The organism is Spirochaetae bacterium HGW-Spirochaetae-1, from assembly GCA_002839375.1.
Taxonomy (GTDB): Bacteria; Spirochaetota; UBA4802; order UBA4802; family UBA5550; genus PGXY01.
The window spans coordinates 1-57,671 of the sequence record PGXY01000010.1 but is presented as its reverse complement, the minus strand read 5'-3'; the positions used below and the strand labels follow the sequence as shown (position 1 = coordinate 57,671).

The following is a 57,671-nucleotide window of genomic DNA, read 5'->3' as shown; positions in this document are numbered from 1 at the left end:
GCCGCGGGCATGAGCGCCGCTTCCCAGGCCAGGCGCGTCAATGAATCCATGACCATCGGGGTTTTCGACAGGGGAAAGCATGTTTCTTACGCGGCCTGCGGCATGCCCTATTATATTTCCGGGCAGATAGCGGACCACCGGAGCCTTATTGCCATCGATAAGGACGAATTTATCGAAAAAAAGAACATCGATATCCGCAACGACGCCGAGGCCGTAAAAACGGATTTTACCGCGAAGACCGTCACCATCCGGACACCTGACGGCGACACCGAATACGGTTATGATAAACTGGTCATTGCCACGGGCGCCCGGGCCTTCCGGCCGCCCATTCCGGGAGGAGATGCCGATACTATCTTCTACCTGCGCAACCTGGCCCAGGGCATGGCCATCAGGGAATACGTCGAAAAGAAGAAACCATCGCGGGGACTCATTATCGGCGGCGGCTTCATAGGACTGGAAATGGCCGAGGCCTTCAGGTCCATGGGCATTGATACGGTCATCCTGGAGCGCCTGGAATCCGTGGCCATGGGCATGTCCAGCGACGTCCGGGGCCGTATCGCGGAAAAGCTGAAGGAGAACGGCGTCACGGTCCATACGGGTATGGCCATCGAGCGTATCGATAAAAAGGGCACGGGACTTTCTGTGCGGACCGACAACGGCGCCTTTGACGCGGACTTTATCATCATTTCCACGGGAGTTCTTCCCAACACGGAATTCCTCAAAGGATCGCCCCTGGCCATGACGGAGCGCGGTGCCATAATCATTAACGAGAAGTCCGAAACCGGGATTCCCGGCGTGTACGCCGCCGGCGACTGCGCCACGGTGAAACACCTGGTCACGGGAAAGGACGTCTACATGCCCCTGGGCTCCACGGCCAACAAGCAGGGACGCGTGGCAGGCCTCCAGGCCGCCGGGGTTTCGGCGGAAATATTCCCCGGCATCGTGGGCTCGCAGTTCGTGAAGATCTTTGATCTCGAGGTGGGCAAAACGGGCCTCAACGCCGACGACGCGGCGCGCGAGGGTATCGAGGCGGTCTCGGATTCCACGGTGTGGAAGTCCCGCGCAGGGTACTGCCCCAGGGCACAGAAAATATACATCACGCTCACGGCCGATAAAGGCTCGCGGAAGGTTATCGGCGGTGAGGTTATAGGCACCGACGGCGCGGCCCTGCGGACCAATATCATCGCCACGGCCATCACGGCCGGTATGACTATAGAGCAGCTGGCGTATCTTGACCTGGGCTACGCCCCGCCCTTCTCGCCGGTCTGGGACCCGGTCAATGCCATGGCTCAGAAGATGGTGAAGCGGTAACTCGGTCCCTGCGGGGCTTTTTGGCAGGGGTTCCCTGCCGGGTGGGATGTCCCGTGGGTCCGGGACAGGACCCTTTGCGGCAGAGGCCCTCTGCCGGGGAGGGATTCCGGGGCGTCCGGGCTACCCTTCCCGGGAGGTTTTTAGCCTTTATCAAGGCTGGGGATTTTTATGTCCCGGTTGCCCGGGACTGAAGCACGAGGAAGGGGCCTCGCCGCCCCCTCCTCGACCTCCCCGGCGGTCGCTGGCCGCGACGGGCTAAGAGTCTTTCTGTATCAGATAACCCGCCTTGTGCGGCCTGCGGAGGAGCGTCCTGCTCCATCCTCGGCCGCAGCCCAGGCGTTCGGGCATCCGTGCCCTCGCTTATCAGATGGTGATTATTCCGGCAGATTATTTTGCTTTGAGGCAGTAGGCCCCTTTATTAAAGACAACGCGCATGGAGGCGCCAGTGTCACATGCTGACAGGATGTCAAAAATGCGTGTGACGGGCGCGCGTCAGCGGGGGGTTAATTCTTTTCAGCCATTACCTCGGCCACGTTTTGAATGTACTCCCTGATGGTCCTGTAGGAATTGAGCATATTGATATAACTGACACTGAGCAGAGGTTCCATTTTCTTTTCCGACAGTCTCTGGAGATGGTTGTTTCTCAGTTTCTTGAACTGATGGGTTATGGCACTGCCCTGGCTGTATACCTTCGGCAGATCAACGGACTGCCTTCTGTACAGGGAGGTGTTGATCGTTTCAAAATACGCAGCAACATCATCGTGAAGCCTGCCGATCTCGATTCTTTTCGTTTCCGTCAAATTAATACCGGCGTCACTGAGCTTGAGGTGCAGCTTGAGGATATTGGTGATATAATCGCTCACCGATTCATATTCATCGGCGATTCGAAGATGCGCCTGGGCCTCTATGGTGTTCCGGTGAGAAATCTCCCGGGACACGGTATCCACCAGGAAGGTGGCGATTTCTTTCTGCATTATATCCAGCTCATCTTCCATCTGGAATATTCTTTTTACAATCTCCTGGTCCGGTTCGGGATGGGAGTATACCTCCCGGAGATCAGTAAACATTGTCCTGATCTTATCTCCCATGTTGAGGATTTCCTTTCGCGACTGTTCGATTACCAGCATGGGGCTGTCAAGGAGCCTCACGTCGAGTTTTGTCAGCCTGTGGACCGTTGCCGACGGATCGTCTGATATGATTTTTTTCAGGGATGATGACAACAGCCGGGTAAAAGGCAGAAACAGGATTACATTGGCAATATTGAATACGGTATGCGCCGTAGCGATTCCTTTTATCACGACAGGATAGGTCGTTACGCCGTTTTCCACCAGTATCGTGTTCGGGTCCGCGCCTATTATCCATGGGATCAGTCTGACGAACAGGCTGAACAGGGGCAGTACCCATAGTACCCCGACTACCTTTATCAGGATATGGGCATATGCCGCCCTCTTCGCGTTCGCTCCCGCGCCCAGTGACGCGAGAAATGCCGTGATTGTCGTACCTATATTCATTCCCAGGACGAGTGCGACCGATGTCTGGAAATCGATCACTCCTGTCGCGGCCATGCCCATGGCAATACCGACGGATGCCGACGATGACTGTATTATGGCGGTGACCACGGCCCCGGCCAGGGCACAGAGCACCAGACTCCCGCCATTATCCGGAGAGAAGAGCGTAAAGAGACGGAGAAACTCAGGAATTTCCCTGAGGGGCTTGAATCCGTTTTTCATGAGCTCCAGGCCGAAAAAGACCATGCCGATCCCCATTACCATGAGGGCTATGTATCGCACCTTTTCCTTTGAGGAAAAGAGGTAGAAGAAGCCGGCGATACCCAGAAGCGGCAGTCCGTATCTGCCGATGTCCAGTACAAGTATCCATCCCGTAATGGTTGTGCCTATATCGGCGCCGAGGATCACGCCGATGGACTGCGTGAGGGTCATGACCCCGGCGTTGACAAATCCTACAACCAAAACCGTGGTGATTGAACTGGACTGTATTATGGACGTTACGATCAGTCCCACGGCCAGTCCCCTAAACCTGTTATTGGTGACGGTACTGATTATTTTCCTGAGGCCGTCACCCGCTACGGCCTGCATGCCGTTTGACATGTTGTTCATGCCGATGAGAAAGAGGGCTAACCCGCCGATCAGCTGGAAGATCATGCCTGATATTATTTCGTAATTCACTGAATACTCCCCTACCCGGTTTTATTCATCCTTGTACTGCAGGTTGTGTCCTTTTTACACATTATGCCTATTCATGCAATTAAAATCAGGTTTATTTTTGTACTTTTTTCCGGGTCGGTTGGGCCTGCCGGCTGCTCTGTCAGGGTGTTTCCCTGCCGGGGTGGGTTGTCCCGCGGGTTCGGGACAGGAACCTTTGCGGCAGAGGCCCTCTGCCGGGTGGGGAGGCCGGGGTGTCCGGGCTGCCCTTCCCGGGAGGTTTTTAGCCTTTATCAAGGCTGGGGATTTTTATGTCCCGGTTGCCCGGGACTGAATCACGAGGAAGGGGCCTCGCCGCCCCCTCCTCGACCTCCCCGGCGGTCGCTGGCCGCGACGGGCTAAGAGTCTTTCCATATCAGATAACCCGCCCTGTGCGGCCTGCGGAGGGACATCGTGTCCCATCCTCGGCCGCAGCCCAGCAGAGAGTACATCCCTGTACTCTCTGACTGGTTTCTGGTGACCCTGTTCTTCGCGTATGATCACCGGCGGATCATGGGTGTTCCGGTTTCCCGGAACGGGGATTGCGGCAGGGGGCACTCTGCCGTGTAGGGAGGCCGGGGTGTCCGGCGGACGGTTCCTGGCACCTTTGCCCCTTTTTTGTCACGCCACAAAAAAGAGGCGAAAAAAGGGCGCTCGCTCAAACGCCGCGAGGGGCTTAAGACTCTCCGTGTCAGCTAACCTGCCCTGTGCGGCCTGCGGAGGGACATCCTGCCCCATCCTCGGCCGCAGCTCAGCAGCGAAGGCGTCCATGCCTTCGCTGTCTTGTGTTTATATTTTGTCATAAAAAAATACCCGTAAAAATCATGTAGGGTTTTCCGAAAATATCGGGAGCGTCCCGGTACGCGGCGCGACAGCCGGGGCTCCCCTGCCCTTGCTGCCGCGCCGCGTGTGCTTCTCCGGGTCATTGTGTGTATGTAAAATTCCAGTTTTCAAAGATCGAATGCGAGACTGAGCTATATATTTAAAACCCTGTGCGGGTCCGTGATGCCTGTTGTTATTAATACGCGCAGGGATGAAATAAATTAAAATTTTTTTTCCGTTTCTTGCTTTGGTTAGCATTTTTTATATTTCGGGTTCGGGTCTTTGAAATATGATAGTCGGAGCATAGACGCTTCATGCCAGGAACATGGTAGGAACAACGGAGGAAGAACGGAGGAAGAACGGAGGAGCGGCCTGCCCGGGAGATTACGGGATCGGCGGGTGGTGACGGAATTTTTTCAAAAGTAGGGAAATTGTTTTAATATCTGGGGATGGAATACGTATGATACTGTAGACGGGCCTGTGGTCAGGAAACATGTGCTGCTTTTGTGCCCGGGAACTTTTTATCAATATCGGGTGCGCGGGATGAAATCGGGGTTGACTTATTAGAGTTTAATCCTGTAATTGAATAATGGTGTTTATGGGGGGATGATGCGGTTAATGCGAATTGCGGATAAGTGTTGTTATATGCAATTGCCCCGCCCCCTTCTGGGAAAGGAATAATTGCTGAGACAACTGGCGTCCGTGCCAGTTGTAACTTTAGGCAAGTTTATATATAATAAGGAAATCTGTTTCAAAATATATTGCCTGTATTATTGAGTTATTACTTTATTAAATATATCATTTATAAATGTATAAAGTATATACTTTATATGATAAATATTTCCAAAATTGCTATAGGCTCTTTAATAATATGTTAGAAACTATAAATTCTATAATAAAATTATTTCTATGAATATGAAAAGGATAATCTCCGTATTTATAGCCTCTCCAAATGATCTTGCTGACGAACGTCATTGTTTTAAGGATGTAATTAAGCAACTAAATGTAGGCTTTGGCGATGGAGCAAATGTTGAATTTGTGCCTTTATGTTGGGAAGATACTCTTGCTTCAACAGGTCGGCGTAATCAAGGTGTGATCAATGAAAAAATTGATAAATGTGACGTTTTTATTTTAGTGATGTATAGAAGATGGGGCCAAGATGCACCCGACGCATCACCATACACATCATACACAGAAGAAGAGTTTTACAGAGCTTTAGAAAGATGGAAAAACGAAAGAACTCCTGAGATATTTGTCTTTTTTAAAAGAGTTGATGCTGCATCTGAAGCTGATCCAGGTTATCAATTACAAAAAGTAATAAATTTTAGAAAGCAATTAGAAGATACACACTTAGTCTTATATCATTATTTTGAAAATGAAGAAAGTTTTGTAGCAGAAATTGATCATCACCTTAGAGCTTATGTGAAAGGAGAACTTCCTAAAACTAATCAACAAAGAGACATTGTCGTTCTACCATCAGGAGTACTTGAAGAGGTGAATAAGGCAAAAGCCTTAGCAGAAAAAAAGGCTTTTGAAGCTGCACAGGCTCATGACGATGCAGAGAAAGCACGCCTGAAATTAGAAATTATGCAATTTCAAATTGCAAAAGATGCGGCAGAATTATCTAAAGATGGGAAAATCGAATATGCTCGACAAAAATTTGCAGAACTAATAACAGAAACAACTGATGTAAGAATTTTAGCTCTTGGTTATGAATTTTTTTTCCGTACTGGTGATTTGACTTCTGCGTTAGAGTCTTTAAAAAAATGGCTATTTATTAGTAATTCTGAAACAAATTTTCCTGAAGCGGCAAATGCATATGGCAACCTCGGAAATCTTTATTTAGCACAAGGTTATATTAAAAAAGCTGAAAAAATGTACCAAAAGTCATTAGCCATAAATGAGGAGCTTGGCCGTAAAGACGAAATAGCAGGAATATACTGCAATCTCGGAGTCCTTTATCAGGAGCAAGGTGAGTTAGAGCGTGCTGAAGAAGCGTTTAAAAAATCGTTAATCATTAATGAAGAACGTGGCAGTAGAATAGGCATAGCAGATATTTGTGGTAATTTAGGAAACTTATATTTTATGCAAGATGATAATGATCTTGCTGAAAAAATGCATAACAAATCTTTATCTATTTTTAAAGAACTTGGCAACAAAGAAGGCATGGCCGATCAATATGGTAACATGGGACTTTTATATAAAACGAGAGGAGATATTGAAAGTGCTAAAAAAATGTACAAAAAGTCATTAACAATCAATAAAAAACTTGAACGCAAGAAAGGTATTGCAAACCAGTATGCCAATCTCGGTGTTCTGTTTCAGTTACAAGAAGATTTTAAACAAGCTGAACTAATGCATAAAGAGTCATTATCCCTATATGAGACTCTTGGTAGTATGGATGGTATGGCTAACGAATATGGTAATCTAGGAATCCTATATACAACGCACGGTGATCTTGTGAATGCCGAAAAGATGTACAAAAAATCTTTGGCTATTAACGATGCCCTTGGTAGAAAATATAGCATAACAAAAGATTATAGGAATATCGGTCATTTGTATTTTATTCAGGAGAACTATAAATGTGCTGAAGAGATGTTTGAAAAATCATTGGCTATTGAAGAAACAATTGGTCGCAAAACTTATATTGCAGATCTATTCAATGATTTTGGACTTTTATATATGAATCAAGGTGAATTAAAACGTGCAGAAGAATTTTTTCAAAAGTCATTATCTCTTTTTAAGATAGTTGATAACAAAGAGGGAATCGGCAATCAATATGGTAATCTTGGTATTATATATGCGATGGCAGGTGATCTTAACCATGCTAAAGAGATGTACACGAAATCGTTAAATCTTTTCCTTGAAATAAAATCTACAAAGGCTGAAGAAATTCGTAAGCTACTAAAAGATTTATAATTATAAAATATTTTAATTATTATAATTCAAGCTCAACATCGTGTTTCGCTTGACTTTAAGTTAAATGAAAAATAAAGAGGGGGCGGGGCAAAAGCATATAACACGGCACACGCGGCTCCGGGCTTTCAGCCCTACGCCCATATTTGCCAAATTATTGTGGAGATAAATTTAAAGACTTAACTATATTTAAAGTTGAAAATAATGAATACTGACATGGCAAACATCGCGTGTGCCGGGAACGTTAAGCGCAATTACCCCGCCCTTTGCGGGAAAGGAATATTATATAAAAACAACTGGCATCCGTGCCAGTTGAAACTAAAAATAACTTAAAAGTTTGATATAATATATCAATTACAATGCATTTGCAACATAATATTTCTGAGTTGAATATATTTTAATTTTGGAGAGAAATATGGTACTTACAAAAATTGATATAGTGTCTTATAGGAGTATATTAAACACTCCGATAAACATTGATAACAATCTCCTAATTTTTATAGGATACAATGAGGCAGGAAAGACAAACATCCTCGATTCAATTCGACTTTTAGACAATGACTTTAATATTACTGAAAGTGATAGACCGAAGATGCCTGGTTCACCAGAGACAAAAATTAAATATCACTTTAAGTTAAGTGAAAATGAAATTGGTATTATAAAACAAAAAATTGAAGTATGGCTTTTAGAGAATACTACATTGGAAACAAATAACATATTTCCCGACGTAGAGAAACAATTAAATAAAATATCTTTAACATCCATATACGACAGCAATAACAAACATCACTTTTTAATTGATGAAGAGTTAAAAATCAAAGATGAACTGTTCTTTCTAAAAGAAGAGTATCATCAATATATGTTTCCAATGCTTAATGCGAATAAAGAAACTATTCAAGCAAATCATAATTTAATTATTGATAAAACAATTTTAAATACTACTGAGGAAGTAATTAATAAATATAATGAATTACTTAGCGTAAAAGAAAATATTGATAAAGAAAATTCAATAGCTGATGGTTCAAAGAATGAAACTGAGCCCCCAAATAGTGAAGAAAATAATTCTCCAGAAAATAAAATAAGTACTACACTAGTTTCTTTAAAAATATTAGAACAAGAATTAGAAGATGACCTTAAAGAATATGAAAATTTTTTTAATATTAATGTTTTCGAAGAGGAGATTGATAAAAGGCGAAGTAAAATAACCGAATTAAAAGAGAAAGTAAACACTTTAAAAACAAGTATCAATACGGATACTCCTCCCCCAAATAAAGAAGAAATAGAAAATAAATTAAATAGTCACTCACAATTGATTAAAAGATTAAATCATGAAAGTATGGTTATTGAAAGCTTAAAGGATACTCAAATAAAAGATAGATATATTCAGTTAGATCAAAATATTTTAAAAGAGCATCTCTCTATAATAATAAATGCGATAGTAATTGATTTAATACCAAATGTAGTATACTGGATATATTCTGATCAATTTCTGGTACCATCGGACATGACATTTGAACGACTTATGAAGAATAATGCTCCTTGGGAGAACTGTCGCCCCTTATATAATATATTTAAACTTACACCTGATTTAGGAATAACAAACGAAAATGATTTATCTAAAAAAATAGACCTTTGGAAAAAAGATGGTAGCGAAAGGGAAAGAGATAAAAGGTCAATTAATCGCTGTATAAATGAATATTTAAAAAATAAATGGCCAGAATATACCCAAAAAATTGCATTAAATATAGAGTCAAATAGAATTACAGCACATATTCATGATCCAGAAAGTAGTTATGGTAGTTTCTATGGAATGAGCCAACGCTCACAAGGGTGTAGAACATTTATATCCTTTCTACTTACAATTGCAGCAGAAACACATTCAGAATCTATTAGTAATTATATATTAGTACTTGATGAACCAGAAACTCATTTACATCCAAGTGGTGTGCGTTTTATGCGAAATGAGTTACTAAAACTCTCTGAATTAGGGAATACAGTGTTTTGTGCTACACATTCCATATTTATGATTGATAGACTTTGCTTGGAACGACAAGTTATTGTTAAAAAGATTAATGAAGTCACAAGTATAAAGTATGCATCCGAAAGAGCTTTAACCCAAGAAATGGTTTTATATACTGAAATGGGTACTTCTCTTGAAGAGTTCTCAGTTCCAGCTAAGAACATAATGTTCGAAGGTGATGCAGACATTACATTATTTGAAACCTTCTATAAAAAATGTCTTACAAAGACTGAAAAAAAATTTGAAGGATATGTTTTTCGTGATGGAGACGGAACAGAGACAATGAAAACATTTTTTAAAGAAAAAGTTATTAATGAGAATTCAAAATGGATTTTAATTTTGGATAATGATAGAGCTGGTAAAGAACTTGAGAAAAACATTAAAGGAAAATATCCATCTAATAAAGAAAAAGAAATGTTTAATTACTACTATTATAAATCATCAAGATCTGACAGCGCAGAATTAGAAGATTTATTACCAATAAATTTATTAAAGTCTGTCTTTGATGAAATAAAGAATGAAAATCAAATATCTATTGAATTTGATATTAATTTTGAAAATGGATACACAAGTGTTTTCAATGAGGCTTTAAATAGATTTCAATTAGATGAACCAGAGAAAAAAAAATTTAAAGCAGAATTTAAAGAAAAATTAAATACTACAATTCAACAAATGATAAATGAAATGTCTTTAGCAGATAGAAGTGGGAATAAGAATAAAGAATCATTTATTAGTATTTTTCCTGAATATGCTCAATACTTCAGAGATACTTTTATTTAAAGTTTCATGGCTATATAAATGAATTTATTTGTATTTAGACAATCCAAGCTCAACTCGGTGAAAACGTCGTATACGCCGGGAACGTTATGCGAAATTTCTTTTTGAATTTTTAGTGTTAAGATTTAAACAATTATTACATAGCATATTATTTTTATTAACAATACATTTGTTTTTGGGAATCGTAATCAAATTAAGGAGAAATTAATGAAAGTAGAAATTTTTTCAATGTGTGATGCCGTAAAAGATTATAATGGGAAATTATCAATTTTGGGAACATTTGACACCATCTTCTCTAGGCAAATGCCTGTTGTTCATCCAATCATGGGTATTGCGGCTAAAATTAGATTTGAAAGTAAAAAAATGGGAAAATATAAAATAAAGATAACTATTGCTGGTGACAATGGGAAAATTCACATTGATGGTATTGATGGAGAAATGGAAGTAAAACAAGCACCCGAAAAGACCAGTGCGGTAAATTTAGCTGTAAATATAACTAATTTTAACATACCAACATTTGGCGAATATACTGTTAATCTAATTATCGATGAAGAGATAATATCTTCTATTCCATTATATGTACGCAAGGTAAATTAAAATGGCAAGTAGTAATAATACTCAACCCATTACATCTATCACGAACGTTAATCCAAATTGGGGTGATATATCACAATATATTCAATTGTCACCGACATTTATCGGTGGTGTGATCGTTGGATTTATAACAGGAATAGCATCCGGTGTTACAGCAAATATAATTACAAAAATATTGCAAGAGAGAAAATTCCGTAAAACAGGATATTTAAATGCTGAATTTTCTGGTGGGTTCATCAAAATTAATGGTATGGTTAAAAGTACAACTACATCACAGAGGATTGTAAGTAAATTATCTGAAAATGTTGAATAAATATTAATGGAACTAAAATTAACATTATATCTTTTTATTAAAACTTATTGAGTTACCTGAATAGTGATGGTATTGACCTGACAGTCGCCTGAAAAAATAAAGGTGGTTAAAGTTCCTCTGAAAGATATAATGATTTTTACCACAAAAAGAGACATCGCATAACAAGGCTTACCTGCGGCGCTCGGAGTACCTCGCTTGGCCTGCGGCAAATTGCATAAAAGACCGCGCAACTTCGGGTAAGCAAAACGTTATATTGTATAACATCTAGCATCTATGCCAGTTAGAACTTTAAGTAATTTTCTGATTAAATATAACTATAATTTAACAAATCTATTGCCCACATTATGGAATTATCTTCTTTATTAAAGACATAAACAGATGAAAATGGATGAATAAATTACTTCAAAAAACAAAATATCCCTATATTTTAGAAAGCAGTGTATAAAGATATTATATTTAAAAGAATCCATATGAACGACGAATTTATAAAAATAATTAGAGAAAGCATTAAGCCATATCAAGAACTTGCTAACCAAATAGCAGAGACAATGCGCCCTACAATACTTGCAATTGAACAAATACGCAAACAGTATGAACCAGTAATGGCGCAAATATCAAATACAGTTAATGCTTGGGTAAAACAAAATGAACATGTATTTGAGACTATAAAAAAGTATGCAGTATTAGCCAAAAGATGGCAAGAACAAGAAAAACAAAATGTTGCAAAAATGGCCGAGAGTGGGTGGTTTCCAAACTGGTATACGTTTTATTTTGAACCTGGTAATGAAATCACAGATATAGATGAGCTAATGACATTGCACTTAAATGATTGTTGGGCGGAGGTTACAGCAGAAATAATTAAATTATGCCCAAATAGGGAACATGTGCTGAGAGCTGCAATAAAGTTGCATGAGGAAAAGAATTATATAGCGTCGGTTCCTCTTTTTATCTCTCAGGCTGACGGGATATTTTGTGAAGAAATAAAAACATTTTTGTTTGCTGGAGATAAACCAAAAGAAGTATTGGAGAATATGCTCGAAACTGGTGAACTTCAGAGAGGTTTCTTTGAAGATATTTTGCTAGAACCTTATATGCTAAAAACACAATTCTCTGAAGGTGTAAGAAAGTCAAGTTCAAATGATAAGAAAAAAGCACCAAATCGAAATGGCATCCTACATGGGCATCGCAAACATCTCGATTATGACAACGAACTGAACTCATTAAAGTCGTTTTCTCTTTTAGCATTCGTGGTATTTTCGGTTAAAGATATATTTAAAAAAAACATAACTATCTCTAAATAATTCAAGCTTTATATCCATGCCTCACTTGAAATAGGAAATAGGTGGGGCAACAGCATACAATAAAGGCTAAAACGCTGCGCCGGAGTATCGGCTTGGGCTTCGCTACATTTATACCAGTGCGATATACTGTTCCCCTTTAAAACTGGACATGTAATAAGCAATATTATAAGAGGTATTACATGGAACAGAAAACACAAAGATGGACGGCAGGTCGTAAGGCCGAATTGGTATTAAAGATCATCAAGGGGGAATCGCCCCTGGTAGAAGCGTGTCGCTCAAATGATCTGAAGAATTCAGGCTAAGTGCATAAACTGTCAGGTTTTCGGGGGAACATTACACATATACAGGAGATTCTTACAAATGGTATCGGACGAGATAATTTCAATCATTCTTCAACTTCAACACGAGGCGATTGCTTCGGGCAACCCTCCCTTTGCCGCTGTATTGATTGCCGATGGAAAAGTTATTTCTTCCAGCTGCAATAAATCCCGATCGACTGGTGATCCGCTGCAGCATGCGGAAATGCTGACAATCCGGTCAGCTATTGAAAACCATGGATCTGAAATCCTGTTAAAGGCGCACCTGATATCATCAAATGAGCCCTGCCCCATGTGTATTGGCGCCTGTATATGGTCCGGGATACGGGAAGTAACATACTTCCTGCCGCAGGAACAGGTTGCGGCCATACGCGGATGGGGGAAATTCATGTCAGCCCACAACATTGCTGCTGCTGATGATTCAGGTATACTAGTACATGGACCGATTGAACACGATGGCATGAGGAAAATGCATCAGGACTTCTGGACGGCGGAGAGAAATTACAGTATAAGAATTGAGGATCAGGGCATTCCCCGGTGATCGTTCCGGCGAGGATACGATTGATTTCAACCAGCTTTAAGTAGTAATCATGAATGGCCTATGTTTTTCTTGGCCGCGATTGAGCAGGAGATATTTAATGAAAAGTCGGGATGAATATGATTTACCCCAGGCCATCCAGGAATGGGGTTGGAAATTTCACCACATAGGGATTCCTACAAAGGAAAAAAAATTGAATGAGCATTACCTTGAAAAATTCAAATTTTCAGTATCTGGTTTTTCAGAAAGTCCTTTCGGTGTTGAATGGATGAGATTTGAGGATGATTGCAAAATGCCGGATTTGATTAAAAATATACCTCATTTAGCTTTCGTTGTCGAAGACCTGAATTACGAATTGAAGACCTGGAATTTCAAAGTATTGATAGAACCCAATCCGCCGAAGGAGGGAATAAGGGTAGCGATGATAGAACATAATGGCGCTCCGATAGAATTGATGGAGTTTATAAAATAAATCTCAACTGCGGCAAACGAGTCTGTAGAAAAAATAGTCCTTTTACAATAATTGAACCCGGTGAAGTTTTGGACGTTTACAGTCCACCAGGAAATGATTATTTATAGGTCGAGTAAGAAGATTTATTTGTAAAAAAAAATAGGCAGGATACCCTCATGAACGCCGATACATTTTGGAACATCATCGCTGTATATAACGGGCAAACATGGATCATACAATTAATTTTCATGCTGTTGATTGCCCTCAGCTTTATTCTAACAGTAAGAAATAAATTACAATGGCTGCCCAAGATCATTTTAGGTATAGCAAATATGTATATGGGCATTGTATTCTTTTTATATTATGGAACAGAACCGGTTCAGCATTATTTTGCCGCACCTCTTTTTATGGCAGCCGGGGCATTATTTCTCCGGGAAGGTATTAAATATAGAAATGATGCATTTACTCCTTTTAATGGAATTCAATGGGTGCTTTTTATAATGGTGCTTCTCTATCCGGGTGTTTCATTCTTATTGGGGAATTCTTTTCCCAGAATGGTGGTATATATAATGCCGTGTCCCCTGATCAGTTTCAGTATTGTCATGTATTCAGGGTATAAACGAAAAAATATACTCCTGCTGGTATTGCTGATACTGTGGGGTCTGACCGGAATAAAGTCTTTTTTCTTTAATGCCCTGGAAGATACTATCTTATTGATTTGCGGAATATATTGTCTCCGGCTTTTATTTTCTGAATTAAAGAAAAGGGGAAAGATGACCAATGTCATTACTCAATAATTCAGGAATACTGCAAGGAATCATATCATGAAAGAAAACATCGATTACACCATACAATCTTTTCCATCGAGCAGAATTTTCACTTCAGATGTAGGCAGGATTGGATTATCGAAACATCACGTTAAAGCGTTGATTGAAGTAGATGTCACTGAAGCGAGAAAAAAAATAAAAGTCAAACGAACAGAATCCGGAGATAACATTTCTTTTACATCATGGATATTAAAATGCATCAGTCATGCGATGACTGAGCATAAACAGGTTCATGCTTTAAAAAAGGGAAAAAATAAATTGATCATTTTTAATGATATTGATTTGTCAATAATCGTTGAAAAAGAAGTTGAAGGCGTTCTTGTTCCCTTGCCTCTTGTTATAAGAGAAGTAAACAAAAAAAGTCTGAATGATATTTATAGTGAAATTGAAAATGCGAAAATGAAAATAATTGAAAACGAAAATAATTACGTCATTGAACACAATCGCAAAAAAGAAGGCATAAACATATTTTTACTATTGCCGCAGTATATTCGCTTAATTATTTGGAAAATATTACTGCATAATCCGTATCGAGTAAAGAAAATGATGGGAACAGCCGCTGTCACATCGATTGGAATGATTGGCAAAATAGATGGATGGATAATTCCATACAGCATTCATCCCGTATGCTTTGCCCTGGGTTCAATAATCAAAAAACCCGGTGTTATAAATAATTCAATTGAAATCCGTGAATATTTAAAAATGACAATTTTAATAGATCACGATGTAATTGACGGCGCACCAGCTGCCCGGTTTGTATCTCATCTGACAGATTGTATTGAGAATAGTTATGCATTGTGAACGGCTACGCCTGTAACGACTTCAATTAAAGGTAATATGAAAATAAGAAAAGATATCACATGCCCGCTGGAATTAACACATGATATAATCAAAGGCAAATGGAAGCCCATAATCATATGGAATTTAAAACAAAATAAATCATTATCGGTGCTGGAAAAGAGCATTAACGGGATAAGTCAAAAAATGCTGCTGGAACATTTAAAGGAGTTAATCGAATTTAAAATTGTTGATAAGATATCATTTGAAGGCTACCCTCTCAAGGTTGAATATTACTTAACCGAAAGAGGCAAAGAGCTGCTTGATGCCATAGTAATTTTACAAAAAATCGGATCGAATATACAGGAAGAATTGAAAACTACACATTGATACCCCCGAAAAAGTGGGTAATTGACATTTCAAATACCTTGGTTTATTATGCTGAAAATAATTTATATGGAGGCATGAAATGTCAATGTCAAAAGAAACAATAGAAAAAATGATCGATGGAATCGGTGTATCTCTTATCAGTTCGGTCGATGAATCAGGTTTTCCAAATACCAAAGCCATGCTGCCGCCCAGAAAAAGGAATGGTATTTCTGAATTTTATTTTACAACAAATACATCATCGATGAGAGTTAACCAATATAAACTGAACAATAAGGCCTGTATTTATTTTTTTGACAAACGGTTCTTTCGTGGTGTAATGCTGATCGGCACAATGGAAGTATTGAATGACCAAAAAACAAAAGACATGATCTGGCAGGATGGCGATACGATGTACTATCCGCAGGGAGTTACCGATCCCGACTATTGCGTCTTAAAATTTTCAGCGAAACGGATGAGAATATATCAGAATTTTAAATCAGAGAATATCGATATCGCGTAATTTTATTCTGAATATAAACCGCTCACCTTCCCCGGCTCAAAGACCGGTCGTTTGATCCGGAGACAAAGGTGCGATAAAAACGATGTGACTTTTACTTTAAATTTATAATGTGAGAAATCAAATGATATTTCCCGGCATAAAAAAGATTGCAAAAAGTAAAAACTGGTTACGATCGAACAGTATGACTTCCGGCGTAGAAAATGATTACCTGATAAATATGGGTGACGGCCAGGGATTTAAGTTTTTTCTGTTTCATAATATGGTAATTCCTGAAAGTAAAATTGATCTTTTAAAAAATGAATTTGATGCAATAAAGAAAAATTTCTCATTCAATGTAATTGATATTAAGAACAATTCAATTTATATCACCATAAAAGAAATGTTTTTACCGGCGAAAAAAGAAAAGATACTGCAGGCATTGGATTCCATAGTTAACATTTTAAAAAGAAATTCCATTTCCGTCAATACGGCCTGCATTGATTGCGGAAAAAATGATGACAATACCCTGCATTATTTAAACACCAAAGATGTGAATTTTCATATCTGCAGCGGCTGTGCCGAGAATCTCAGGCATAAACTTTTAACCGAATACAGAAATTTTTTAAATGAAGATAAGAATTACATAAGAGGTTTACTGGGCGCAATTATTTTCAGCATCCCTGGAATGATTGTCTGGTTATTGGCAACAGTATATCTGGAGAGAATTGCTGCGGGCATAGCTTTATTGATGTTTTACCTTTCGATAAAAGGATACGAGATATTTGGCGGCAAATTGGGAAAATTGAAAGCATGGATTTTGTTGAGCGTCAATATCAGCATGGTTATTATTTCAAATTATGTTACGGTTGGATATCTTCTTTACAAAAAACAAAATATACCGATAGACAGAATACTTGAAATAGTAACCACTAACCAACAAATATCAGAAATAATTTACAAGGATATTGCTTTATCATTAGCAGTGTGTTCGATACTGTGGTTATTTTTATTATACATATATATCAAACAAACCAAATTTCCTGAGTTGCTTCAAAGTAAAATTATACAGTAAAACAAATCGTGTTTAATGCATATAACGAGCCTGTAGAACAAATAAATTATCAATGCATTTTAACAAATGCTACCCATTGATTTTTCAAAACAGACAGCTCCAGGTACTCTTGAACATACAATCAATTGTGCAGGGATAATAATATCGACTACGAAGAAGGCAGAAAATTTTACAGTCGAAGGAGGAAAAATGAAAACATTAATGATCTCAATGGTAATTGGTTTTGCTGCGGGTATAATTGATATCATACCAATGATTATTAATAAATTGGACAAAAAAGCAATTCTCTCGGCATTCCTGCAATATTTTTTTGTATCAATTGTTATTCTAAACATTAACTTACCAAATATTGCATGGTGGCTACAAGGTGGAATTGTTTCACTTTGTTTAGCACTTCCAATTATTTTAATTGTGTCGAGAAATCTAAATGAGAAAAAAGCTCCTCCAATAATGGTTGCAATGTCAATTATACTTGGGACATTGATTTCTATTGCCGGACATTTTATAATTTAAGGAGATATAAGATTATGGGCAAGTATGTTAATAACAATTTAGCAAATGGTGAATCAGTTATCTTTGAAGTAAGATGTCATTGGATAATTTTTATATCCTTAAAGTCATTATTAACATTGTTTATTGCTCCAATAATTAAGTTAAAAACAAGTGAATTTGCAATTACAAATAAACGAATAATAATTAAGGTAGGTTTAATTCGCAGAAAAACAATTGAATTAAATCTCTCGAAAGTTGAGTCAGTTAATGTTGATCAAAGTATTTTGGGTCGTATTTTAGGTTATGGAACTATAACAGTTGTTGGTACTGGCGGAACAAAAGAAAAATTTTCTGAAATTTCCAAACCATTAGAATTTAGAAAAGCATTTCAGCAGCTTGATTCTTAATTCTTTTTATGTAAATGCCCAAAAAAACAGCACCTGACGAAGAAACGTTAAGTGAAGTGATAAATTATATAAAAAACCATATGCCAAAAGGTGTCTCAGAAGGAGATAACATATATGAAAGTCCTCGTATTGGGAGCAAATGGAGCAACAGGTTTTAACGTTGTCACTCAACTGTTATTACAGGGAATGCAAGTTCTGGCATTAGCAAGAAATATTGAAAAATTTGATCCGATAAAAGACAGCAAGCACATAAAAATCATACGGGCCGGCATATTGGACATTGATAATCATACATTGCAACAATATGTACGTGACGCAGACGCCGTAATATCCTGCCTGGGGCATAATATTACTTTTAAGGGAATATTCGGAAAACCCTATACACTCGTTACTGACGCATTGATACGGATTATTGATACTGTTAATGACATTAATAAAAATCGAACCGTAAAAATAATTTTAATGAACACTACAGGCTGCACAAACAAATTGCAGAATGAAAAGTTAAGCGGGAAAGAGAACATTATAATGTCAATTTTAAGAAAATTATTGCCGCCGCAGCGGGATAATGAATCGGCATTGGACTATTTAATTGAGCGCGTGGGAAGAAGCAATACTCGGATTGAATGGATTGCGGTACGACCTGATACGCTGATAAATGAAGCTGACGTTTCAGCATATACGGTTCATCCGTCACCGGTAAGAAGTCCGATTTTTGATGCGGGAAAAACAAGCAGAATAAACGTGGCAAATTTTATGGCATGTCTGCTGAAAGATGAAGAACTCTGGAAAAAATGGAAATTCAAGACACCCGTTATTTACAATAAAGAGTAAATTGATGAACGATTTAAAACCATATTGGGGAAGAGTGCCCGCCTGTGGTGTTTTCTGCGGAGGATGTCCAACGTATACGAGAGAAACAAAGCCATGCCCGGGAGCTGAAAAAAATAGTAAAAGATGTGAAGGCTGCACAACCTTTCATATATGCTGTAAAGAAAAAGGGATAACTTTTTGCCATGAGTGCAGTGACTTTCCCTGTAAACGGTTTAAATCTTTTTCAAAAAGATGGCTGAAGTATGGTCAGAATTTCATTGAGAACCAGAATTTCTTAAAAGAATCCGGAGCTGATAAATTTTTAAAGTATTACAATTCAAAAGTAAACAAGTGAATATAAATTATCTTTACGATTTCAGGCTCAACATTATGAACCGTTGAGTTGTCCGCGCCAGGGGTATAAGCCATGTGTACACTCTATTCCATAAAAAAGAACGACAACGTATTTACCGCACTGAACTTCGACTGGTTCGGGAAACCCGATGGAACAGTTTTATTCACCAAAGCCCGCAAAGATCAGCACGCCTATATGGTCACATCGCAGCATGGAAAATACTTTCCTTATGAGGGGATGAATGACCGGGGATTGTATATCGGACAGACGGCTGTGCCCATGATTAAACGGAACGTATCACTGATAAATCCGGTTTTCACTACGTATATTCTTCTGCCGATTCTGCGAACCTGCTCCACCGTGGAAGAAGCAATAGCCGTCATCAAATCACGATCGGTTATTTTCGGAACAGCCCTGGGCCTCAGCATGTTTCATTGTCTCATAGCCGATGAAACGGGAAACTCCGCCATTGTGGAATTCATGGATGATACAATAATTATTACCGCCGAAGAAGACTATCAGTTGATGACGAATTTCTACGTGTCAAACCCGGAAATTCTCTGGAAAAATCACGTGGAAGGATGCGGGGGATATGCCCGGTATACCATTGCTGAAAAACTACTGAAATCGGCCCGTGATGTTTCCTATGACGTATGCATGAACATTGCCAGGGCTGCCAATACGACAGATTTCACCTATGAAGGAAACACGCTGAATACGATCTGGACAAGTATTTATAATCTTAAAGACCGTGAAATGCGCCTGTACTATCGCATGGATTATTCCACGTATAAAACGTATAATCTCATGGACGAGATGCGTAAGGGAACCAAAAAAATAGTGATGAGTGACGCGTTCAAACAGTAAAAATTGAGATTCCTAAGAAACGTTGCGAACAATTTTTAGAAATGAACACCGCCTTCCATAGCGGTGCGGTTATAAAATCAATTATGAGGTCGAACTGTGGAAGACAAACTGGTAACAATTTTAACCTTCGATAATCCCGTAGAAGCAAATATAATAAAAACATTACTGGAGAATAATGATATATACTGTTTTTTAGCCGATGAAAGTTTACTTGATATCAACCCGCTTTATTCCAATGCCCTGGGGCGGATTAAACTTCAAGTGAAAGAAGGAGAAACGGATACGGCCAAAAGGATTTTAGAGGAAAGTGATTATGATTTTAAATTTCACCGGCAGGGTGATAATATACACGTAAAACCCTGTACGAAGTGCAATTCAAGAAAAGTCTACCCCGAAAGAGCAGGCCTGCTTCGTATTCTCCTGTCAATTCCATTGTTATGTATTCCCATAATTTTTCGAAAAAGAAAATGGCGATGTTATAATTGCAATTATTCCTGGATTGAACCCATAACTGCCAACAAGATATTCTTTTCTATTGCCATAATTCCATTCTTGCTATATATCTGGGTCAAAATATACGGGGAGATCCTTTATTTTTTTCAGTAATCTCTGGAAGTCATTCTCAGGAAAAATGAAATACATCGGGAGGAACCATGGAAAAACAGACAGGACACAAAAATTGTTATCTCTATGTTTTGAACACATTGGCTGATTGGGAAATTGGATTCATCACCGCGGAGTTAAAAAGCAGGCGGTTTATTCCTGAAAATACTAAAATTGAACTGCTCATGGTTGGGAATACACTGCAATCAATTACGACAATGGGCGGGATATCGATTTCACCGGAAATATCTGTTGAAGACATTGAGTTTAAAGAAGGAGACATATTGGTTCTTCCCGGTGCGGATACATGGTTGGAAGAGGAGAATAAAAAAATTTTAGACATGGTGCCCGATCTGTTGCAAAAAAAGGTTATAATCGCGGCAATTTGCGGCGCCACAGCCGCCCTGGCTCAAAGAGGCCTGCTGAATAACAGAAAACATACCAGCAATGATAAGGAATATTTAAAAATGTTCTGTCCGGCATATGAAGGCATTTTATCATATATCGATGCACCGGTTGCAGTTGATGAAAATTTGATTACGGCAACAGGACTTGCACCACTGGAATTTGCCTATGAGCTTTTCAAAAAAAGTAAAGCCATGAGAGATGAAACGTTAGAGGCCTGGTACCAGCTCTACAGGACAAAGGAAGCAAAATATTTTTTCAATCTGATGGAGTCGCTGAAGTAAAATCGAACGACCGGTAACGGCACGTATGCGGTTCCGTCTTCTGCTGCAAGCGATTATACTCAATTTATACTTGCAAATATACTTAACTTTTTGTCATGTTTTAGTATCTTCCACATAAGAGGTTTCCTATGCCGCAAATATCGTTATACATAGACAAAGACACTTTAAGCAAGATAGAAAAAGCCGCGGCCAAAGAAAAAATATCAATTTCAAAATGGGTGGGCAAGAATATCAAAAAAGTAATAACCGAAGATTATCCTCAGGGATACTTTGATTTATTCGGTTCCATATCAGATGAATCATTTGATATTAAACATTTATCATTTTAACAGGATGTTCCCCGCATTATCCGTGTCAGAAGTATAAAGTATGCGTACACTCTATTCCTTTAAAAAAAATATCAAAAATAAAGCGGAAGTGAATCCCATGCATCGATCTCTTAAAATCTTCCTGGTCATCGTCATGATTTCGTCACTGGCAACCTGTTCTTCCTCCGGGAAGGTTAAGGAGCGTCCCCCTGGCGGCTCATGGGAGATCTGTCCCCTCTGCAAGGGCACGGGCCGGGCCGAAATCATTTCCGGTGTAGGAGGTGCCGACGACATCCACGAGATGGACAAAGAAGAAGAAAGTTTTTGCGCCACTGCCCTGGGTTGCCTTTTTATCGGGTGGATCGTCGAGTCCGAAAAGAAGAAACCGGTGAAAGACGATGATCCGTCTTTCGGGCAGATAGGAGAGGAATATAAGGATGAGATGGAGCGGGACCTCCCGCCGCGGTCTGCGGTTAAAAAAAAGGTCCGGTGTCCCCGGTGCCGTGGCAGGGGCTGGATAGAAGTGCGCGAAGAGAAACCACTGACACCGGAAGAACGCTATCATAAATACGAGACCTTCAAGCGGCTCAATGAGGACATCAATAAATAGGGGAAACAGTGTATTATGAAAAAATTCTGTTTAATAATTTTACTGTCATCAATAACCGCGATCGGCATATATAAGGCCCTTGATTCAGGAATCATATGGTTTGTATACCCCTCTGAAGAAAAATACCCCCTTCGGGGAATTGATATTTCCAATCACCAGGGGAAAATCGACTGGAACAAAATCCCCAAAGATACAGTGCACTTTGTCTATATCAAGGCCTCTGAAGGCGGCGATTTTAAAGATAAATCATTTGCGCTGAACTTGCACGCGGCAAAGAAGCGGAATTTTCCCGTCGGCGCTTATCATTTTTTCACCCTTTGTAAACCGGGATCGGAACAGGCGCAGAATTTTATACATACAGTGCCCAAAGACAATGATTCCCTGCCCCCGGTACTGGATCTGGAGTACACGGGTAATTGCGGGAACAGGCCTCCCCTGAGTAACGTGCAAAAAGAAATAAAGGATTTTCTAAGTATAGTTGATGCCTATTACGGGAAGAAAACAATTCTCTATGCAACATATGAATTTATTGATGCCTATTTCGGCAATGAATTCAGCGACCGTAACATATGGATTCGTGATATATATAAAAACCCGAACCTGTTCTCCGGCATCCCCTGGACGATCTGGCAGTATAACTGCCGGGGCCGTGTACCCGGTATAACAGGCCCCGTTGATTTAAATGTATTCAATGGTAATTTAAATACATTTCATGAGATAATGATAAACACTGCTCCTACCGGTATGCCACAACACCCTTGAAATAATCCCCGAAAAGATTGACGACCTTCACGCGGGAGAACCCGGCCTTCTTTAAATCACGCACAATGTCATTGACCCGCGGCAGGGGATAGAGCCCCTCGGTCGCTGAAAAAATAAGATCATAATAGGCCGATGACAGGTGCGACGTTTTGAAAGCCGTAACCAGCATAAACCTGCCGTTACGGTTCAGCAGTGCGTGAATTGCCCTGAAGAGCCGGAGTCTCTCTTCGTCGGAAAAATAATAGATGTTTGAAAAGGACGTAACCACGTCAAAGGTTTTCCCCTGTATGGTTTCGGGATGTATGATATTGTCCTGCGCCACGGTAAAATTGGCTTCGATGTTGTTTTCCCGCAGTTTCTGTCGCGCGATGGCCGCGGCCGACGTGTCTTTGTCCAGGGCGATACCGCCGTTGTTCCCGTTTATGTCCACGTAGTATTTCAGGTATTCCCCGGCGCCGCAGCCGAATTCCAGGATTGTCAGGGGCGCTTTTTTCTTCACGGTGTGATAAATGAAGGCCTTGATAATAGGCTCCAGTATTCTTGATGATTCGGCGATCACCCCGCCGAAGTCTTTCAGGTAGTCCCCTTTCGTATTCCCCGCAAGAAAGCTATCGAGGTTCTGAGCCACATCGCCGTGATACCGGACCGTTTCGCTGACAAGCGCAGCCAGGGGAACGTTTGCCGCCAGGGCACGCGCCATTGATCCCTTCAGGCGGTAAAGCCCTTTTCTGCACGATATCTCCTTGAGCGCGCAGCCCATATCCAAAAGCGAAGACAGGAGCTGTGTATTGCTGATATTTGATTCCCGGATAACCTCCTCAAGGGTTGAGGGTTTTTCCAGTATTTTAAACAATCCCGTTTCAATACCGGCATGATAAAATATCAGGCTGCCCTGGAACTTCATGATACCGCCGATTTGTAATTGTGCCCATACATCCTTTGACGCTAAAAGATTCTTCATTGATCGAAACAGCATGGTCTATCCTCCATAATGTGTGAAAAAGACGCTTCCGTGTCTTTCTCTTTTTCATGAATGATACACAATGCATTGCCCGCCGTCGCCCGGGTTACTAAACCCGCACGTTTTTTTACATGAACAGGTCGGCGCGGTATTCCCTAGGCGTTTTACCCGTGAATTTTTTGAACATGGTGTTGAACGTGGACTTTGAATTGAATCCGGCGCTGTAGGCGATGGAGAGAATGTTCTGGTTTTTGAAATCGGGGTGAAGCAGTTTCTCTTTAACATCAGCAATACGGTAGCTGTTGACAAAATTATAGAAATTCTGTTTGAAGTGGATATTCAGTATCATGGAAAGGTGGTGCGTTGACAGGGACAGCTCATCGGCCATGTCCTGGAGCGTCAGTTCCTCCCGGAGATAGGGTTTGTGCTCCGTCATATAGGCCCGCAGTTTTCTCACATGGCTTTCTTCTTCCGGGGCCGGGAGCCTGAGCTTTTCATACCGGGGTCCCGACGCTGTCTCTTCATGGGGCACGGCCCTTTCCATGAGCCGCACCCGGTTGAATATCTCAGGCTGGATCATGGCCAGGAAGGCGATGCCGAAGCCCAGGCCCACACTGCTGAGGACGGCAATGACATCGGGAAGCTTATACTGACGCCTCACATAGCCGTCGCTGACCAGGGACAGGAAAATAAGAGAAACGACCAGGATCAGAAATATCAGGCCTACCCGGAGAAATGACAGCTTCAGGGCGTCAATGGCGGAAAAATAGTCTTTCAGGCGGCCTATATATTTCTGCAGCAGTACCAGGGACAGGGCATAGAACAGGGCTTCAAATATCAGCCCTCCCCCGTTTATTGCCATGTCAACGTATATAACGGCCCGGGGCACTGGAAACGTATTACCATAAAACAGTACAAACATATTGACAGCAAGAGCGGCCGCGAAGGGACCGTAGAGCAGCAGGTATTTTTTCGGGAAGGCCTGCAGGCGCGCCGTGAGGAAAACAACATATAAAAACATGGAAGGCCCGAAGATCAATGAATAGGGAATTACGCTCAGCTGGTAGGGACGCGGCGCTGCCATGAGTCCCCGTGCGCCCAGGTACAGCTCAAAGGCGTCAATGGCCAGGAAAAGCATGACAAGAGAAAGAAAACCGTTGGCCCTGCGGTTGTTCTTTTTCACCAGCAGCACAACGCACAAAAGAAAGGCCTGGATCGACCCGGCAAGACATATTGTCGCAAAGATTTCCCGCATGATTGTTTCGTACCTGTTCCCATAGAAGTATTTCTGTGATGCTGTTCTGTCAAGAATTATTGAACATCGGGACAGGGGCTCCTGCGCCGGGTTTCACCATAGTGGCCTTTTGATTTCAAAAACTTCTTGCTTTTATAAATCCCTTTCTGCACAAAATATGTGAATAACTCTTTTTATATTAGCAACATACTCAGTGTTCTCATCAATTATTATGAAGAAAAACCTGCACATTACAACAGGAATTATTGCAAAGGAGTTTTCCCGTGTTCAAAGAATTAACCGAAATAAACAGCATGCCCAAAGCTTTCGAGTTCTATACCGCCGAAGACCTCTGGGCCGATGAGCATACCTCAAAAAAGATGCTGGAGTATCATCTCAATGAATCAATTGACGTCTCTTCACGGAATGCCGCATTCATCGACCGGTCGGTTTCATGGATCGCCGGACGTTTCGGCCTGGATTCGGCGTCCGGGGTCCTGGACCTGGGCTGCGGCCCGGGACTCTACGCCAACCGCCTGGCCGCAATGGATATCAGCGTCACGGGCGTTGATTTTTCAAAGCGATCCATCGATTATGCCGCTAACAGGGCATCGGATAAAAATCTCAAGGCCCGGTATATTCACCGAAATTACCTGGAGTTCGAAAGCGACAGGCGCTTCGATCTCATCATCATGATCATGTGCGACTTCTGCGCCCTGAGCCCGGATCAGAGAAAAACCATGCTGAAGAAATTCCGGGGCCTGCTGAAGCCCGGCGGGAAGATCCTTCTCGATGTCTATTCCCTGAATTATTTCAACCGGCGGGAGGAATCGGCCGCTTATGAACAGAATCACATGGACAACTTCTGGTCTCCCCGTGAGTACTATTGTTTCATCAACGCCTTTAAATATAATGACGAAAAAGTAACCCTGGACAAATACACCATCATTGAAAGCGAAAAGACCCGGATCGTATACAACTGGCTGCAGTATTTTACGCCCCAATCTTTGAAAAGGGAATTTGAAGAAAACGGGCTCCTTATCGAAGAGATATACAGCGATGTGTCCGGCCGGGACTTCGATGCCGGGTCATCGGAATTTGCTGTTGTGGCTGGAGCGTAAGCCGGAAAAGGTCCGCTCTACCGTAAAGATAAAATCAATTGAGGCTATACACGGAAAAATAATGTCACACATCACGACAAAATCGGGATATCAGACCCTTGTTGAACGGCTGAATAAGTTTCCCCTGGGAGTTGTGGAATCGGAGACCCTGTACCGAATATTACAGACACTGGTGACGGAGAAAGAAGCTCTGATGCTCTCCCTTCTTCCCATCAAACCCTTCAACACAGAAAAAGCAGCACAGTTATGGAAATGCGATATCAGCGAGGCACGGAGTATCCTGAATGATCTCTGCGATAAAACCATGCTGGTCGATATTGAAACCTCGGGTGAGCCCGAGTATGTCCTCCCTCCTCCCATGGCCGGATTCATAGAGTTTTCCCTGATGCGGCTGGGAAATGACCGCAATCAGAAACGGCTCGCCGAATTGTATTACCAGTATATGAACGTCGAAGAGGATTTCGTTAAAAAACTCTTCACCGTGGGAGACACGAAGCTTGGCCGCGCCTTTGTCAATGAACAGGTAATTGCCGGTGATGACACGCTGCAGGTCCTCGATTACGAGCGCGCCAGTGAAGTCATCAACAGCGCGGAGCATATGGCCATAAGCACCTGTTACTGCCGTCACAAAATGATGCATGCCGCAAAAGCCTGTGACGCACCTCTTGATATATGCATGACCTTTAATTCAAGCGCCTACTCCCTGGTCAAGCATGGTTCAGCCCGGGCCGTCGATAAAAGTGAAATGTTTTCCCTGCTGGAAAAAGCCTATGAACATAATCTTGTGCAGTTCGGTGAGAATCAGCAGAACAGGGTCAATTTTATATGTAATTGCTGCGGTTGCTGCTGTGAGGCCATGCAGGCGCAGAAACGCTTCGCTTTCCTGAATTCAATCAGTACCACTAATTTTATCCCCGCGGTTGTCGAAGAAAAATGTACGGGCTGCGGAAAGTGCGTTGAAGTATGCCCCGTTGAATCGCTCTCGCTGGTTTCGGCCGGAGATCCGGTGAACAAAAAAAAGAAAAAAGCGAAGCTCATAGAGAGGCATTGTCTCGGATGCGGTATCTGCGTACGATCATGCTCCCGCGAGGCCCTTAAGCTTGTCGAAAGAAAAGTAAAAGTCATTACTCCCGTGGATTCCGTTCATAAAGCGGTAATGATGGCCATTGAACGGGGAACACTGCAGCATCTGATTTTCGACAATCAGGCCATGTGGAACCACCGCGCCCTTGCGGCAATCTTCGGCGCTATCCTTAATCTGCCACCGGTAAAACAGATTCTCGCGTCTGAGCAGGTCAAATCCCGTTACATGGCTGCATTGCTGAAACGGATGAATCTTTAAAGTAATTCCCTTTAAACGCTTTTCAAAGTCCACACAGAAAGTCAGAATTAAATCAATAAAAGGCAGAAAATAAATCAATGCCTTCATAAGATCCGCTCATCATTCAATAAGGCTGTGAGTTATTGCGCTCTTTACGAAGAGAACCGGCGGCAGTGAATCGTATTTATGAATTTCTTTTTTGAAAAAGAATTCGTTCAGATTGAATAAACTTCGATTGGTCTTATCCGTGTAATTCCCGGGAATTCCCATTAAAACGAGATTTGATTTCCCGGAAATTTTCGTTACCGTTTGTAAAAAATCTTCATCGGTAAAGGGCAGAATTATTACTTCGCCGTTTATCCTTGCCTTGCTTAAAAGCGTCATCATCTCATCGCGCGCGTCATGTTCCGCTTCATCCTCACTCAGTTTTCTGATTATACGAATGGTAATGTCATTTAATTTTTCATCAACCGATGATTGGATAATATATGCCAGGAGGACCATGAGGTTCCCGTTTTTTTCACCCCGCCACCATATATCAATCTCGGAAAACCCTGAAAACTTTTCGCCGTTTTTTAATAAAATAATATTCTTCCGTAATGAGAGGATCTTTTTAATAACCCTGACCGTGTCAATTTTTTTCGAATACCCCAGGAGAACCGTATTGGGCGAGAGGTTTCCGTAAAAATTCATCTGTACCATGCTTAAAATTGTTTCTGTCGGATCGCCGGAAAAGATTAAACCGTAATTATTGCGCGCCTCCTCATCTATCTGATCTTTCTCTTCATCCTTTTCAGTTAAAATATGATGAAAATGGATAAATCCCTTATACTGCGTCAACAACCGCGCGATGATCTCCAGGGTTTCCGGCGCTTTATCCGTTCCCTTAACTGAAATGGCCGTCACGATGGGACGCCAGTTTTTTGTGCCCTGCACTATTCCATTAAGAACATTGATGATCTTAATCAGGAAGGAATAGACTACTCCCCACCATACGCCTTCAAGCTTGCCCTCTTCCTTGTACTTTAAGATCAACCGGAAAATGATGAACTGAACAACTATAATCAGCAGTCCGAGTTGCCAGTTGAAAATAAAAATAGCCGTTAAGGAAGCGAGGTACCCGTAAAATGATATCAGCCAGTGGCCCCGGGACGTGGGCCTGAAGGTGGGATTCTGGCTGATCCTTTCAAGAAAAGCCGATCCGTTCACCCATCCATAGACGACAAGATAACAGATACCCACGATCATCGCCGCGGTATTAATATTGCCGATCCATATAACCGCAAAAGCGATCAGGAAAGTGAAAATTACCGCAAATCGCGGCTCATTGCCCGATGACCTGAAATCCTTTGACAAAAAGGAAAGAAAGCGCGGCAGTACATTATCGCGGCTCAACGACTGGGCCGTCCGGGGCGCGGTCATGAAACAGCTCAGGGCTGAAGAACTGGTCGCGAACAGAATGCCCAGCAGTACGATAATCCCGAAAATACTGTAGGGGAACATGTTTCCGGAGCCCAGCAGATCGGTCAAAAGATTGCCAATGGGCAGACCGTCTTTATGTTCTAAAATTATTTTTTGCGGATTCATGAGTGAAAAAATAAAGACGGTAATAATATAAAGGATCATGGTTATAATTATTGAGAGAAAAGTCCCTCTTACAAGGCTCTTCTTGGGATCCGCCAGTTCTCCGCTCATGCCGACACCGGCATCAATTCCCGTAACGGCCGGGAAAAACTGGGTGAAGGTAATTATAAAAAGTGATACCGTCAGGGGCCTCATCCCTTTCAGATGAAGTGTTTGAGAAAAAATGCCGTCCTGGATAAAATCAGAACTTATCACTGGTGAAAAGAATATGATGGCGATGCTGCCGAAGAGAATGACAAGGATGAACATCTGAATTTTAAGCGTAAAATCGGCGCCAAACATTACTATGATAAAAAACAGCAGTAGAACAACCGTAGCCACAAGTTGCTTGAAAAGCAGAATAGAATCAGTATTCGAAAATATTTCCGGAAACATCTGTTGTATGTGGGGAAAAAACAAGGGTGATAATGGCTCGGCGAAACCGATGCAATAAAAACCGATGGATGCGGCCTGGGCTATAAACAGCTGTATGCCGATCGATCCTCCGAAAGACAGTCCCAGAGACCTCTTTGACAGGGCATACATACCGCCCCCGCCGATATTATTAAGGTTCGTGGCGCAATCGGCGATAGAAAAAGCCGTTGCCACGGTAACCGTATGTGAGAGAAAAATCACCATGAGTATGCCGAACAAACCGACATCGGCGGTAAGGGCCGGCAGCAATAAAAATAATACTGTTCCCAGTATCGCTTCAGTTGATGGAACGAATACGCCTTTAAATGTCCCGAATTTTTTCATATGCCGGTCTATTCACATTGTTTTGATAAAGGATGGTAATGATGAAAAGAATACTCCTTCTCAAGTTATTAACACTATGTGTATTGAGTTCATTGATTATAATTATTTTTAATAAAATATTAAACGGAAATTTCCAGAAAGTCAACTATAATTCATCACGCTTAAACTATATCCCGGGATTGAAAATACTGTTTATCCGTTCCCCGAAAAGCGTACCGGATAAACAGGGGAAAATCCTCTTGCAAAAATAAAGTTACTAATATAGAAAGAAACCTTGAAAGAAAAAGGATTGGAGGAAAGTCCGCTTTACCGTAAATTAAAACCAGTTGAGGCGATACCATGTCCATCTTAAAAGATATTCAGTATAAGGACTCATCGAAATTTAACGATCGCATTTATTTACATTATAAATTTGGAACGAACAAGTATCCGTTGACACAGTGGGTTTTTGACAATATCAGCAAAGAAAACAATCTAAAAGTACTGGAACTGGGCTGCGGGAATGGATTGCTGTGGAGATTAAATGCGAAGAGGGTCCCCGGTACCTGGGAAATTACGTTATCCGACTTCTCCGTGGGGATGATACACGATGCGAAAAACACCATAGGAGACAGCATAAAGAACATCACCTATGAGGTCATAAATATTGAGCATATTCCCTTTGAAGATCATAGCTATGATTTAATAATAGCAAATAATATGCTGTATCATGTTCCCGACAGGAATAAGGCCCTTTCGGAAATACAAAGGGTTTTAAAGAAAAACGGAACATTCTACGCGACGACATTCAGTAAATACTACATGAAGGAGATGAAGGAAATAATTTCTGAATACAGGGCTAAACCCGTTAAGGAAAATGCAACCAATGACCTTATACAAAACTTTTCGATAGAAGACGGCGGGGAACAGTTAAAAAAATATTTCAACAATATTGTTTTAAAACCGTATGATAATATATTGATAATCAATGAAGCCGAACCGTTCATTAATTTCATTTATTCAACTGTCGGTATTCAGCGGGATAAAATTATTTTTAATGAAGATGAAAGAGAACCCCTGACAGAATTTGTAAAAAATATAATTGAACGCAAGGGGAATATCAGCATTCCGGCGAATAGCGGATTATTTATCTGTAAAAACAGCGCGTAACACGGCACGAAGAGGCTGCGATGATCAAATTCAGCATATTTAGCATCTTTATATTATTGAATCTCTATGCTCTTACGAGAATCCGTACATTATTAAAAAAGCCGTCAACAAAAACACTCGTTTCATGCGTATACGGCATAGTAGTCGCGGCCTTTCCGATCACCGAGCTTTTATCCCACTCATCGTATGGCGACGCATTAAAATATCTATTGCTTCCCGGCTATTACAGCCTGCCCTTCCTGCTGTATGTGGTTCTCTTAGTAATTCTTCAGGATATTCTATTGCTGGCAAACCGTGTTCTGAACGTTATATCACGCGAAACACTTGAAGGCCCCCGGTACCGCGCAGCCATGCTGGGCATCATCACTGTAATACCGCTGCTCTTCATTATAATCGGGACAATTAACTATAATACGATTCGTGTCAGTGAATATTCCATCAACATACCGGCAAAATCATCAAAGATAAGGAGCATAAAAGTATCGCTTGCCGCCGATCTCCATCTGCGCGATATAACCGGCAGGCAGTTCGTGGTAAATTTTGTCAAAACGATCAATTCGCTGAATCCCGACATCCTCTTAATCCCCGGTGACATACTCGAAGGTGATAATAACAATATGGATACATCGGATTTCGAAACGCTTTTTAAAGATATCAGGACAAGGTACGGGGTCTACGCCTCACCGGGGAATCATGAATCACACGGCCCAATGCGGAGTTTTGATTTTCTAAAGAAAGCGAATATCACCCTTCTTCGGGATGAGTACCGTACCATAGCTGATTCTTTTTACCTGGTTGGTAGAAATGACCGTAATTCCGATAAAAGAAAAAAAATTAAGGATATTTTGAAGGACGCCCCTGCCATACTGCCGGTCCTGGTCCTTGATCATCGTCCTTTGAACAGTGAAGATGCCGATGATATGACCATTGATGTACAACTCTCCGGTCATACCCATAATGGACAATTATTTCCATTGAATTTTATTGTCAGATATCTCAACACGCTGAGCTGGGGCTACAAAAAGACCGGCAATACACATCTATTCGTGACAAGCGGAATTCAGGGCTGGGGCCCCCCTGTCCGGACAGCGGGCATTTCAGAAATAATGGTAATTAACATTAATTTTGTAAAACAATGACAGCAGCAATAGATCCTTCCCGCCATAAGTTCCAATTCCTGCGGCATATCCCCGCTGGAATAAAAAATATTTTTTTCTTGTTTTCAATGCATGGCTGATCGTTTATAATAATAATAATAATAATAACAAACACGCATGACATGGCACGGAGGATTTGATGAAAAAGCTCTTTTACTTTCTTACATTGACAACAGCCTGCGCTGTTATATCAACAGCCCTGATTTCACGGGGATACGGAAAAAATATTCTAATCGAACTGAAAGAGACGATTGAAGTTGCGGGCGGCTGGGACCGCTATATATATGGCTGGGCCAAACATGACGTACCGTCGACGGAACGGTGGGTCGCTATACGGACCCCCTTTAAAAAAGACAAGAATGACATGGGGAATTTCTGGGATGTTCGCGGAAAAGGCAAAGAGGTCGAAGGCCCGGGAAAGCCCCTCATCCTCTGGGAACTGGAGTACAAGTTCCAGCGCTGGCCGGAGAGAGACCACCGCTACAGGTTCTATCCCCTGGAGCAGTTCACCGGCCTGGCCAGGGACAAGGGATATTATTTAATCAGGAGCGCCACGGGATATTATGCCCGGGATATAGATAATCGTGTCGAACTGAACTATCATCAGGTGCTCTACGAGCATTATTCGTACCACTGGAGAATAATCAACAAGGGCAAAAACAGGTTTTTAATCCAGTGCAGGCTCAATGACAATTACATAACAGCGAAAGGCAAGGCGTCGAAAAACGGGGCGGAGCTCATAACCGTTTCCACTCCCAATGACAATTCCTACTGGGAGTTTATTATCATCGCGAAAACGGACGAAAGAAAAACGACCCTGGAAATGATCGGCAAAAGGTCCCGGGAAACCGCTGCGCTGGCGCAGAAGGAATTGCAAAGACTGCAGAAAACAATGAAGAAAGGCGCCCGGTTTAAAATCGGCGACACGTCGGTCATCACCAGGGCGATTAAGGATATCACGGGATTCTTTGACATAAAACCCTATTCACCTGACGATGTCTGGAAAAAGGAACCGTCCAATCTGCCCGACTCCATTAAACGTGACCCATCCATGAGAGCCTTTAACTGGCGCGATGCAGGCATGATGACCCCCGTTAAATTTCAAGAGGCATGCGGTAGCTGCTGGGCCTTCGGATCAGCGGGCGTATATGAGGCGGTTTATAAAATTAAACACGGGACCGAGCTCGACATCTCCGAACAACATGTCGTGGACTGCCTTCGTACCCCGCAAAGAGACTGCGGCTCCTGCGGCGGCGGCAGCGACTACAGCGTATTCCAGGCCCTGCAGAAGGAATCGGCGGTTCCCGAGGCCATGCTTCCCTATGAGGGGAAAGAGATGCCCTGCGAAAGGATCAGTGAAAAATTCCCTTACAAGGTAAAAAAATTCGGCTTTGTCAACGCCGGAACGAACATTACCACTATAAAAGAACTACTCTGCAAATTCGGCCCCCTGGGCGGATATGTGAAGGCCACGGACCTTTTCAAGGCCTATAAAAGCGGCGTCTATGACGAACACCCGACGCTTAAAAACCTCAGTGACGTGAATCATGTCATCGTCATCGTAGGATGGGACGACGACCGGAAGGCCTTCCTGATAAAAAATTCCTGGAGTGAAGGCTGGGGGGAAGAAGGATATATGTGGATCGAGTACGGCAGCAACAATGTTGGCACCGGGGCGACCTGGATTAAAATTGAATAGGTACATTTACATTACGGCATTGCTGAAAAGGATACATGCGTAAAACACGTAGAGACACGATGCCTCGCGTCTCTACGTGGCATATCGAGACATATCGCGGCATAATTACAGGTGATAATCGCCGGCGGCTTCGGGCTGGTAGATAATATGTTCTATCAGATAATAGACATCACCGCTTTCCGAAGAATGGACCACGGCCCCTACTTCCAGGGACAGTATTTCGGCACCGATGGAATCGAGGACGGATACTTTATTACGCAGGTAATCGGCTTCGTGGGGAAACACCAGTGAATAATTATATTTGATCCCATTACCCAGGTTGCGGAGAACGAACTGGCTATTCATGGTGATTATGTTCGGTTTTATATCTTCCGGGTTGACCAGTTTGGACTTTTTGAACTTTTCCTTCAATTTTCTCACGGAATGAGTATATTCATCGGGCTTCAGCGTGTCCAGAATATTCTGTATCCTTTCAAAATCGAACCTGGTGATATAATAATTCTTGCCGAACATTTCACATCCCCTTATACCATACAGCGTGGGATTCATCACACCCATTGACACAACAGGCATCTGTATTGAGAGAGCTGCAGTACGCGTCAAAACTATGACAAAGGAAATGAATAGTCAAGATTAATATATTCTACGGCACTCCACTATCAGGAGTGAAGTGCTTTACGGAAAAACATGCCGTCGCGGGGGACGGCTTTTCAGTAAGCCTCCTTGTGCACCATTTTAACGGCACGCCCCGAGGGATCTATGTTCTTTTTCAGCTCCTCGTCCCAGGCCAGGGCCTCGGGCGTGCTGCATGCCACGGAGGGAACCGAAGGCACGCACAGGGCGGCCGAGTCAGAGGGAAAATGCTCAGTGTAAATGCTGCGGTAATAGTATTCCTCCTTGGTCATGGGCGTCTGGAGGGGAAACCGGTACTTCGCGTTTGCCATCTGCTCGTCCGTCACGGCCCCGGAAGTCATCTCCTTCAGCGTATCGATCCAGCTGTAACCCACACCGTCGGAGAACTGCTCCTTCTGCCGCCAGGCCACACTCTCCGGCAGGTAATCCTCGAAGGCTTTCCGGAGAACCCACTTCTCCATTTTACCGTCCTTTGCCATCTTGTCTTCGGGATTCAGCCTCATGGCCACGTCCAGGAACTCCTTGTCGAGAAAGGGAACACGCCCCTCAACGCCCCAGGCGGCAAGGGACTTGTTGGCGCGCAGGCAGTCATAGAGATGGAGCTTGCCCAGTTTGCGCACCGTCTCCTCGTGGAAGGCCCGGGCATTGGGCGCTTTGTGAAAATAGAGATACCCGCCGAAGACCTCATCGGCCCCCTCGCCTGAAAGAACCATCTTCACTCCCATTGATTTGATGACCCGGGCCATGAGGTACATGGGGGTCGATGCCCTGACTGTGGTGACGTCGTATGTCTCGATATGGTATATGACATCGCGCAGGGCGTCGAGACCTTCCTGTATGGTGAAATATATCTCATGGTGAACCGAATTGATGTGCGCTGCAACTTTACGTGCCGCTTCCAGGTCCGGTGATCCCTTCAGGCCCACGGCAAAGGAGTGCAGCTGGGGCCACCATGCCTCCTGGGTGTCACCCGACTCGACGCGCTTCGCGGCAAACCTCTTTGCCACGGCCGATATTATCGAGGAATCGAGGCCGCCCGAAAGGAGCACACCGTAGGGAACATCGGACATGAGCTGACGGTGTACGGCGTCCTCCAGGGCCCTGCGCAAATCATCAATCGATGTTTCATTTCGGGCAACGGCGTCATAGTCATTCCAGTCGCGCCCGTACCATCGCTTCATTTCTCCGTCGCCGCTCCACAGGGAATGCCCCGGCAGGAACTCCTCTATCCGGCTGCACACTCCCTCGAGCGCCTTCAACTCCGATGAAACAAAGAAGTTGCCCAACACGTCCCATCCCTTGTACAGCGGGATGATACCCATGTGGTCCCTGGCGATGAGGTACTGGTCCCTGTTCCTGTCATAAAGGGCGAAGGCGAAGATCCCGTTCAGGTCTTCGATAAAATCAGATCCCTTCTCCAGGTAAAGGGGGATGATAACCTCACAGTCCGAATTGGTGCGGAACTCATAGGTGCCCTTGAAGCGTTCTCGCAGGGACTGGTGGTTGTATATTTCACCGTTGACGGCCAGCATGATGCTGCCGTCGGGACTGGACAGGGGCTGCCCTCCCGACTGGGGGTCTACGATGGAAAGCCTTTCGTGAGCCAGGATGGCCCGGTCGCAGGCGAATATGCCGGACCAGTCAGGGCCCCGGTGCCTAAGTTTTTTCGACATGTCCAGGACCCGCGGCCTCAGTTCCCCGGCCGACATTTTCAGGTTAAATACACCAACTATTCCGCACATATTTTTATCCCCTGCTCCTTTTATTCCTGAATTCTTTTCATTTTCTGGTCATTAATGTGACTGATTTATCCTTTTTTAAGCAAACCACGGTCAAGATATTTTGCCGGGGTTCCCGCAAAATTAACATCGCGGTAACATGGCAGCACTATGATTGAAATGTGCTATCGAGAGTAGAAACCTGCGTTCCGTATTTCCAGAGATCAAATCGAGCTTTTCATTAATTAAGATTTGACAAAAATAACAATTACTTCAACATGAATTTGGTCGGCTGGCCGACTTTTGCTCGTACAAATCGGAAAGATATATGAATAAAAAGTATAATCTCAACAGAATAAAAATCCTGAAAGCCGCTCGAAACATAGTGGCCCGACAGGGCATTCAGAACTCTACACTCCAAGTCATTGCCGAAGCGGCAGGCATGAGCAAGGGCTCCCTGTACTATTATTACCGGAGCAAGGACGACATCCTCTATGACATCATGGAACAGGACAACGTGGAATCCATGAAAATGGTCGATCGTCTTAACAAAGAATCCTGTGACCATATTAAAGTGATCAGCGACATCATCTCGGCGACCATGGAAAGAATCAAAAACATTGAAAAGAACAGTATAAATGTCCACCTGCAGGGAGAGGCGCTGAGGGGGAATGATGGACTTATGAAAAAATATCGATCAAAATACAGCGAATGGATACAAAATGTAGAAAAGGTGATTTCAACCATACATGACGTTGAGCCGTGCCCCCTGACAAAGACATACGCGGCGCTCTTCCTTGCCGCCGTGGATGGACTGTGCATGCAGCAGCTTCTTCTGGACGAAATTCTGGCCGACGAAGAGTTACTGAAAACCCTGGGGTTCATGCTGCTGAACTTCCGATTTGATGCGGACACTCCGGGCATGCGATGAACGTGGTGCAGTAAAAAAATAAATACACAAAGGGAGAAAAGCCATGAGCGAACTTCAGGACAAACTGTATATTGAACAGCTGACCGCTCCTGCCATGATGAACAGGAACGCCATTAAATTCGGACACTGGAAATTCCAGACATGGAAGACCGGCCCCGGCAAAACCGAATCAATCACCTATGCCGAAGGATGGGGAATTATGAAAGAGCTGGCGGCCGGGCTTCTTGAAGCCGGGTGTGAAAAAGGAGACCGCATCGCGCTTATGTGCCACACCTGTCCCGAATGGGTACGGGCCGATTATTCCATCCTGACATCAGGCGGCATAACCGTGTGCATCTACCCTTCCCTTTCAGAAACTGAAATGTGTTATATAATCAACGACTCAGGATCAAAAATCATCTATCTCCAGGAGGAAAACCTGGCCAAGGTCCTCTCGTCGTGGGACAGGATGCCAAAACTGGAAAAGGTCGTGATATTAAATGAATCATTTACATCTTCGGACCCCCGCATCATCAGTCTCGGTGACCTGAGAAATAACGGCATTCTGTTCATGGCGCGGGACCGGGAAGCCGTGGAAAGAAGATGGCGGTCCGTTAACATTCTTGACTACATGACCATCGTTTACACCTCAGGCACCACAGGTGTACCCAAAGGTGCAGTGCATACACACCGAAGCTTTAACGCGGCCATATGCCGCGATCTCAGGGACGCACCCAACTATCGCCCCGGAGACGTCCTGCTCTCTTTTCTTCCCCTGTCTCATACCTATGAACGGGAATGCGGACACGGCTGCGCCATGATGGCGGGTGTGAACATCGCCTATACCACACCGAAAGACATCGTGTCGGACCTGCAGCTCTTCAGACCTCATATATTCATGTCGGTGCCCCGCATATACGAACGCGTCTACATGGCCATGAAGGACCTGGCCTCAAAAAACCCCCTCAGCCGGATTATCTTCAACAGCGCCATGAAGACCGGCATAAAAGTAGTGGAAAAACAGAGTGACGCAAACGGTTTTATTGCCATGGATGAATTCACCGACCTGAGTAAAGGAACCGGTTTCTGGCTCGGGTTCAGATACCGGATCTTCGACAAGCTGGTTTTTAAAAAGGTCAGGGACCGTTTCGGCGGCAGAATGCGCGGCGCTTTTTCAGCGGCCGGGAGCCTCCCGGCTGACCTTTGTAAAGTTTTTATGGCCATGGGATTCACAATCCTCGAGGGATACGGTCTTACAGAGACCTGGAACACCATCAATCTCAACAGGGCCGGAAAGATTCTGCCTGGCTCTGTGGGACCTGCCTCTTCGGGCGTAACGGGCAGGATCGCCGGGGACGGCGAATGGCAAGTGCGCGGTGACAATCTCTTTTCCGGCTACTGGAATAAGCCCATAGACACCGCCGAGGCCTTCACCGAGGATGGTTACTTTAAAACCGGTGATATCGTCCAGGAGGTGGCCGACGGTTACATCAAAATAATTGACCGTAAAAAAGGTATCATGGTGCTCGATACGGGGAAAAATGTTCCTTCAGCGAGGATAGAGAGCATGTTTTCCCTCAGCCCGTACATCGACATGGTCCTGCCTGTGGGAGACGACAGGAAATTCGTTTCGGCGCTGGTTGTTCCCAATTTTGACGCCTTCATTAAATACTTCGATGAAAACGGAATTCAGTATAATAAGGATTCACTGGAATTCTCCGACGAGGGAACAATTCCCGTTTGCATCAAGGCGGGTGATGATTTTATCGGGAATGAAAAACTCATTCTCATGATCGACGAGGATATCCGGAAAGCCAACCAGGAACTGGAGGAATATGAACGCATTAAAAAATTTCACATATTAAACCGAAAACTCCTTGAACAGTGGGGAGACCTGACACCGACATTGAAAGTCAAACGCAAGGTCGTGGAACAAAAATTTGAAAAAGAGATAGAAGCGCTATATTCCTGAACTCATCGGCAACGGTCACCGGTATTCAGGTATCATCCTGCGGCGCCGCAATATGAAATACCGGTGACCCCTGCTCAACGGCACAATCCATCCCTTTCTCGTTTTTTCACCATTACACCGACCATCACTCTGTCCCCGATGGATCTGCAGCCGGCCATGACAATAACCATACTTTCCTTATCATAAGCGATCACATATAATATTTCTTGACAATTTTCAGTGGAAATTACCATGTCACAGAGGCGGAAGAAAACAATCATATGAACGATCCCATGCAAATCGAAATAAAAAGAAGGCGTACCTTCGCCATCATCTCACACCCCGACGCGGGAAAAACCACTTTGACCGAAAAGCTGCTTCTCTATGGAGGAGCAATCGAGCTGGCCGGTTCGGTAACGGCGCGGAAAAAACAGCGGGAAACATCCTCAGACTGGATGGAACTGGAAAAGAAGAGAGGAATATCCATATCCTCCACGGTCCTTCAGTTCGACTATAACGGTTTCCGGATCAATCTCCTGGACACGCCGGGCCACAAGGATTTCTCCGAAGATACATACCGGGTCCTCATGGCCGTTGATGCCGTAGTCATGGTCATCGACGCCGGTAAGGGAATTGAAAGTCAGACTCTCAAGCTTTTCGAGATCTGCAAAAAGCGCGGCATCCCCATATTCACCTTCATCAACAAACTGGACCGCCCCGCCCTCCCGCCTCTTGAACTGCTGGACCAGATTGAGAAGGTTCTGGGCATGCATGCCTGCCCCGTATGCTGGCCCCTTGAAAACGGCGCCTTTTTCAAGGGAGTGTATGACCGAATCACCCGGGAAGTCCATCTATTCGAAAAAGTCCCCGGTGGAGCATACAAGGCCCCCGTCTCCGTTCATGACATCACGGACCCCTTCGTCAAAGGCATTCTCAGCGAATCATCATATAATGAAATAATGGAAGAGCTCGAAATGCTCGACGGCGCCCAAAAGGCCCTTGAAATAAATGAAGTGCATGCGGGGAAAACCACGCCCGTTTTTTTCGGCAGCGCCGCCAACAATTTCGGCGTGGAGATGCTCCTGAAAGGATTCCTGGAATATTCAAACGAGCCCCTTCCCCGGAAGGCCGGAAACGAGATCATCCCCCTGGATGGTCCGGCTTTTTCCGCCTTTGTCTTCAAGATCCAGACAAACATGAACCCCCAGCACAGGGACAGGATGGTTTTCGCCAGGATATGTTCCGGAAGGTTTTTCCGGGACATGACGGTTTACAATACGCGAAACAACAAAGAAGTGCGGATATCAAATTCCCATAACGTTTTTGGACGGGAACGGGAAACGGCAAACGAGGCCTTCGCAGGCGATATTATCGGTTTCGTGACCAATGCCGATTTCCGCATAGGCGATACTCTCAGTTCCGACCCGGAAATTACTTTCAATGAAATTCCCCGCTTCGCGCCCGAGTGTTTCGCCTACATCAGGAACGTATCGTCCTCGAGCTATAAATCCTTCCGAAAAGGAATCGAACATCTTCTTGCCGAGGACATTGTCCAGTCCTTTTTCCTCAAGTCCCATGCCGGCAATATCCCCCTGCTGGGAGCTGTCGGCCCATTGCAGTTTGATGTTCTGCAGTACCGGTTAAAGGATGAATACGGCGTCGATTCCAACCTGGAGATGAAGCAATGGACCGTCATGCGATGGATAGGCGATGCCGATGCAACTGATACCGCGGACCTCCAGCTCCCCTATAACAGTGCTGAAGGCACTGATGACAGGGGAAGGCCCGTGCTTCTGTTCAACAATACATGGTCCATGCAGTACTTCATGGAAAACAATCCCCGCGTACCGCTCCATGATTCACCGACGAATTAGACCGAACCAACACGCCACTTCCCTATTTCTTCATAATCACCATGGCTGTAAGATCATCCTGGGGCGGTCTGCCGCGGCCGATAAAGGCGTCGAAATCGGCGATGAGGTGACCCATGATATCCTTCGCCGAATTTCTCGGCGCCGCCTTGAGGGAAGCCTTTATAGTATCTTCGCTATAGGTATCTCCGGCTGCGTTTGCTGATTCGAGCAGGCAATCGGAGAAAAGGAAAAGACAATCGCCCTTCTGCAGCCTCAGAGAAAGCACCTCAAAGGAATCATCCATTTCGGCAATGCCGAGAAACATGCCCCTGATACTCTCCCCTTCACGATTAACGATTCGGCCCACCCTGTCCTTGCCGGAGACCCTGAAAAAAGCATCGGGATGGCCGCAGTTGCAGTACTCAATGACGTCTTCCCGGAAGCGGAGCAGTATCCCCGTGAGATATTTGTCGGACTGACCTATTTCATGTATGAGCTCCCCGTTGATTTTTTTGAGAGCATCATTCATTTTTTCCTCGTGGAACCGGTAAAAATTTTTCTGTATTATTGACTTGGCTATGATAGTAAGAAGGCCTGACGATATGCCGTGACCCGATACGTCGAAAAGGCCGATGCCCCGAAGTCTGTTCCTGTCATCAAGATAAAAATCATAAAAGTCGCCTGAAACGATCTCCATGGGGCGGGACAGAAAAGCGATATCATATTCGGCGCTCTGCGGTGCCTCTTCAGGCATGAAAGCGCTCTGCACATTGGCTGCCATTTTAAGGTCCTTCCGGTGCCTGATGTAGGCCTCCTCGAGCTCTTCATTGAGGGCCGTGAGGTTTTCATTCATGGCCTCCAGTTCTTCCATGGTGGCCTGCAGCTCTTCCGTGCGTTCCTCCACTTTCTGTTCGAGGGTCAGGTTCAGACCGCGGAGATCATCGGTGGTTTTCTTGAGCTTTTCACGCATGTCATCAACGGAGCGGTTTATCTGGCTGATCTCATCCTCTATGACCACATTGTCGGGCCGGGCATCGAGGTTTCCGGCGCCGATTTCGTCGAGGAATTTCCTCACTGTGCGGACCTTGCCCCTGATGGTCTTACTCAGGAAATAGGGGCTGAGTGTCCCGACCAAAATTCCCAGAAGGATGAGAACCATTATTTTCAGATACATGGCAAGGCTGCCCAGATTATGTGTTTCAACAGTTATATAAAAGAAAGCAAACACGACGGCCGTCGGTAAAAGCGACGCGCCCAGGGCCATAAGCGTCAGCCGGGGCTGCAGGTTGAAACGGGGCTGATATGCCGTGGCTGACAGGCGGGCGAACAATCCACTGTTCAGCATGTCCTGGACCTGGACCTCTGTTATGGAAAAATAGGAAAAAAGTCCCAGGACCGCACAGATACCGGCACCGGTCCACATGTTCACGGTCTGTGGTATTTCCGGCCCGCCCACGATCATCATGGCCGTTATGGCGTTCCCCAGGAGCACTATCCACCGGAAAAATGCCCCGATGGCATGGATATAGGGAAGCCTGAGGAAACGTTTCCTTGCCGCCCTGTATTCATCGCGCGAATATTCAACACCATGCCTCAGTTTCCTGAAATAAATCAGAACAGGTCTCAATACTATCCAGTTATTGATCAGGACGAAGGCGATACCAAAGATAAAGGCCGGGGGCCATATCCTGGCAAATATGGTGAGCTGCTCCGGAGTAAACTGGATATTTATCCACACATAGAGCAGCACGAAGGGAACCACCACGAAGAAGCTGAGGCCTTCGGTGCGGATATTGAAGAGCCAGAAGAAATATTTTACACTTCGCTCAAGTTTTTTGTCCGACAGCGCATTGTGCTCGGGAAGGGTATTCATAGGATACTCCGCCTTGTTGTAATATCCGGAATGTTGTAGTGTCAGAAACCGGCATTCAATACTGACATGTCAGTTTTCACAATTAGACACAATGTCTTTTCTGTCAATTATTTTTTCCCATTCATCCATATGAAACCCCTATTTAAAGAGCGGATTCTGATTGATTTTTTACCGGCAGCATCAGGGTTTTTATTATCGCGAGACGCGCCTGAGAACCTTTTCGGCTCCCCTCATCGATTCATCCTTGACAAATAACGGCCCCATGGGGAACATAATGAAATGAATGTTCCCTGGAAAATCGGGGTCAGCACCTCTTTTCTTCAAATAAGGTTACGAGGGATGCAGTACGATGGAAGACTATCTAAAATCAACCTATTACATTGAATCCACAGACCCTGCCGTGACTGCCTTCGCACAAAAAAGCATGGGCACTGAAAAAGACGAAACAGCAAGGGCCGTAAAACTGTACTACGCCGTTCGTGACGGATTCAAATACAACCCCTACATGATGCGCTTCGAAAAGCAATACTACCGCGCATCCTATGTCCTGGAAAAGGGTGAAGGGTTTTGCATCCAGAAGGCCATTCTCCTGGCTGCCGCGGCCCGCTCAGCGGGGATACCGTCCCGCCTGGGATTCGCCAATGTTATAAACCACCTCTCCACAAAAAACCTGCGGGACATCCTGAGAACCGATCTTTTCGTTTTCCATGGCTATACCGAGCTGTACATCAACGGCAGGTGGGTCAAAGCCACACCGGCCTTCAACCTGTCCCTGTGCGAAAAATTCGGCACCTGCCCCCTGGAATTCGACGGCATCCACGATTCCATCTTCCATCCCCTGGATATGAAGGGACAGAAGCACATGGAATACGTTTACGATTACGGTTCTTTCCCCGACTTCCCCCTGGAAAAGATGATAAACGAGAGTAAAATATATTATCCCCACCTGGAGAAATTCATCGACGGCACGCTGGACGTTCCGGAAGGCAACTTCGAGCACGAGGCAGACAGGGAACCTTTGAACTGATCCGCCGGGAAGATTCCCGTCGCCTTCATGTTTATTCCTCCGGAAATGATTTGCTTGTCTCCGATTTTATTGGCATTTTATTACAGTGTCAGAGTTATCCCGTGCCAGGTGAATCGCGCTCAAGAGGACCTGATAGCGGCATTCCTGCTTATTTCTACCCAGGGAAATCATCAATATAAGCGAATTTATTATATACATTTAATATATATGTTTATATTATTTTTATTATATTTTGATGCAATATTTTGTCATTTTTAGATTGACAATTAAACAGCAGGATAAGGAATATTGACATAAACAAACATAATGTCAAGTCTGAGGAGGTATATCATGCAATTTCCCAGCTTCTATCCCGAAACATCAATCCCCGGCATCTTCAGAAACCGTGCCGATGTTCTGGCCGACAGTACTTTTCTGCGCTTTCGCAATAAGGATAAATGGAATGATATCACATGGCGCGAGGTCAAAGAACGGGCCGATGCCCTTACCTCATATCTCATTCAAAACGGCATTAAACCCGGTGATAAAGTTGCCATCTACTCGGAAAACCGGCCCGAATGGATCATGGCAGACCTGGCCGTACTTTCCGCGGGCGGTGCCGATGTGACCATATATCCCACTAACTCCAGCGGTGAAGCGGCCCACATTATCAATGATTCCGATTCCCGCATGTGCTTCTGCTCCGGTTCCTTCCAGGTGGAGAACCTGCTGAAAATAAAAAACAAGCTGTCCAAGCTGAAAAAAATAATCGTCTTCAATGATGGGAAATATAATGATTCAAAAGTAATAACCCTGAAAGACGCCCTTGACATGGGCAGGAAGAAAAACAACGAGAAGGAAATAGACAAGCGCATCCGTAACATCAATCCCGAAGATGTCATGACCATTATGTACACTTCAGGCACCACGGGAGACCCCAAGGGAGTCATGCTCTCGGCAAAGAACATGGTATCCCAGGTACTGCATTTCGTGCGCCACCAGCCGCATCCCACGTTTGATATTGCCCTGTCAATTCTCCCCCTCTCCCATGCGCTGGAACGGAGCATCGGGTACAATCTTCTTCTCTACTGCGGTGGCGAGATAGCCTTTTCACGCGGACCGGAATTCCTCATACAGGATCTGGTGGAGATCCGTCCCACGTGCATGATATCCGTACCCCGGCTCCCGGAAAAAATGTATGAAGGCATACAGGCCAAGGTAGCCGGCGCACCGGCAGTTAAGAAGGCTCTCTTCGGCTGGGCCGTAAAAACCGGTAAAAAGGCCGCGCCGTACCTGGCGGAAAACCGTCCCATACCGGGGCTCCTGGGCAGGCAATACGCCCTGGCCTATAAACTGGTTCTTTCCAAGCTGCGCGACGCCCTGGGCATGGACCGAATGATTTGCATGGGAACCGGCGGCGCTCCTTTCTCTGAAGAGATACACACCTTCTTTACGGCCATGCAGGTTTATATCCTGACAGGCTATGGCCTGACGGAAACGGCCCCGGTCACACACTGCCACACCCACACGCATATATCACCGCTGAAGCCCGGAACCGTGGGACCGGCCCTTCCCCTGACCCAATGCAGAATCGCCGATGACGGCGAAATCCTCATCAAGTCGCCCCAGGTCATGATGGGATATTACAATAACCCCCTGGCAACCCGGGAAGTCTTCACCGACGACGGCTGGTTTAAAACCGGCGACATCGGCATCATTGATAAAGACGGCTACCTGAGGATAACTGACAGGAAAAAAGACATCATCATCACCTCGGGCGGCAAGAACATCGCGCCCCAGGTAATTGAGGGAGACATCCTCAGGAGCGCCTTCATCGAGCAGATAACCCTCATCGGGGACAAGAGAAAATACATCACGGCCCTGATCGCTCCCGATTTCGGCAATTTGGAAAAATGGGCCGGCGAAAATGATATTAAATACAACACACTGGAGGAACTGATCAAAAACCCGGCAGTGATTGGAAAATATCAGACCATAATGGACGGCGTCAACAAGACACTGGGAAGGGTGGAACAGGTGAAAAAGTTCACGCTCATCCCTAATTCCTTTTCACAGGAAAAGGGCGAGGTAACTCCGACGATGAAGATAAAGCGGAAGATCGTACAGAACAATTACCGCGATACCATTGAAGCCATGTACGAGGAATAATCCCGTCTGCAGGGAGATCGTTATTCTCCCTGGTATTTCATCGTATCAACATTCCGCATCATGAGCAGAATCATATCCTTCTCATGGGTGGAAAGAAACCCGATGAGCTGCAAAAATGTGGAGAGGGGCCTGCTGCCGGTGACAGCTTCCATATAAAACCGGTTCAGGAAATTTTCATTCTCTTTCAGGAACACGGCCAGTTCCCCTGCTCCGATGAAAATACCTCTGCTCAGAAAAAGGCCTCCCGTATCTTCCAGCACCGAATCGAAAAGGCTGATTTTGACATACCCGCCCGGGCCGGTGGCACCTTTTGCCGATGGAATATTCCCGCCGGGCTGGAGTGCCGATACAGGCGCTGCGTCCATGGGTCCGCAAAGCGCGATAGCCGATCCACACGATACAATCAGTCCCTGCGGATTTTCCGCGGGCAGGGAATTATAATAAACAGTGCCGATCCGGCTGCTGATATATTCTTCATTTATTCCAAAAGTGGAAAGCATAACACCGAGGGAAACAGGAGCGGGTATTTTCACAAAAAAACCGCCCTGCAGAAGCAGGCGCATCCGAAGACCGAATTTTTTTGTACCCCTGATAATAATGGACTCCATCGACCTGTTCATCCCCCATCAATCTTCATCCCACAATTCATCTTCATCTTCATCCGCAACCAGTTCGAATATATTCACCTCCATGAGGTTCTGGTTGACGTCAAAGTATAACGTAATCCCCATGGACTCGAACTCAACGCTTTCCATTTCACCGGCGTCTTCATAATAACTGAAGGCATGGTCGCTGATATTGCCCTCGGCCAGGAATATTTCCATAATCTCACCGTAGTTCATGGCGAACAGGTCACGGCCGGCGTATTCGATTGATACGCTTGCCCGCTGGATGGAAATACCGGTCAGGTCGAAGTCATACTCCTGGTAAAAAACGTATATAAGACGGCCGTCATAATAATTCAGGCGCAGGTCATCCTCGTCGGATGTTTCCATAATGCAGTCCGGGCCCATTATGGACTGGACATCCTGCACAGACATACCGAAATGAATATTGCCAAAGGCAATCCCGGGAATAAACTGCATATGCGAACTACCTCACGGCCTCAGATACCGGCACCGTCTTCGAAACATGTCTTCAGAGCCTTCTGCTGGATAATTTTAGCACCGGGCTCGATGCTGGTAGTGATCCACACATTGCCGCCTATTTCGGCCCCTTTGCCGATGGTTACCCGGCCCAGGATAGTAGCGCCGGAATAAATGATTACATCGTCCTCCACCACGGGATGCCGGGGAATCCCCTTGATGGGATTTCCCTTTTCATCGATGGGAAAACTCTTGGCGCCCAGGGTTACTCCCTGGTATATACGAACATTTTCACCGATAATACAGGTCTCTCCGATTACAGTCCCTGTTCCGTGATCAATGAAAAAGCGCCGCCCTATCTGCGCTCCGGGATGGATGTCGATCCCCGTATGGGAGTGGGCCATTTCAGTGATTATCCGTGGTATGAGCGGAACATCGTGCTTGTAGAGTTCGTGGGCTATGCGATAATATGTCATAGCGGTGATACTGGGGTAACAGAAAATGGTCTCCCCCAGCTTCTGGGCTGCCGGGTCGCCCTCGAATGCAGCCAGGGCGTCCAGTGCAAGAAGCTCACGGAGCTCCGGCAGACTTTTAACGAACCGGTGCGATATGATGGCCGCCTTATTCTCGCAGTCATGGCATTCCTTGTCCGCTTCGGTGGAACAGAAAAAGCAAAATCCACGTTTTACCTGTTCCGATAAAAGCCTCATGACCCTATCCAGTGTGGACCCGATATAATACTTCATGGTTCCGGGATTCACATCGGAATTGAGAAAATAGCCGGGAAAGATAACGGATTTCAGGAGCTCAACTATCTCAGAAAGGGTCTCCGTGGACGGCATGGCAACTTCCTGATGCTTCACACGATGATAAACCGAGCTGTACGATTCGGGATGGCAGAGCCTTTCCACAACCTCGTGCAGCTCACTGTCTTTGAAGAGAGGGGTTTTCGATGATATTTGTTTGATAATCTTCATGTCTTTAGTCCTCGGAAAATGCCCTACGGAAATGCGTAGCGCCCTTACAAAAGAGCTAGAATCACTTGCATGCCACGGTCCTGTCAATACATATTCATATTTCAACAACATGAACCAGGCGGTTATGGTTATTTCTCCTGGCTGCCCTGCCCGGGTCAATCTCCATATTCACGGTATGGTTAAACAAATGAGTATAACTTTATTCATGGATGTTACGATTAGAGGCTCTGACCCCGCTGGAGGTAAAATTCAGGCTCTGACCCTGCCGGGTCAAAGAACGCTTCTGCCTGATGCGGGATAAAACAATCACTTCAACCACGATAGTGTATTTTTTTTTATTGACTTGAATTATTTTTCATAGAATATTACAAAAAACCATGCTCTCAATAGATACAGGGAGGAATCCATGATAAAAATAAGCATGATAGCATTTTTTATTCTTTTCCCGGCGTTGGTAATGTATCTTTGCGACCGTTACGCCTTCCTCGACAAGCTGGGAGCCGTGGTCATTTGCTATATTGCAGGGGGAATCATCGGTAACACGGGCATATTGCCCGGGGATTTTTTCAAGATTCAGGACACCTTCCTGACCCTCACCATTCCCGTAGCCCTTCCACTGCTCTTTTTTTCCCTGAATATAAGAGGATGGTTTCGCCTTGCCGGTAAGACCATGATATCCTTTTTCAGTTCCATAGCGGCCGTTATAATATCCACCACGATAGCCTTCCTTATTTTCCACGAATCCATCGGCAATGAAAGCTGGAAGGTTTCGGGAATGCTCATAGGCTGTTACACGGGAGGCACTCCAAACCTGGCCGCCATAGGCACCGCCCTCAGGATGGATCCTACGATATATCTCGCTGTCCATACGTCCGATGTTGTCGTAGGCGCCCTGTACATATTCATGCTCATATCCTTCATGCAGCGACTCCTTCTGAAGGTTCTGCCCCCCTTCAAATCTGCCGGGAACAGTGACGCTGAATCGGGAAATGAAGGATTCATGACCTCGTTCCGCGGAATCAGGAAGGAGGGTATTCTTCCGCTCCTGGGAGCCTTGGCACTGGCCATAGTCATATTCGCTGTGGGCGGCGGACTGACACTGATTGTTCCCAAAGAAATCAGCATGGTAGTAGCCATACTGACTATCACCACACTGGGAGTTGTCTTTTCCTTCGTGCCCGCCGTCAGAAAGATTCGCATGACCTTTCAGCTGGGCTATTTCATCATCCTCATATTTTCCCTCGTCGTCAGTTCCATGGCGGACCTATCAAAGCTCATCAACACCGCACCGGCAATGATCGGTTATGTGAGCATCGCGGTTTTCGGAACGGCTATAATCCATCTGATATTCTCCGCGATTTTCCGTGTTGATGCCGATACGCATATTATAACTTCGACCGCGCTGGTCTTCTCGCCGCCCTTCGTTCCCATGGTGGCCGCGGCACTGAAAAACAAAGAGGTGGTGGTTTCCGGCGTCCTGACAGGAATACTGGGCTGGGTGGTGGGCAATTACCTGGGCATATCCATTGCCTATACCCTGAAGAACTTTTTCATGTGACAGCACCGGAGAATTGCTGCTCTTATTCATCTATGAATTCCTGCAGCGTTGCCGCCTTAAACATCGATACATATGAGACAGATATCATCCTGAAACATATCTGAACCGTTGACCTTCACAAGGCGGTCATTGAGTACCTGTATGAATTCTCCACAGGGAAGCCCATGAATCGACTGCAAGAATCCGGCAATCCCTTCATCACCACCGGGCCACGGAACTTCCTGGAATCCGTCCGTATAGAGAAGAAGCTTGCTTCCCCGCTGCAGTGTTACAGTATCATTCCGGTACAGTTTGCCAAACCGTTTCAGGTCATCTCCGGTGAAGGCCGCCAGAGGAAAACAGGCTTCCACTGCCAGGGTGTCGGCCTTCCATGCTGTTATTATATAGGGAGGATTGTGTCCGGCATTGGCATAGGTCATGGTTCCGGTCCCGTAATCATAGATTCCGTAAAATGCCGTGATAAATTTTCCTCCTGTCTGATTCACCAGCAGGGTGTTTATGTGCAGCAGTAATGCTGCGGGATCATTTTTTAAGGAATAGGCCTGGAGCACGAGACTTTTTATCATGGCCGTGATGAGCGAAGAGGAAATACCGTGACCCGTCACATCACTGATAAAAATTCCCATGAGATTTTCTTCGCGGAACGGGATGAAATCATAGAAATCACCACCAACCATTTCCATGGGAACATAGAGGGAGCAGATATTATCGCGCGGCTGCCGTGAGGGGATCAGCTGCTGCTGGATATTACGAGCCATAACCAGTTCCTTATGGATACGCTCGTCACGTGATTTCAATTCGTTTTTCTCGAACTCGATATTGCGATTTCTTTCCTCGAGCAGAAGTCCATTGATAAAATCTCTCCTGACCGATCTTTCAATAAGATAGCTGGAAATCATCCCGATTATGTTGGCCGATATAAAGAAAAAGTTATTACTGATGAATATCCTCACTGTCTCTTCGGACTCGAGCATATGGAGGGGAACAACCGCCGTGTACTCATAACCCAGGACGATTAACCAGCAGATGATGCTGACATTTCTGAAACGCATCTGCATGAGAACGCATGCCCACATGATAACAAGTATAAGTCCCGCGTAATAGAGCTGCCCCGTATCGGGATCGTCGGCAATGACCAGCATGCCGATGATTCCATATCCAGCCAGCAGGACTACGAGAGAAACAACCACAAGCTTTACCGAGTAAAACATGCGCATGAATGTCATTAAAAAAAGCAGCCCGATGGCGGGACAGACCACGGCAAAGCGGATTATCCAGATGGCATGAACCGAATTTGGCGCCATATAAATATCGAGAACGCCGAACCCTGCATAAAGTAAAAAGGCGAGGATAAGGGCAACCCTGAGAATACTCAGAGAACGCTGATGATCATACACATTAAACAGTTCTTCCATAATGGGGGGAAAACGGAGACGCTGCTCAAAACGCCGCAGTTCGGAATCGCTTTTTCGAATTATTTCTTCTATCCCGGGCATGCCTATTGTAACCACACAGGGAAATATCCTTCAAGTCTTTTTCGGTTCTGCGCCCTTGCAGTACCGCTTTAACGGGGAGGGAGTTGTCCCAGATATTGATACAGGTATGTCTTTATCTTGCCATTATACAATTTTCGGTTTTTGTCTGCCTTCCGCCCGAAGTGATTCTCGAATTCCTCATGTCCCGTCAGGATAAAGAGAGACCAGGAATCGAGCTGGCTCAGTACCGTCCCCATATTCTTGTACAGGGCTGTGACCTCGTCATTGCTTCCCAGCCGTTCACCGTAAGGCGGATTGCATATTACGCATCCGTATTTTTTTCGTGTGCTGAATTCTTCAACGGGCTTTTTCTGAAAAGTGATTTTCTCAAGCACCCCGGCCCGTCGGGCATTTTCACGGGCCTTTTTGAAAACCCGCTGGTCATTATCAGAGGCAAGTATGGTAAGGGGAATATCGGTCACGGCTTCACGCGCTGCAGCCCGTTCCCTTTCCCAGATGTCCCTGCCAAGAAAATCCCATTCCTGGGCTGCGAAAGAGCGGTTAATCCCCGGAGCAATATTACATCCCATAAGAGCCGCTTCAATGGGAATAGTGGCGGAACCGCACAGGGGATCGGCCAGGATACGTTCGGGCCGCCATCGCGACAGATATATAAGAGCGGCGGCCAGCGTCTCCCGCAGGGGCGCCTCACCTCCCTCCTCGCGGTACCCCCGCTTATGCAGTCCCACCCCACTGGTGTCCATGGAAATGATGGCCGTATCCTTCAGCATGGATATCTCGATACGGAAGAGCGGACCGTCCTCGGGGAAAATAGTGAGCCGGTGTTTCCGCTTCATGGATTCAACCACGGCCTTTTTTACAATGGCCTGACAATCCGGCACACTGTGGAGTTTCGACTTCACCGACTTTCCCACGACATGCATAGTGCCGTCCATGGGGATAATTTCCTCCCAGGGGACGGCGAGAGTTCCCTGAAAAAGTTCTTCGAAGTCCACGGCTCCGAACCTTGCCATCTCAAGATAAACCCGGTCAGCGCAGCGAAGCCAGAGGTTGCACCGCACCACATCGCCGGCGGACCCCGGAAAGGTTATCCGGCCGTTTTCCACGGCGATATTTTCTGTGATTCCCAGCCTGTTCAGCTCTCTCACCAGAACTGACTCAATGCCGAATGAACAGGTAACCGCGATTGTAAATGTCGTCATGATGTTTTTCCTGAAATGCAAAGTATGCGGCCAAGGCGGGCCGGCCCATGGAGTAAATCATTTTTCCGATAAACTGTTATCCCCATATTCCCGACAATACCCATTTCACGGGAAACCGTCCATTATGCAAGCCTTTTATAGGCTTGACGGATCAACCCTGATATCATAAAAAGATGTATGCAAACATTTACCCGACCCTGGTATTTATCAAATATATCAAGGATACACGCATGCCAAAGGAAAACACACACCTCTTTTTTGCCCGCACCCTGCAAACCCGGATGGTAGAAGGCGCCATGAAAAATACTGTTCAGGAAAACCTGTCCAGTTATTACCTGGGCTCCATCGCCCCCGATATCCTCTTTTACAGCAAGGACCATTCCCTGTGCAGCCTTTCCGAGGCCATGCACGGTGTAACCGGAGAGCCGACAAACACCCTTATTTTAAACATGCTCGATGCCGGACCATCGCATGGCGACCTGGCTTTCATCGCCGGATATATATCACACTGCGTTCTTGATATCTTTTTTCATCCCGTTATTTATTATCTTTCAGGCAACTATTATGACAATGAACCGGAGAAAAGCACACGTGCCCGGTATATGCACCGATATCTGGAGACCCGCCTGGACCTCTGTGTAGCATCGCCCGTTACTGTTCAGAAAAATATAGCAACTGACGACCTGCAGGGACTGATTTTCGGAAAGACCTTACACCATATCTTCGGTCTGCAGGAACAGCATCTGCGCAAAGCGCTTCGCCGCCAGATTTCAATGAACAGACTTTTCATGCGGCGCCTGCCCTATCATATCCTTCGCTTCACCATGAGGGAACCGGAAAACCTTGGTCTCTTTTACGCCAATGTACCCCGAAGAGACCGCCTGTCAGACCTGGATGGTACTATTGAATACCGCGATATCATCGACGGGAAAATTCTGCGGACCAGTTATGCGGCGCTGCTGGAAGGAGCGGCCGGGGAGGCGCTTAAAAGGATAAACGGCATGAACGACTATATCGAAAAAATAATAAGCGTTGACGAACTGCGTCGAATAATACCAGGGGAAAGCCTCGATACGGGAAGAATTGGTCTGACGGCCCGCAACATCAGGTATACTAAAAACCATCAACTTTGAATTAACGATCTTACCACATCCTCTCGCGTTGCTTCAGCTCAATGCTTTTTCCGTAAACCGCATGAAATTATTGAAAAGCTCCTCGGGTGTTATGCCGTAAGCTTCGTTAAAATGATCTTTCCGAATGAGAATGATCTGCATAACACCGAAGACCTCACCCCAGAGGATGAGCATGAGCTGCTGCGCAGTGAGTTCGCTTTTGATAAGACCGCTCTTTTTACCTATTTCTATGGCCTCGATGACAAACCTGCCATACCGGTCCGAGGCCTCATGACACTGATCCTTGAAAGAATCCGAATCTGGAACCTCATCTTTTTTAAAATAGTCCCTGCTTCGTGCTTCATATATCATTATAAGATTGAAAAAATCCGGGTATTCCAGGGAAAAACGGAAAAAGGCGTTCCCCAGGTTATAAATGATAGTCCCCTGCGTTGCAGGACTATGGAAAGCTTCCTCAAGTTTTGTGACAAGAATCTTCTGACCCCGCAGAACCACGGCAAGGAAAAGATCCTCCTTGTCCTTAAAATAAAGATACATGGTTCGCTTGTTATAACCAGCCGACTTGGCAATCTCGTCCATCGTCGCAGTGTCGAAACCCTTGGAAAAAAATATTTCCTGAGCGATATCAATTATCCTGTTTCTCTTCTGTTCTTTTTCCCAGATTTTTCTTTCTTTGCTGGTCATGTTTCCATCTTTTTTTTTATTATTATTCTATCGATAACTGAATATAATTCTTTCATAATCCCCTGAGAGCATCCAGGGCAATATGTGCCGTTACCCGGCGCATACAGGCAATTCATTACGATTATGCGGTAAATATTTGCATATGAGGATATGTATATCAAGAACATTTTAGCCATGCATCCAAAAAGTTGATGCGTAGTGAACACCAGGGGTCAGAGCCCTGTCTGTGAATCATCACTCATCTCAACTTTTAGGGGTTCACCTTTAATACAAAGAGAAAACACCTGGCCTTCTCAACGCAATAGCAGCAGCAGCTTTAATAATCACGATAGCAATGAGACCGTCTGAAAAAATCAGTTTTATTCATTGTTGTGGAAAATACTAAACTTAATTCCCAGAAACTCCCATAAATTATTACTTGACAAAAGGACCATTCAATCTAAGACTTCACTTAAGTGCATTATATTTCGTATGAGTGCATTATCAACGATCTGTAACCAATAAACAAAAGTAGATGAGGGACAACCATGCCAGCGCCTGTTCTAATCGGACTCTACATCCTTTCCCCGGCAATCATTCTCTATCTCTGCGTCCGGTTTACATTCATTAATAAAATAGGAGCCGTTGTTCTTTGCTACACACTGGGGATTATTCTAGGCAATTCAGGACTTATTCCCGTAGAACTGGCAACATACCAGTCCATGACCGCTGACATAGCCGTCATCCTGGCCCTTCCCTTGCTCCTATTTTCCATGGACGTGAAAAAATGGTTTAAACTTGCCGGCAAGGCTCTCCTTTCCATGGCCCTGGCTGTTGTTGCGGTCCTGGCTCTGTCCCTCGCCGGATACTTGATGATAAGAGGCTCTGACCCCGAGGCATGGAAAATCGCCGGAATGAGCATCGGTGTATACACGGGAGGCACCCCCAATCTGGCAGCCATCAAATCAGCCCTATCCGTGACCCCCGATACCTTTATAATTATTCACAGTTATGATACGCTGATTTCATTCATTTATATTTTCTTTATAATTGCCGTTGGACAACGGTTCTTTAATTTATTTCTTCTTCCCTTCTCTTCCAATGAACAGAATTTTGAGACAGGCAACAATCCGGAAAATGAGGATATTTCATCTTACAAAACCATGCTGACAAAAGGGAAAAAAGGTCCTCTTGCCATGGCATTTTTACTTTCCATTTTTATCACCGCCTCAGGCTATGCTCTGACCCTCATTGTCCCCCAAAGTATGGCCACATCGGCGGCAATCCTCACCATAACGACTCTGGGTATAACGGCTTCATTCATTCCGAGGGTACGGGCTATCGAGAACACCTTTCAGGCCGGCATGTATATTATTTATATTTTCTGTATTGTGGTTGCATCTATGGCAAAAATTGATAAAATTATCAACATCAATTACCTGCTCATGCTTTTTGTGATTCTCATGATTTTTGGCAGCATGCTTATCCATGCACTGCTCTGCAGAATTTTTCGGATAGACACGGACACATTCCTTGTCACTTCCACATCGGCCATTTGCTCACCGCCCTTTGTACCCGTTGTGGCGGCGGCCCTGAAAAACCGAGAGGTCATCCTTTCGGGACTGACAACGGGTATTATAGGATACGCCATCGGTAATTATCTGGGTATATCATTCGCCTATCTTTATAAATATCTTTTTTAATAAATCCGGACAAGGAGCAGACCATGAAACAGACAGACCCTCATTCTATAATGATCCCGGAAAAAGGAAGAAAGCGTAAGGATATTTTAAAAGACCTTGAATCCTTTGCAACTACTGATCCAGCATATAAACAGCTCAGAACATGGAGCCTGGTCTATTACCTGGGAGAGGAACATTCCGGCCTGCTCATGGATGCGTATGGGAAATTTCTGTCCGCCAATGGCCTTAACCCGGCAGTATTTAAAAGCCTGAAAAAAATAGAGACTGAAGTAGTGCGTATGACGGCTAATATGCTGCACGGCGACCGGAATGTCTGCGGTGTCATGACATCGGGAGGCACAGAAAGCTGCCTTCTCGCCGTTAAAACCTACCGGGACCTGGCCCGGGCAAAAAAACCCTGGATCCGTAAACCCGAGATGATTCTTCCCGTAACGGCTCATGTGGCATGGGAAAAGGCGGCAGAATATTTTAATGTAAAAGCAGTTCATGCTCCCCTGGATGACAACTGGCAGGTCGATGTAAAGGCCGTTGAAAAGCTCATCAACCGACGCACTATTATGATCCTGGGGTCGGCTCCCGAATATCCTCATGGCATCATTGATCCTATAGAAAAACTGGGGGCTCTGTCCCTGGCGAAAAATATCCCCCTCCATGTTGATGCCTGTGTGGGAGGATATCTCCTTCCCTTTATCGAGAAATTGGGCCACAAACTTCCCCTCTGGGATTTTCGCGTGCCAGGAGTTACATCCATTTCTGCCGACACCCACAAATATGGTTTCGCCGCCAAAGGTGCATCCACTATTCTTTATCGGAGCCTCGATATCATGACTTACCAGTTCTTCGTCTTTGAAAACTGGCCTGGCGGGATATTCGCCTCGCCGGCACTGTTGGGAACAAGGCCCGGCGGCGCCTATGCGGCAGCATGGGCAGCAATCCAGTCCATCGGCCAAAACGGTTACATGAAAATCGCCGCTGATACACTCAAAGCAACACAGGGACTCATGAATGGCATAAACTCCATACCGGAACTGGAGGTGATCGGCAAGCCTTTGACGAGCCTGTTCTCATACTGCTCAATCAGCGGAGATGTAAACATTTATGCCGTGGGTGACCAGATGGAAAAACGGGGATGGCAGATCGACCGGCTCCAGCGCCCGGCAGCCCTGCATGCCATGGTGACGCCACTGCATCTTGAGGTAGTAAAGCAATATCTGAAAGACCTTAAAGCCTCAGTGGTCCATGTAAAGAAAAATCCTCACCTGGCCCATGAAGGAGGCGCAGCCATGTATGGTCTCATCGCCAATATACCGCTGCGGGGCATGGTGAAAAAAAATGTATTAAAAATGTTCTCCGGTATGTACGGGCCCGATGCGAAAATGATAGATCTCAATAACACTGATATTGCATCAGATAATGGTTCAGATTCGCATGGCGAGAAACAGGATATGGCCACCAGAATTGCACTCTGGCTCCTTAAACTGAAGCACCATATAACTCACCGCTGATAATGCCGGTTGAACCACAATTGCATTCCTGCATATTCCTTCGATTTTTTCAGCCGATATATCTTATTCAAAGCAGGAATCTTTCCCGGCAGTCATTTACTAATCAAAGGCTCTGACCCCACGGTATATTTCTTTAAAAATACAGGGCCAGCCTTTTACGGTATGCCTCTTCAAACCAGAGAAATTTCTCCACACACTGCT

53 protein-coding genes (1 of these 53 running past the window's edge) are annotated in these 57,671 nt (G+C 44.7%); 39 read left to right on the top strand and 14 right to left on the bottom strand.

The window, feature by feature from the left end:
* Nucleotides 1-1,311, top strand: partial view of a hypothetical protein gene (locus CVV44_19075; protein PKL35636.1) — the 3' portion only. 36 nt of this gene lie to the left of the window's left edge; only the last 1,311 of its 1,347 coding nucleotides appear in the window; the start codon falls outside the window, past its left edge; the stop codon is at nucleotides 1,309-1,311.
* A gap of 503 nt (nucleotides 1,312-1,814) precedes the next feature.
* On the opposite strand, the gene CVV44_19070 is transcribed toward CVV44_19075, so the two are convergent.
* Nucleotides 1,815-3,497: a sodium:phosphate symporter gene (locus CVV44_19070; protein PKL35635.1), complete on the bottom strand. Its 1,683-nt coding sequence runs from the start codon at nucleotides 3,495-3,497 to the stop codon at nucleotides 1,815-1,817.
* A gap of 1,746 nt (nucleotides 3,498-5,243) precedes the next feature.
* On the opposite strand from CVV44_19070, the gene CVV44_19065 reads away from it, so the two are divergent.
* The 22 genes from CVV44_19065 to CVV44_18960 all read left to right on the top strand — a co-directional run bounded on the left by CVV44_19065 (nucleotide 5,244) and on the right by CVV44_18960 (nucleotide 23,011).
* Nucleotides 5,244-7,253, top strand: a complete 2,010-nt coding sequence (locus CVV44_19065) for a hypothetical protein (protein PKL35634.1) — start codon at nucleotides 5,244-5,246, stop codon at nucleotides 7,251-7,253.
* A gap of 412 nt (nucleotides 7,254-7,665) precedes the next feature.
* A complete protein-coding gene (locus tag CVV44_19060; GenBank protein PKL35633.1) occupies nucleotides 7,666-10,050 on the top strand; it encodes a hypothetical protein in 2,385 nt (794 codons plus the stop codon).
* 204 nt (nucleotides 10,051-10,254) lie between these two features.
* Entirely contained in the window at nucleotides 10,255-10,644 is a 390-nt protein-coding gene (locus CVV44_19055) for a hypothetical protein (protein PKL35632.1), read from the top strand.
* Nucleotide 10,645: 1 nt separating this feature from the next.
* A complete protein-coding gene (locus CVV44_19050) occupies nucleotides 10,646-10,954 on the top strand; it encodes a hypothetical protein (GenBank protein PKL35631.1) in 309 nt (102 codons plus the stop codon).
* A 470-nt stretch (nucleotides 10,955-11,424) separates the two neighbouring features.
* Nucleotides 11,425-12,255 (top strand): hypothetical protein, encoded by an 831-nt coding sequence (locus CVV44_19045; GenBank protein ID PKL35630.1) that lies wholly within the window; start codon nucleotides 11,425-11,427, stop codon nucleotides 12,253-12,255.
* A gap of 360 nt (nucleotides 12,256-12,615) precedes the next feature.
* Nucleotides 12,616-13,113: a hypothetical protein gene (locus tag CVV44_19040; GenBank protein ID PKL35629.1), complete on the top strand. Its 498-nt coding sequence runs from the start codon at nucleotides 12,616-12,618 to the stop codon at nucleotides 13,111-13,113.
* 97 nt (nucleotides 13,114-13,210) lie between these two features.
* Nucleotides 13,211-13,582 carry a hypothetical protein gene (locus CVV44_19035; GenBank protein PKL35628.1) on the top strand — a complete coding sequence of 124 codons (372 nt, stop codon included), beginning with the start codon at nucleotides 13,211-13,213 and terminating at the stop codon, nucleotides 13,580-13,582.
* A 155-nt stretch (nucleotides 13,583-13,737) separates the two neighbouring features.
* The gene (locus CVV44_19030; protein ID PKL35627.1) at nucleotides 13,738-14,358 is read left to right on the top strand and encodes a hypothetical protein; all 621 of its coding nucleotides are present in this window, start codon (nucleotides 13,738-13,740) and stop codon (nucleotides 14,356-14,358) included.
* 27 nt (nucleotides 14,359-14,385) lie between these two features.
* Nucleotides 14,386-15,189, top strand: a complete 804-nt coding sequence (locus CVV44_19025; protein ID PKL35626.1) for a dehydrogenase — start codon at nucleotides 14,386-14,388, stop codon at nucleotides 15,187-15,189.
* A gap of 36 nt (nucleotides 15,190-15,225) precedes the next feature.
* Entirely contained in the window at nucleotides 15,226-15,555 is a 330-nt protein-coding gene (locus CVV44_19020) for a transcriptional regulator (protein PKL35625.1), read from the top strand.
* Between the two features lie 79 nt (nucleotides 15,556-15,634).
* Complete coding sequence (locus CVV44_19015; protein ID PKL35624.1) at nucleotides 15,635-16,054, top strand: pyridoxamine 5'-phosphate oxidase; 420 nt, start codon at nucleotides 15,635-15,637, stop codon at nucleotides 16,052-16,054.
* Nucleotides 16,055-16,175: 121 nt separating this feature from the next.
* Entirely contained in the window at nucleotides 16,176-17,105 is a 930-nt protein-coding gene (locus CVV44_19010; GenBank protein PKL35623.1) for a hypothetical protein, read from the top strand.
* A gap of 189 nt (nucleotides 17,106-17,294) precedes the next feature.
* The gene (locus tag CVV44_19005) at nucleotides 17,295-17,618 is read left to right on the top strand and encodes a hypothetical protein (protein PKL35622.1); all 324 of its coding nucleotides are present in this window, start codon (nucleotides 17,295-17,297) and stop codon (nucleotides 17,616-17,618) included.
* Between the two features lie 14 nt (nucleotides 17,619-17,632).
* On the top strand, nucleotides 17,633-18,004 hold the full coding sequence (locus CVV44_19000) for an MFS transporter permease (GenBank protein PKL35621.1): 372 nt from the start codon (nucleotides 17,633-17,635) through the stop codon (nucleotides 18,002-18,004).
* Nucleotides 18,005-18,118: 114 nt separating this feature from the next.
* Complete coding sequence (locus CVV44_18995) at nucleotides 18,119-18,838, top strand: NAD-dependent epimerase (protein ID PKL35620.1); 720 nt, start codon at nucleotides 18,119-18,121, stop codon at nucleotides 18,836-18,838.
* A gap of 4 nt (nucleotides 18,839-18,842) precedes the next feature.
* On the top strand, nucleotides 18,843-19,172 hold the full coding sequence (locus CVV44_18990; GenBank protein ID PKL35619.1) for a hypothetical protein: 330 nt from the start codon (nucleotides 18,843-18,845) through the stop codon (nucleotides 19,170-19,172).
* 72 nt (nucleotides 19,173-19,244) lie between these two features.
* A complete protein-coding gene (locus CVV44_18985; protein PKL35618.1) occupies nucleotides 19,245-20,039 on the top strand; it encodes a hypothetical protein in 795 nt (264 codons plus the stop codon).
* Nucleotides 20,040-20,135: 96 nt separating this feature from the next.
* Entirely contained in the window at nucleotides 20,136-20,645 is a 510-nt protein-coding gene (locus CVV44_18980; GenBank protein ID PKL35617.1) for a hypothetical protein, read from the top strand.
* A 47-nt stretch (nucleotides 20,646-20,692) separates the two neighbouring features.
* Entirely contained in the window at nucleotides 20,693-21,331 is a 639-nt protein-coding gene (locus CVV44_18975) for a glutamine amidotransferase (GenBank protein PKL35616.1), read from the top strand.
* A 128-nt stretch (nucleotides 21,332-21,459) separates the two neighbouring features.
* Nucleotides 21,460-21,660 (top strand): toxin-antitoxin system, antitoxin component, encoded by a 201-nt coding sequence (locus tag CVV44_18970; protein ID PKL35615.1) that lies wholly within the window; start codon nucleotides 21,460-21,462, stop codon nucleotides 21,658-21,660.
* Nucleotides 21,661-21,700: 40 nt separating this feature from the next.
* The gene (locus tag CVV44_18965) at nucleotides 21,701-22,249 is read left to right on the top strand and encodes a hypothetical protein (protein ID PKL35614.1); all 549 of its coding nucleotides are present in this window, start codon (nucleotides 21,701-21,703) and stop codon (nucleotides 22,247-22,249) included.
* Between the two features lie 15 nt (nucleotides 22,250-22,264).
* Complete coding sequence (locus CVV44_18960) at nucleotides 22,265-23,011, top strand: lysozyme (protein PKL35613.1); 747 nt, start codon at nucleotides 22,265-22,267, stop codon at nucleotides 23,009-23,011.
* On the opposite strand, the gene CVV44_18955 is transcribed toward CVV44_18960, so the two are convergent.
* On the bottom strand, nucleotides 22,986-23,987 hold the full coding sequence (locus CVV44_18955) for a hypothetical protein (GenBank protein PKL35612.1): 1,002 nt from the start codon (nucleotides 23,985-23,987) through the stop codon (nucleotides 22,986-22,988). The two genes, CVV44_18960 and CVV44_18955, sit on opposite strands and share 26 nt — an antisense overlap.
* Before the next feature lie 112 nt (nucleotides 23,988-24,099).
* Nucleotides 24,100-25,227: a hypothetical protein gene (locus CVV44_18950; GenBank protein ID PKL35611.1), complete on the bottom strand. Its 1,128-nt coding sequence runs from the start codon at nucleotides 25,225-25,227 to the stop codon at nucleotides 24,100-24,102.
* Between the two features lie 263 nt (nucleotides 25,228-25,490).
* Between CVV44_18950 and CVV44_18945 the strand changes: the two genes are divergently transcribed.
* Nucleotides 25,491-26,327, top strand: coding sequence for a class I SAM-dependent methyltransferase (locus tag CVV44_18945; GenBank protein PKL35610.1), 837 nt, complete (start codon nucleotides 25,491-25,493; stop codon nucleotides 26,325-26,327).
* A gap of 61 nt (nucleotides 26,328-26,388) precedes the next feature.
* Nucleotides 26,389-27,669: a (Fe-S)-binding protein gene (locus CVV44_18940; GenBank protein ID PKL35954.1), complete on the top strand. Its 1,281-nt coding sequence runs from the start codon at nucleotides 26,389-26,391 to the stop codon at nucleotides 27,667-27,669.
* 99 nt (nucleotides 27,670-27,768) lie between these two features.
* Here CVV44_18940 and CVV44_18935 read toward each other — a convergent pair whose 3' ends face one another.
* Nucleotides 27,769-30,030, bottom strand: coding sequence for an amino acid permease (locus CVV44_18935; GenBank protein ID PKL35609.1), 2,262 nt, complete (start codon nucleotides 30,028-30,030; stop codon nucleotides 27,769-27,771).
* Nucleotides 30,031-30,071: 41 nt separating this feature from the next.
* Between CVV44_18935 and CVV44_18930 the strand changes: the two genes are divergently transcribed.
* The 4 genes from CVV44_18930 (at nucleotide 30,072) to CVV44_18915 (ending at nucleotide 34,035) form a co-directional block, all read left to right on the top strand.
* The gene (locus CVV44_18930; GenBank protein ID PKL35608.1) at nucleotides 30,072-30,281 is read left to right on the top strand and encodes a hypothetical protein; all 210 of its coding nucleotides are present in this window, start codon (nucleotides 30,072-30,074) and stop codon (nucleotides 30,279-30,281) included.
* 88 nt (nucleotides 30,282-30,369) lie between these two features.
* Nucleotides 30,370-31,179, top strand: coding sequence for a class I SAM-dependent methyltransferase (locus CVV44_18925; protein PKL35607.1), 810 nt, complete (start codon nucleotides 30,370-30,372; stop codon nucleotides 31,177-31,179).
* 20 nt (nucleotides 31,180-31,199) lie between these two features.
* Nucleotides 31,200-32,318, top strand: coding sequence for a hypothetical protein (locus CVV44_18920; protein PKL35606.1), 1,119 nt, complete (start codon nucleotides 31,200-31,202; stop codon nucleotides 32,316-32,318).
* Nucleotides 32,319-32,475: 157 nt separating this feature from the next.
* Nucleotides 32,476-34,035, top strand: coding sequence for a hypothetical protein (locus tag CVV44_18915; GenBank protein ID PKL35605.1), 1,560 nt, complete (start codon nucleotides 32,476-32,478; stop codon nucleotides 34,033-34,035).
* A 105-nt stretch (nucleotides 34,036-34,140) separates the two neighbouring features.
* On the opposite strand, the gene CVV44_18910 is transcribed toward CVV44_18915, so the two are convergent.
* Nucleotides 34,141-34,608, bottom strand: a complete 468-nt coding sequence (locus CVV44_18910) for a hypothetical protein (GenBank protein ID PKL35604.1) — start codon at nucleotides 34,606-34,608, stop codon at nucleotides 34,141-34,143.
* Between the two features lie 137 nt (nucleotides 34,609-34,745).
* Nucleotides 34,746-36,410, bottom strand: coding sequence for an asparagine synthase B (gene asnB / locus CVV44_18905; protein PKL35603.1), 1,665 nt, complete (start codon nucleotides 36,408-36,410; stop codon nucleotides 34,746-34,748).
* Between the two features lie 304 nt (nucleotides 36,411-36,714).
* Between asnB and CVV44_18900 the strand changes: the two genes are divergently transcribed.
* Together CVV44_18900 and CVV44_18895 are read left to right on the top strand one after the other, a co-directional pair.
* Nucleotides 36,715-37,317 (top strand): hypothetical protein, encoded by a 603-nt coding sequence (locus tag CVV44_18900; GenBank protein PKL35602.1) that lies wholly within the window; start codon nucleotides 36,715-36,717, stop codon nucleotides 37,315-37,317.
* Nucleotides 37,318-37,360: 43 nt separating this feature from the next.
* Entirely contained in the window at nucleotides 37,361-39,268 is a 1,908-nt protein-coding gene (locus CVV44_18895; GenBank protein ID PKL35601.1) for a hypothetical protein, read from the top strand.
* Nucleotides 39,269-39,342: 74 nt separating this feature from the next.
* Here the strand turns inward: CVV44_18895 and CVV44_18890 are convergent, their stop codons facing one another.
* Nucleotides 39,343-39,528: a hypothetical protein gene (locus CVV44_18890; GenBank protein PKL35600.1), complete on the bottom strand. Its 186-nt coding sequence runs from the start codon at nucleotides 39,526-39,528 to the stop codon at nucleotides 39,343-39,345.
* Between CVV44_18890 and CVV44_18885 the strand changes: the two genes are divergently transcribed.
* Nucleotides 39,529-41,121, top strand: a complete 1,593-nt coding sequence (locus CVV44_18885) for a peptide chain release factor 3 (protein PKL35599.1) — start codon at nucleotides 39,529-39,531, stop codon at nucleotides 41,119-41,121. It abuts the gene before it with no gap.
* Between the two features lie 22 nt (nucleotides 41,122-41,143).
* Here CVV44_18885 and CVV44_18880 read toward each other — a convergent pair whose 3' ends face one another.
* Complete coding sequence (locus tag CVV44_18880) at nucleotides 41,144-42,973, bottom strand: hypothetical protein (protein PKL35598.1); 1,830 nt, start codon at nucleotides 42,971-42,973, stop codon at nucleotides 41,144-41,146.
* 349 nt (nucleotides 42,974-43,322) lie between these two features.
* Here CVV44_18880 and CVV44_18875 point away from each other — a divergent pair, with 349 nt between their 5' ends.
* Nucleotides 43,323-44,000: a transglutaminase gene (locus CVV44_18875; GenBank protein PKL35597.1), complete on the top strand. Its 678-nt coding sequence runs from the start codon at nucleotides 43,323-43,325 to the stop codon at nucleotides 43,998-44,000.
* A gap of 306 nt (nucleotides 44,001-44,306) precedes the next feature.
* A complete protein-coding gene (locus CVV44_18870; GenBank protein ID PKL35596.1) occupies nucleotides 44,307-46,148 on the top strand; it encodes a long-chain fatty acid--CoA ligase in 1,842 nt (613 codons plus the stop codon).
* A gap of 20 nt (nucleotides 46,149-46,168) precedes the next feature.
* On the opposite strand, the gene CVV44_18865 is transcribed toward CVV44_18870, so the two are convergent.
* The 3 genes from CVV44_18865 to CVV44_18855 are packed head-to-tail and all read right to left on the bottom strand — an operon-like array spanning nucleotide 46,169 to nucleotide 48,210.
* Nucleotides 46,169-46,756: a hypothetical protein gene (locus CVV44_18865; protein PKL35595.1), complete on the bottom strand. Its 588-nt coding sequence runs from the start codon at nucleotides 46,754-46,756 to the stop codon at nucleotides 46,169-46,171.
* An 18-nt stretch (nucleotides 46,757-46,774) separates the two neighbouring features.
* A complete protein-coding gene (locus tag CVV44_18860; GenBank protein ID PKL35594.1) occupies nucleotides 46,775-47,233 on the bottom strand; it encodes a hypothetical protein in 459 nt (152 codons plus the stop codon).
* A 20-nt stretch (nucleotides 47,234-47,253) separates the two neighbouring features.
* A complete protein-coding gene (locus CVV44_18855; GenBank protein ID PKL35593.1) occupies nucleotides 47,254-48,210 on the bottom strand; it encodes a serine acetyltransferase in 957 nt (318 codons plus the stop codon).
* On the opposite strand from CVV44_18855, the gene CVV44_18850 reads away from it, so the two are divergent.
* Together CVV44_18850 and CVV44_18845 are read left to right on the top strand one after the other, a co-directional pair.
* Nucleotides 48,209-48,511 carry a hypothetical protein gene (locus CVV44_18850; protein ID PKL35592.1) on the top strand — a complete coding sequence of 101 codons (303 nt, stop codon included), beginning with the start codon at nucleotides 48,209-48,211 and terminating at the stop codon, nucleotides 48,509-48,511. The genes CVV44_18855 and CVV44_18850 overlap by 2 nt on opposite strands.
* A gap of 105 nt (nucleotides 48,512-48,616) precedes the next feature.
* A complete protein-coding gene (locus CVV44_18845) occupies nucleotides 48,617-49,768 on the top strand; it encodes a hypothetical protein (GenBank protein ID PKL35591.1) in 1,152 nt (383 codons plus the stop codon).
* Between the two features lie 56 nt (nucleotides 49,769-49,824).
* On the opposite strand, the gene CVV44_18840 is transcribed toward CVV44_18845, so the two are convergent.
* Nucleotides 49,825-51,264, bottom strand: a complete 1,440-nt coding sequence (locus CVV44_18840; GenBank protein ID PKL35590.1) for a hypothetical protein — start codon at nucleotides 51,262-51,264, stop codon at nucleotides 49,825-49,827.
* 68 nt (nucleotides 51,265-51,332) lie between these two features.
* Nucleotides 51,333-52,466, bottom strand: a complete 1,134-nt coding sequence (locus CVV44_18835; protein ID PKL35589.1) for an RNA methyltransferase — start codon at nucleotides 52,464-52,466, stop codon at nucleotides 51,333-51,335.
* Nucleotides 52,467-52,639: 173 nt separating this feature from the next.
* Here CVV44_18835 and CVV44_18830 point away from each other — a divergent pair, with 173 nt between their 5' ends.
* On the top strand, nucleotides 52,640-53,599 hold the full coding sequence (locus CVV44_18830) for a hypothetical protein (GenBank protein ID PKL35588.1): 960 nt from the start codon (nucleotides 52,640-52,642) through the stop codon (nucleotides 53,597-53,599).
* A gap of 33 nt (nucleotides 53,600-53,632) precedes the next feature.
* Here CVV44_18830 and CVV44_18825 read toward each other — a convergent pair whose 3' ends face one another.
* Entirely contained in the window at nucleotides 53,633-54,283 is a 651-nt protein-coding gene (locus CVV44_18825; protein PKL35587.1) for a hypothetical protein, read from the bottom strand.
* Nucleotides 54,284-54,810: 527 nt separating this feature from the next.
* Between CVV44_18825 and CVV44_18820 the strand changes: the two genes are divergently transcribed.
* Nucleotides 54,811-55,965: a hypothetical protein gene (locus tag CVV44_18820; GenBank protein ID PKL35586.1), complete on the top strand. Its 1,155-nt coding sequence runs from the start codon at nucleotides 54,811-54,813 to the stop codon at nucleotides 55,963-55,965.
* A gap of 50 nt (nucleotides 55,966-56,015) precedes the next feature.
* Nucleotides 56,016-57,470, top strand: a complete 1,455-nt coding sequence (locus tag CVV44_18815) for an aspartate aminotransferase family protein (GenBank protein ID PKL35953.1) — start codon at nucleotides 56,016-56,018, stop codon at nucleotides 57,468-57,470.
* Nucleotides 57,471-57,671 lie beyond the last annotated feature (201 nt).

Bases quoted from the DNA above. Each gene is read 5' to 3' on its own strand.
- CVV44_19065 (PKL35634.1), top strand. From the start codon at position 5,244: ATGAATATGAAAAGGATAATCTCCGTATTTATAGCCTCTCCAAATGAT.
- CVV44_19060 (PKL35633.1), top strand. From the start codon at position 7,666: ATGGTACTTACAAAAATTGATATAGTGTCTTATAGGAGTATATTAAAC.
- CVV44_19055 (PKL35632.1), top strand. From the start codon at position 10,255: ATGAAAGTAGAAATTTTTTCAATGTGTGATGCCGTAAAAGATTATAAT.
- CVV44_19050 (PKL35631.1), top strand. From the start codon at position 10,646: ATGGCAAGTAGTAATAATACTCAACCCATTACATCTATCACGAACGTT.
- CVV44_19045 (PKL35630.1), top strand. From the start codon at position 11,425: ATGAACGACGAATTTATAAAAATAATTAGAGAAAGCATTAAGCCATAT.
- CVV44_19040 (PKL35629.1), top strand. From the start codon at position 12,616: ATGGTATCGGACGAGATAATTTCAATCATTCTTCAACTTCAACACGAG.
- CVV44_19035 (PKL35628.1), top strand. From the start codon at position 13,211: ATGAAAAGTCGGGATGAATATGATTTACCCCAGGCCATCCAGGAATGG.
- CVV44_19030 (PKL35627.1), top strand. From the start codon at position 13,738: ATGAACGCCGATACATTTTGGAACATCATCGCTGTATATAACGGGCAA.
- CVV44_19025 (PKL35626.1), top strand. From the start codon at position 14,386: ATGAAAGAAAACATCGATTACACCATACAATCTTTTCCATCGAGCAGA.
- CVV44_19020 (PKL35625.1), top strand. From the start codon at position 15,226: ATGAAAATAAGAAAAGATATCACATGCCCGCTGGAATTAACACATGAT.
- CVV44_19015 (PKL35624.1), top strand. From the start codon at position 15,635: ATGTCAATGTCAAAAGAAACAATAGAAAAAATGATCGATGGAATCGGT.
- CVV44_19010 (PKL35623.1), top strand. From the start codon at position 16,176: ATGATATTTCCCGGCATAAAAAAGATTGCAAAAAGTAAAAACTGGTTA.
- CVV44_19005 (PKL35622.1), top strand. From the start codon at position 17,295: ATGAAAACATTAATGATCTCAATGGTAATTGGTTTTGCTGCGGGTATA.
- CVV44_19000 (PKL35621.1), top strand. From the start codon at position 17,633: ATGGGCAAGTATGTTAATAACAATTTAGCAAATGGTGAATCAGTTATC.
- CVV44_18995 (PKL35620.1), top strand. From the start codon at position 18,119: ATGAAAGTCCTCGTATTGGGAGCAAATGGAGCAACAGGTTTTAACGTT.
- CVV44_18990 (PKL35619.1), top strand. From the start codon at position 18,843: ATGAACGATTTAAAACCATATTGGGGAAGAGTGCCCGCCTGTGGTGTT.
- CVV44_18985 (PKL35618.1), top strand. From the start codon at position 19,245: ATGTGTACACTCTATTCCATAAAAAAGAACGACAACGTATTTACCGCA.
- CVV44_18975 (PKL35616.1), top strand. From the start codon at position 20,693: ATGGAAAAACAGACAGGACACAAAAATTGTTATCTCTATGTTTTGAAC.
- CVV44_18970 (PKL35615.1), top strand. From the start codon at position 21,460: ATGCCGCAAATATCGTTATACATAGACAAAGACACTTTAAGCAAGATA.
- CVV44_18965 (PKL35614.1), top strand. From the start codon at position 21,701: ATGCGTACACTCTATTCCTTTAAAAAAAATATCAAAAATAAAGCGGAA.
- CVV44_18960 (PKL35613.1), top strand. From the start codon at position 22,265: ATGAAAAAATTCTGTTTAATAATTTTACTGTCATCAATAACCGCGATC.
- CVV44_18955 (PKL35612.1), bottom strand. From the start codon at position 23,987: ATGCTGTTTCGATCAATGAAGAATCTTTTAGCGTCAAAGGATGTATGG.
- CVV44_18950 (PKL35611.1), bottom strand. From the start codon at position 25,227: ATGCGGGAAATCTTTGCGACAATATGTCTTGCCGGGTCGATCCAGGCC.
- CVV44_18940 (PKL35954.1), top strand. From the start codon at position 26,389: ATGTCACACATCACGACAAAATCGGGATATCAGACCCTTGTTGAACGG.
- CVV44_18935 (PKL35609.1), bottom strand. From the start codon at position 30,030: ATGAAAAAATTCGGGACATTTAAAGGCGTATTCGTTCCATCAACTGAA.
- CVV44_18930 (PKL35608.1), top strand. From the start codon at position 30,072: ATGAAAAGAATACTCCTTCTCAAGTTATTAACACTATGTGTATTGAGT.
- CVV44_18925 (PKL35607.1), top strand. From the start codon at position 30,370: ATGTCCATCTTAAAAGATATTCAGTATAAGGACTCATCGAAATTTAAC.
- CVV44_18920 (PKL35606.1), top strand. From the start codon at position 31,200: ATGATCAAATTCAGCATATTTAGCATCTTTATATTATTGAATCTCTAT.
- CVV44_18915 (PKL35605.1), top strand. From the start codon at position 32,476: ATGAAAAAGCTCTTTTACTTTCTTACATTGACAACAGCCTGCGCTGTT.
- CVV44_18910 (PKL35604.1), bottom strand. From the start codon at position 34,608: ATGCCTGTTGTGTCAATGGGTGTGATGAATCCCACGCTGTATGGTATA.
- asnB (PKL35603.1), bottom strand. From the start codon at position 36,410: ATGTGCGGAATAGTTGGTGTATTTAACCTGAAAATGTCGGCCGGGGAA.
- CVV44_18900 (PKL35602.1), top strand. From the start codon at position 36,715: ATGAATAAAAAGTATAATCTCAACAGAATAAAAATCCTGAAAGCCGCT.
- CVV44_18895 (PKL35601.1), top strand. From the start codon at position 37,361: ATGAGCGAACTTCAGGACAAACTGTATATTGAACAGCTGACCGCTCCT.
- CVV44_18890 (PKL35600.1), bottom strand. From the start codon at position 39,528: ATGATTGTTTTCTTCCGCCTCTGTGACATGGTAATTTCCACTGAAAAT.
- CVV44_18885 (PKL35599.1), top strand. From the start codon at position 39,529: ATGAACGATCCCATGCAAATCGAAATAAAAAGAAGGCGTACCTTCGCC.
- CVV44_18880 (PKL35598.1), bottom strand. From the start codon at position 42,973: ATGAATACCCTTCCCGAGCACAATGCGCTGTCGGACAAAAAACTTGAG.
- CVV44_18875 (PKL35597.1), top strand. From the start codon at position 43,323: ATGGAAGACTATCTAAAATCAACCTATTACATTGAATCCACAGACCCT.
- CVV44_18870 (PKL35596.1), top strand. From the start codon at position 44,307: ATGTCAAGTCTGAGGAGGTATATCATGCAATTTCCCAGCTTCTATCCC.
- CVV44_18865 (PKL35595.1), bottom strand. From the start codon at position 46,756: ATGGAGTCCATTATTATCAGGGGTACAAAAAAATTCGGTCTTCGGATG.
- CVV44_18860 (PKL35594.1), bottom strand. From the start codon at position 47,233: ATGCAGTTTATTCCCGGGATTGCCTTTGGCAATATTCATTTCGGTATG.
- CVV44_18850 (PKL35592.1), top strand. From the start codon at position 48,209: ATGTCTTTAGTCCTCGGAAAATGCCCTACGGAAATGCGTAGCGCCCTT.
- CVV44_18855 (PKL35593.1), bottom strand. From the start codon at position 48,210: ATGAAGATTATCAAACAAATATCATCGAAAACCCCTCTCTTCAAAGAC.
- CVV44_18845 (PKL35591.1), top strand. From the start codon at position 48,617: ATGATAAAAATAAGCATGATAGCATTTTTTATTCTTTTCCCGGCGTTG.
- CVV44_18840 (PKL35590.1), bottom strand. From the start codon at position 51,264: ATGCCCGGGATAGAAGAAATAATTCGAAAAAGCGATTCCGAACTGCGG.
- CVV44_18835 (PKL35589.1), bottom strand. From the start codon at position 52,466: ATGACGACATTTACAATCGCGGTTACCTGTTCATTCGGCATTGAGTCA.
- CVV44_18830 (PKL35588.1), top strand. From the start codon at position 52,640: ATGTATGCAAACATTTACCCGACCCTGGTATTTATCAAATATATCAAG.
- CVV44_18825 (PKL35587.1), bottom strand. From the start codon at position 54,283: ATGACCAGCAAAGAAAGAAAAATCTGGGAAAAAGAACAGAAGAGAAAC.
- CVV44_18820 (PKL35586.1), top strand. From the start codon at position 54,811: ATGCCAGCGCCTGTTCTAATCGGACTCTACATCCTTTCCCCGGCAATC.
- CVV44_18815 (PKL35953.1), top strand. From the start codon at position 56,016: ATGATCCCGGAAAAAGGAAGAAAGCGTAAGGATATTTTAAAAGACCTT.